The sequence below is a fragment of the Deferrivibrio sp. genome, from assembly GCF_055117995.1.
Window position 1 is genome coordinate 57,672 of the sequence record NZ_JBSQOT010000001.1, and the last position, 57,403, is coordinate 115,074.

A 57,403-nucleotide genomic window follows, 5' to 3' on the forward strand; every position below is an offset into this window, starting at 1 on the left:
GAGCAGGAGATAAGTTTCTTCAAGGAGTTTCATTTCTTTAAGTTCAAGTTTCCTGTTAAGCTCAGTTTCTCTCTCTTCAATTTCCCTTTCTTTTTCCAGCACATTTTTTTGAATTTCGGAAAGTTTAAGTTTTTCTCTTTCAATTTCAGCCTTCATAAGGTTTAACTCTTCGAATACCCTTTCTTTTTCACTGATTTTCATCTGAAGAAACTCACTTGCAAAATTAATTGCCCTCTCATCAAAATTAAGCTTTTTTGCAATCACTATCGGGCTTGATTTCCCCACCACACCTTTAAGAAGCTTATATGATGATTCAAATGTGGAATAGTTAAAATCCACTGAATAAACCTCACAATCATTTCTCATAAGCCCATATGTCTTTATATCAGAAAAATGCGTAGTAACAATGACTTTGGATTTTTTCTCCCGCAACCTTTCCAATACTCCAAGGGCAAGCGCAGCGCCTTCTGAAGGCTCCGTGCCTGTGCCTATTTCATCAAGCAAGACAAGAGAATTGCTGTCAGCAATTTCTATAATATTTTTAATGTTTAAAATATGCGATGAAAATGTACTCAAACTCATTATTAAAGATTGATTGTCACCTATATCTGCAAGCACATTATTGAAATTAACAAACTTCGCATGTCCTCCAAAAAGGGGAAGCCCGCATTTGGCAATTATAGTGTTTAGACCTGCTGTTTTCAAAGCAGCAGTTTTCCCACCGGTATTTGGACCGGTAATTATTATCAGATTTGACCCTTTTTTCATTTCAAATGAAATAGGCACTGCCTCATCGTTTTTAGCAAACAAAATTAATGGGTGATAAATATCTTCAAATATCATTTCATCTGAAATTTCCGGAAGACAGTATTTATATTTTGAGTATATTTCAGCCGTATTGAACAAAAAAGCCAGTTTACTGAAATGCTTTGATGATTCTACTATTTCAAATATATGAGACCTTATTTTATCCAGAATATCTTTCAAAATTTTCTTTACTTCCAACTCTTCCTTTCCCGTCATATCCTGATATAAGTTATTCAAATCTATAAGAGTATTAGGCTCAACATAAAGGGTTTGTCCGCTACCTGATGATGTATGAACAATTCCATCAATATATTGTTTAAAATTTGTCTTACATAAAAGCACATACCTGTTGTTGTACTCTTTTATAACCTTTTCCTGGATAAATTTGTCAGAGTCACTTCTGTACAAAATTTTATTTATTGAGTTGGTTAAATTTTTTCTCAATGTTCTAAGTTCATGCCTGATTTCAGCAAGTGTCATACTTGCGTTATCTTTAACCTTTGCGTCATCAGTAATTCTTTCGGAAATATAAGATGTAAGCTCTGAAAATGAGTAAATATTTGACGTTATACTTTTAATATTTTCAATATTCTCAAACTCAAGGACTTCTTTTTTGAAATTATTGAGAGCTATATGAAAATTTTTGAAAATAATGAAATCCTCTGGAGTAAAAATTCCGTGGGGATCTTTTATTCTGTGGAAAAGTTCTTCATATTCGCTGTCTTCAGGCAGCTTCAAATCACTTTTCTCAGACAGAATAAAAAATACTTCTTTAAAAGACTGTTGTGACTGTAAAATTTCATCTTCACAAAAAAAAGGCTTTAATTTTTTAAGATAAGCAAGGCCAAATTTGGACGAAAACCCATCTTCAAGGTAATTTTTGAAGGAGTCAAATTCAAGTGATTCAGAAAAAATCATTTTACAAAATTATCAAGCAAGCTCTTTTGTTTAAATGGATTATTCCTTTTATCTTTTGGTATCTTGTTTAAAATATCAAAAATGTATGGTGTAAATTTAATCAAAGTGCCTGACACATATCCTTTTTCAAGATTTTTTGCAAAGTTTGAGTTTCTCGGTGTAAATGAAATTAACAAAGATAAAAGCAAACTAAGTATAACTGCGGATTTTAAAGCGCCAAATACCGCTCCAAAAGTTTTATCAGCCCAGCCAAGTTTGATGGTTTTGAAAAATTTGGCCAACAACTTCCCAATAATTAAAATAACTATATAAATTAATAAAAAAGCAATTACAAAACCAATTGCACCTGAAAGTTTGACATTAACACCCATATTTTCAAAAAATTTTCCAATAGGTGTATATATCTGAAATGACACCACATAACCTAAAATAAGCCCCAAAATTCCAAAAACTTCATTAATAAGCCCTTTGATAAGCCCTTTTACCGCAAAAATACCAATTATAATTAATAATATAATATCAGTTATTTCCACTTAACATCTCCTTTACAAGTTGATTTACCAGCTTCCCTTCTGCTCTCCCTTTTACTTTTTCCATCACGGCTTTCATCACAATACCAAAATTTTTATTATCAGATTCAGCTAAAACCTGATTTATGATAGCTCTAATCTCATCTTCACCAAGTTGCTCAGGCAGATACTTTTCCAGCACTTTTGCTTCCATAAGTTCTTTTTCCGCCAATTCATCCCTTCCGGCATTTTTATACTGCTCCGCAGCCTCTTTCCTCTTTTTTATGGCAGTCTGTACTACCTTTATAACTTCTTCCTCTTCAAGTTTACCCATTTTCTGAATTTCCGCATTTTTTATTTCAGCCCTCAACATTCTTATAGTGTTAAGAGCAATACTGTCTTTATTCTTCATTGCTATTTTCATATCTTCGGTAATTTTAGTCACTAAATCCACGACACACCCCATTTTCTTTTTTTCCTATTACCCTTGCCATCATAAAAAACACATCCGACAATCTGTTTATAAATCTTAAAATATTTTTGTCAACATCTTCCAGTTTGGCAAACTCCACCGCCCTTCTTTCAAGTCTTCTGCATATTACTCTGCAAATATCGCACTTGGCAGCACATTTTGACTCGGAAGGGATTATAAATCCGCTAAGCTTGCCATATTCTGATTCAAGTTTATTAAGCAAATTATCCAAAAAATCAACATCGTCTTTAGTTAGAAGAAATTTTTCTTTATCTTTTGTTGAAGCAAAGTAAGAATTTAGCCTGTATAACTTTTTTTGAATGGTAATGAGCTCTTCATTAAAATAACTGCAGTTTACTCTCAAATCTCCAATAAAACTCATAAGCTCATCACAAGTCCCGTAGACCTCCACCCTCAAGTCCGATTTTGAGATTCTCTCACCGGTAAATAGAGATGTTTTCCCTTCATCCCCTTTTCTTGTAGATATACTCATCTACTCACCTGCTCAAGACTTCGGCAATTTCTAAAAGTTTTTTATCTATCAATTTTTTGTTTCCCAACACTTCGTCAAATGGTACAGCTTCTATTCTGGTTTTCTGCAGCCCCATCATTACTCCGGATTTTCCTTCCATAAGTGCTTCTACTGCTGCCGTACCAAGTCTTGTAGCTAAAATTCTGTCAAAAACTGTTGGACTTCCACCCCTTTGAATATGACCAAGCACAGTTATCCTTGTATCAAAACCTCCAATCATACCAAACACTTTTCCAAAATCATATGCAGACCCTACCCCTTCTGCCACAACAATTACGCTTCTTGTTTTACCTTCTTCATATCTCTTCTTTATTTTCTTTATTATCCCTTCAATGTCATAAGCTACCTCAGGAATCATTACGGCTTCAGCACCACCTGCAATAGCAGACATAAGAGCAAGGTATCCGCAATTTCTTCCCATAACCTCAATTAAAAATGTTCTGTCATGGGAGCTTGCGGTATCGTTTATTGTATCTATGCATTTTAAAATCGTATTAAGTGCCGTATCTACACCAATTGCCATATCGGTGCCGTAAATATCATTGTCAATAGAACCGGGAAGACCCACCACATTGATTTTAAAATCATCATATAGTTTTTTTGCACCTGTAAGCGAACCATCCCCGCCTATTACAATAAGGCCATCAATTTTATTTTCTTTCAATACATTGACAGCCATCTGCTGCCCTTCAACTGTTTTAAATGTCTCACTTCTTGCACTTCTCAAAATTGTACCGCCACGCTGGATAATATTCGCAACACTTTTGCTGTCCATCTTAATTAATTTATTTTCAATAAGCCCCTTATAACCCTGCTCTATTCCATAAACCTCAAGGTTTAGACTTAATGCTGTCCTCACAACGCTCCTTATGGCGGCATTCATACCAGGACAATCCCCTCCGCTTGTAAGAAGTGCAATTCTTTTCATACACACCCCCGTCATATTTAAGTTTAAGTTATTTAATCAGATTATATCATAAAAATCAGGGTATTGCCTGTATAAAATAGGGTCTTTAATATTTGCTTCCTTAAAGCCTCTCAGCCTTAAAAAACAACTATCGCAATTACCACAGGCCAAATCTTCACTTTTGTAGCATGACCATGTAAGATTAAGTGGCGCATTTAGTTTTATGCCAAGCTGTACAATCTCTTTTTTTCTCATTTCAATGAGAGGTGTGACAATTTCTATGTTATTTTGAGGATTTATCCCCACTTTTAAAAGATTGTTAAATGCCTCATAGAAAACTTTTCTGCAATCTGGATACCCGGAACTGTCTTCCTCTACTGCACCAATAAAAATTTTTTCCGCTTTTATAACTTCAGCCCAGGAAGTAGCAATGGAAAGTATATTTGCATTGCGAAATGGGACATAAGTCTTGGGAATGCCGACTCTGTCAAAAGCGCCATCTTCCACGTCAATATTTTTATCGGTAAGGGCGGAGCCACCTATCTGTTTTAAGTAAGATATATCAACCACAAGCCTTTTTTCCCCGCCATAAAAGTCCGCAATATCATTAAATGCCTTTAACTCCCTTTTCTCAGTAAGTTGCCCATAATTAACATGTAAAAAACACGGCTCAAAGCCAAAATCTTTAGCAACGGCAGCAGTGACACAACTGTCAAGACCACCGCTAACCAATACTATTGCTTTTTTCATTTACTTCACTTTTCCTTTTAAAAATTTGCTATATTTCTTATCTTCAACTTTAATGTGATTTAATAACCAGCTTTTTAAAAACTCAAGAAGGTTAAATCCAATAGAAACTTTTCCGCTTTTCAAATCATTCAAAAACTTTCCTACCTGGGCTTTCAAAGCTTCATGTATTTTTTTATGCTCAGAATATTCAGGGTAATTAAATTTTTGAAATGCATTTTCTTCATTGTCAAAGTGATATACTGTATATTCTACAAGTTCATTTAAAATACTTTCAACTTCATTTTGAGCCCTGTTTTCTCTAACGGCAGAATAAATCCTGTTTACAAGCTCAGCGAGCTTTTTATGTTGATTGTCAAATTCACTTATACCTGTTTCAAAACTGCTGTCCCATTCTATAAAATTTTTCATATTGCCTAAATTTATCCCCTGCATAAGCTCATTCAAATTGACTGCTATCTTAAAAAGGTTATCCCCTGCCATGGAGTTATCGGCGGCAAGTGATTTGATTTCCTCAATGGAAGATGCCACATCATTCATACTTGCAGCGATATCTGAAATAGCAATATTCTCTTCTTCTACTGCAGCTGTAATATTCCTCAGCGCTTCATTAATCTGGCTAAATTTCTCATTAACAATATTAACAGAATCTTCGGTCATATTCGAATACTCTATCCCCTTTTCAACCTCTTTTATTTCATCTTTTACAGTATTTACAATCAGTTTTACTTCTTCATTAAGATTTCTTATCACATCTTCAATTAGTTTTGTAGAATCAGTAGTCTTATTTGCCAGCTTCCTTACCTCATCGGCCACCACAGCAAACCCGCGTCCTGCTTCCCCAGCCCTTGCTGCCTCAATTGCCGCATTAAGCGCAAGCAAATTAGTCTGATCAGCAATATCATTAATAGTTGTGATTACTCCACCTATTTCCTTGGACAAAGATTCAAATTTTTTAACTGTACTTGATACTGCCTCAGAGGATTCATTTATTTTAAGCATTTGTCTTTTGTTTTCTCTGATACGTTCAACAGTCTTTAATAACTCATTTTGACATTCTTCAGACAAAGAAAAGGTATTATTTGTATTTTCAAGAATATTTACACTTGTAGCTGAAAGCTCTTCGGCTGCAGAAGATACACTCTGTGTTTTGTCATTTATCATCATCACGCTGTTATTTATATTCTCACTTATTTCTATCAAATCGTTGGCAGCGCCTTTTAGCGAAACAGTGGAATCGAGAAAGCCCCTTAAAATACCTGCAAATTTATCTACAAACGAATACGCCTGCCTTGATAAATCACCCAACTCATCGTTAGAAATACTGTCTGACTTTTTTATTGCAAAATTACTATTATAAAGATCTTTGCAAATGGCACTTATTGTATTGATATTTTTAAAAAGGTATTTAATGAAAAGGAAAATAATTACAAAATTTATCAATGTACCAATGACCATTACCGCTATAATAAGGTAGAAATATGTATTAACTACTTCGGCAATATGGTCATAATTAGTCAAATTCCCAATTTTATACAGACAATATAAACCAAAAAGTCCTATAATCCCACCGATTGAACCAATAAAAAGAAATGAAACAAAAAGCTTTGTTTTTACCCCAAACTTCATAACTGCCTCCTTTTTAACTTCCAATTTATAAAGCTTATTCATAAAATCTTCAACTAAAATTTAAAACAACTTAAAATATCTGAAAATATTCTAATCTCATTATATATGAATAAATTATTTAACTTTTCTTTAAACTTTTTCTTGCAAAAACAATCTATATAAAATATCTTTCGCTAAAATATTTTTGGAGGGCAAATTTATGAAAAAAACTCTACTTGCGGTTTTAAGCGTAATATTACTTGTGTCAAATATTTTTGCTGCCCCGGTTGAAGATAACCTAAAGTCAGCGCTTATCGATAATTTTAAGAAAAGAGGCCTTAATGAAATTGAGCTAAAAATTACTTCTCTTAAGGCAATCGATGATTTGAAGGGGTTTTATTTTTTTAAGGTAGATATTTTTGACAGGGCAAGAAACAGATCTGCAAAACAGTATATAATTTCCGATGGAAAGTACATTTTACCTGATATTATCAACATAAAAGAAGGCAGCAGTATAATAAAAGATTATGCTTTTGAATACGATATTGAGCAGCTTGATTTATCAAAACTCACCTTTGTTAAAGGAAACAAAAACTCAAATAATATTATTATAGATGCCAGCGATTTCCAATGTCCATTCTGCAGAAAGGCACACACTTACTTGGAAGAAAAATTGAAAAATGTTAAAGACTACGCATTTTATATGCTCCACGTACCACTTTCAATACATGACAAGGCTGTGCTCTATGCAAAAATATTCGAAGCCGGCTTAAAGTTAAACAAAAATTTTGCCGATGAACTTTACTCTGGCAAATACGACAATATGCAGACTGAAGAAATCATAGCAAAATTTGCGGAAATGTCTGGAAACCCGGATAAATTCAAAAAGTTAGTTGACGATAAATTTATTGAAGATAAAATAAAAAGCGAAGAAGCATACGCCCAGTCACTTGGCATTCAATCCACACCTGTCCTGTTTTTTAACGGAAGAAAAGTTGAGGGCTACAATACTCAGTTAATTGACAAAGGTCTTAACCTCTTTAAATAAATTTCAGGCGGCCTAAAACAGGGCCGCTTTTTTTTATTTTTAATCACCTCAAAAATATATGTCTTCAAATCAAAATAAACTTCGGTTTTTTATTTATTGCCTGCCATTATTGTTTTGCAGTTACCGCCGAACATTCTACCATTTTTGTCAAATATTACAATTTTGTAAAATATTTATTAGTAATTTCAGACTCAAAGTATAAAAACATCATCCTACCAGTCAGCTTAAGGTGCATAATATTTATATTATATCAATATGTTATTTTCTATTAATTTTTTTTCAATTTCTGTTGCAAACCACAAATCTATGGCATATAATTTTCTATAAACTAAACAACAAAAAACCGTAGGAGGTAAATATGAAGAAAACTAAAAAAGGTTTTACATTGATCGAGCTGCTCGTCGTAGTAGCTATTATCGGTATCTTAGCAGCTATTGCTATACCACAGTTTGCGAAGTATAGGACTAAGGCTTATGATAGTGCTGCCCAAAGTGATTTACGAAATGTAAGAGGTGACTTAGAAGCCTATTACGCCGACAATCAACAATACCCATCAGGACTTTAGGAGGCAAATATGAAAAAAATTACATTAATTGTGTTAATTTTTGCACTTCCAATTATAGGATTTTCAGCTGATACATGGTACGGCGACGATAACTCAACAAAAAATTTTAGCTCTACCCCTGTAATTGATTTTAAACCTTCTAAAGGCGTTCAAATAGGTTATGAAAATTTGAACTCTCAGCAAGGATTTAGCTTAGGGGCTCAGCATAAAGCTGGTGAATATATATATGGAACATCTAGCGATACAACTAATGTTTATATTAATGACGCTGATAAAACAAAAGGCACTGTTAATAGCACCATCAATATACCAGACAACGAATCATCTTTTAGTGGTAATTGGTCAGCCAATTAATACTTTTAAGTTTAAGGTAAAGGTATCCCTGGAATCGTAGGGATACCTTAAAATATTAGCGATAGGGGAAAGGACAGGCATTTATTTATTGACATTTTTATCTGATTACCTCACTCTCTGACCCCCTTCAAGAAATAAAAGGACAGGCATTTATTTAGGGCATTTATTTATTGGGCATTTATTTATTGACTTTTTTGCCCGAATTTGCTACTTTTTATCTATCAGGAGGTAGCCATGACAAAGCCAAGAAGCAGCTTTGTTTCCCTTGAAGATACAAGCTGGTATCATTGTGTATCAAGATGTGTCCGTAGAGCGTTTCTGTGTGGTGTTGATTCTGCTACCGGTAAAGACTTTGACCATCGCCGCCAGTGGATTGTGGATAGAATGAAGCAACTTACGGAAATTTATTCTATTCATATCGCAGGTTATGCTATCATGAGTAATCATTATCATATAGTTTTGAAAATCGATCAGAATTCTGTCAATGAATTGTCGGATGAAGAAGTTTTATTAAGATGGAAAAAACTTTATCAAATACCCTACTATGCTAATGAATATCTAAAAAATAAAAGTAAGTTACCTTCTTATGACAGAGAACTTGCAGAAAACTATATTAACAAAATAAGAGAAAGGTTATATAACATTTCCTGGTTTATGAAATCCTTAAACGAATACATTTCCCGCAGTGCCAATAAAGAAGATGGCACAAGAGGTCACTTTTGGGAAAGCAGATTTAAATGTCAGGCCTTGCTTGATGAAAAAGCAATATTGTCTGCTCTTGCCTATGTTGATTTAAATCCTATTCGTGCAGGAATCTCAGATTTACCCGAATCATCAGATTTCACTTCCATAAAAGAACGTATAGAATGTGAAAAAGAATCAAAAGTTCCTGATAAATTAATGAAATTTGATACAGAAGAAAAAGAAAAAAACGCTATTCCTTTTGGATTTAAAGAATATTTAGAACTTGTTGATTGGCTTGGCAGAATCATTAGAGAAGATAAAAAAGGTAGCATAGACAAAAGTAAACCTAAAATCTTAGAAAGGCTTGGTATATCTGTCGACGGATTTGCCGAATATTCAGATAAGCTGCTGAAAGAATTTGGAAATGCTGTTGGGTCTCCGGAACTTATTCTTAATATTTGTACTTCGAGAAATCTTAAAGGTATTAAGGGAATTAAAGCAGCTAAAAAATTATTTGCGGCATAATACTTAATTGGATTTAAAGAATAAAAGGAAGTCAAAAAAAACATAAATTTTTTCTCCATTTATTTAACTCCCTCAATCCCTGCATACCTCAAAATAAAATCTGTTGACAACAATTACTCAAGCCAATATTATTTTAATATGAAAAAGTTACCTATTGGGATACAGACATTTTCTGAGATAATAAAAGAAAATTATGTTTATGTAGATAAGACTGAAATTGCATATAATCTTATTAATGAATTTAAATATGTCTTCTTATCCCGCCCCAGAAGATTTGGTAAATCTCTGTTTCTTGATACCTTAAAGGAACTATTTAAAGGCAATAAAGAGCTTTTTAAAGGGCTTTACATTTATGATAAATGGAATTGGGAAGAGAAATATCCAGTTATCAAAATAAGCTGGGACGGTAAGAATAGAACCATAAATGACCTGGAGCAAAAATTAAAAGAGATTTTGAAGGATAATCAGGAAAGGTTACAAGTTAAATGTGAAGATGAACTGGATTTGATAATCTGCTTTGAAAGACTTATTAAAGAAGCTTATAAAAAATACAATCAAAAAGTAGTAATCTTAGTAGATGAATATGACAAGCCTATCCTTGATGTTATTGAAGATTTAGAGCAAGCTAAGCTACACAGAGAATTTATCAAAGGTTTATACTCTGTAATCAAAGGCAGTGATGCTTATATAAGGTTTACTTTTTTAACAGGAGTTAGCAAATTTTCTAAGGCCTCAATATTCAGCGGTCTTAATATGCTGACAGACATATCTTTAAATGAGAGATACGGGAATATCTGCGGCTATACTCAAGAAGATTTGGAGACAGTATTTGCTGATTATCTAAAAAATGCAGATATGGAAAAAATCAAAGAATGGTATAACGGCTATAATTTTTTAAAAGATAATGTTTACAATCCTTTTGATATATTACAATTTATTGCAAATGGTTTTAAATTTAAAAATTACTGGTTTTCAACAGGCACACCTACATTCTTGATTAAACTTATCGAAAAAAATAAATATTTTCTGCCAAAGTTGTCTGATTTGATAGTAGATGAAAAGTTGGTTGATAGCTTTGATATAGAAAATATCGACATAGAAGTGATTTTGTATCAGTCAGGATATCTGACGATTAGTGAAGTAAGAGAAACTCCATTTGAAACCATAGAGTATAAACTGTCAATCCCAAACAAGGAAGTTAAAATATCTTTAAATGATTTTATCATAAAATATTTATTGAATACATCTGACTCAAACAGAGAAAAGTCTTCCCTTTATTTATCCCTTTTGAACGCAAATCTAAAAGAGTTTGAAGATACATTAAAATCAATATTTTCATCAATCCCTTACAATAATTACAGCAACAATTTCATTCAAAATTATGAAGGTTTTTATGCAAGTGTTGTTTATATTTATTTGCAGTCATTGGGACTTCAGATAATAGGTGAAGATGTAACTAATAAAGGCAGAATAGATTTGACCGTTTTTATAGGGGATAAGATTTATATAATTGAGTTTAAGGTGGATGCCAATAAAGGTGAAGCCTTGAATCAGATTAAAGAGAAAAACTACTCACAAAAATATTTAAATAAATCTTTAGAAATTTACCTTGTAGGTATTGAATTTGATTCAAAAGATAAGAATATAGTTAATTTTGAATACGAGAAACTGAAATCGTGACCCGAAAATCGTGAATTAAAAAAGGATAAAAAAGGACAAGGATAAAAAAGGACAGACAATTTTTATTATTTAGACACCCTGCTTATGAATCTCTACTTTCACTTTTTCACTTGCATTCATTTAATTTCAAATTTAAAATAAATTTATGAAAAAACTACCTATCGGTCTTCAAACTTTTAGTGAAATCATTACTGAAAATTACTATTATGTGGACAAAACTGAATTTGCATTCAAACTTTTAAGTAAAGGGAAGTATTATTTTCTGTCCCGCCCAAGAAGGTTCGGTAAGTCACTTTTTATTGATACTTTAAATGAAATCTTTAATGGCAACAAAAAACTTTTCAAAGGCCTTTATGTTTACGATAAATACGATTTTAAGTCCCACCCCGTTATCAGAATATCTTTTGGAAGTGGAGATTACTCAGAATCCAAAGAGCAGATTTTTAGCGAAATTGAAAGGATACTTAAAAGAAATATAAAAAGGTTAGACTTAAATTGCGGTAACCCAGGTGACTACAAAAGTTGCTTTGAAGAATTAATCTTAAAAGCCTATGAAAAATATGGCGAAAAGGTAGTAATTTTAATAGATGAATATGACAAGCCTATTCTTGATAATATTACAAGCATTGATAAGGCAAAGATTGCAAGAGATATATTAAAAAATTTTTATTCAGTGATAAAAGACAACGATAGATATATAAGACTTGTTTTTATTACGGGGGTAACTAAATTTTCCAAACTAACCCTTTTTAGTGGGCTTAACAATCTTGAAGATATCACATTAAACAAAGAATTTGCAGAAATCTGCGGTTATGCTCATGACGATCTTTTGACGGTTTTTGCCGACCGTGTAAAGGATGTAAACCTCGAAATGGTAAAAATGTGGTATAACGGCTACAATTATTTTGGCAAACCTCTTTACAACCCTTTTGACATACTACTATTTTTTTCTGCCGGATGTGAATTTCGTAACTATTGGTGGCAAACGGGTAACCCTTCTTTTCTGATAGAGATATTGAAAAAACAAAATCATTACATCCCTGAGCTTGAGCATGCTGAAATTACAGAAGAAGGGCTTAATGCTTTTGATGTGGACTACATAGACTTGAGAGCTCTTTTGTGGCAAACAGGATATTTGACATTTGATAAAAAAATTATGGACAATCTCGGTGGGTATACCTATAAGTTAAAGGTTCCAAATACCGAAATACGTATTTCACTGAATCAACTTTTTACAGACTACCTTACAAATCAAAGGGAATATAAGGCTAAATACAGGCTTAATATGTTTGACTGCCTGAACAAGGCTGATATTGATGGTTTTGTTGATATATTTAAGGCAATATTTGCCACTATTCCATATGCTAATTATGCAAACAACATCATTTCAAAATATGAAGGATATTACAGCAGTGTGATATTCGTATATCTTACTGCATTAGGCTATGACGTTATACCTGAGGATATAACAAATAAAGGCAGAATAGATTTAACTTTAAAGGCCGACGATAAGATATTGATAATAGAATTTAAAGTGGACTCTAAAGAGGAACCTATAAATCAAATAAAACATCGAAAATATTATGAAAAGTATCTGAATGACAAAAAATCTATATATCTGCTGGGGATAAATTTTGACAGCCATAAGCGAAATATTGAAAATTACAAATGGGAAAAGTTTTGTTAGCTATTTTCTTCAAAAAAATCTATTCAGATATACTCTTCTCTCATAGGAGAAAAGATTTCAATTATTTTGGAATCCTCGATAACTTCCAAAGAATGCTCCACATCAGATGGGATTGTCCAGGCATCTCCTGGCTCAACATTGTAAGTTTCGCCGCCAATATTAAGCACTGCTTTGCCGTATATCATATATCCTGTTTGTTCATAAATATGACTGTGGGGTGGGACTTTTGAGCCTTTATCGAGAAAGATTTCAATAGAAAGTGTTTTTTCTGCAAAAGTAAGTGTTTTTCTTTTTACCCCTGGAAGCATCTGTACAAATTCACCACTACCTGATTTGATAAATACTCTTCTTTTCATAAAGCCTCCCAAACTATTTTTTGCCCGCTATCTCCACAAAAATATCTTCCAAATCCTTTTTTACAGGCTCGATATCGACTATTTCAATTTTAGTCTCTTTAATTTTTTCCAAAAGTTCTATTAGCTGCTCTTTTTTACAGTAAGATTTAAAAAGGTCATTTGATATCTTTTCAAAATTTACACCTTGGAGATCAAGAGCACTTTTTGTAATAATATTAAATCCTGAAGTTGTGCTGTATTTTATCTCCTCCCTTGATAAATCAGCTACCACCCTCCCCTTATTCACTATCAAAACTCGACTGCAAATATCTTCTATATCAGGGATAATATGAGAGCTGAAAAAGATTGTGGCACCATTTTCATTTAACTCCTTAAGTTTTTTCTTGAATAAAACTCTTCCCATTGGGTCGAGCCCGCTCATCGGCTCATCCAGAATAAGGATTTCGGGGTTGTGAATAATAGCAGAAGCAAATCCTATTCTTTGAATCATACCTTTACTGTAATTTCTTATAGGCCTTTTTGCAGCCTCTTTTAAATCAAATTCCTCCAAAAGCTCCCATGCCTTTTTTATTGCAAAGTTTTTATCCATACCAAAAACTGATGCTGTAAACATCAAAAGTGAATAACCCGTCAAAGTATCATAATACTGTGGATTTTCAGGCATAAAGCCGATTTTTATTCTTGCCTGAGGCATTCTTGAGTCCACATCATCAATCTCCACATTGCCACTGTCAGGTCTTATTAAATCCATTATTGTTTTAATTGTGGTGCTTTTCCCTGCCCCATTTGGACCTAAAAACCCGAGAATTTCCCCTTTCTCAACACTAAAATTTATCCCGTCAAGGGCTTTGACAAATTTGCCTTTTGTCTTAAATGTCTTATGTAAATTATTTATTTTCAGCATTTCCATCTTTCTTTACCTCTTTTTCTTCCGTTAATTTACTTGTAGTCCTTACTTTTGCATCTTTGTCAAGGTAAAACTTACCTCCATATGGGTCATCCGGGATATTATCAATAAAACCACTTTTAACCAAATCGTTAATATCTTCAGGCAGTTTGCCATATTTACCTTTATAAGCTTCAATAGCCTTTTCTATTTCATTGATTGCTTCCAGTGATTTAAGCCTTTTTTCATACACTTTTTTGATATTTTCTTTTCGGGTCATCTTTATCATTGCTTTCAAGTGTGCTATACCAAGCTCAGTTTGCCCGCCTTCATAAAAATATCTCGCTGCAAGATTGGTAAAAAGTGGCGAGCCTGAAAGCTCAGAAGCTTTTTGATAGTATTTAGCCGCTCTATTATAATCTTTCAAAAAATAAGCATAATTAAATCCAAGAAAATAAGGAATTTTAAAATCCCAGGTACGATATTTAAATACATATTCCAGTAATGAATTAACTTCTTTTACACGGCCGATATCCCATGTAAAAGCTCCCTGAGCAAAATAATAGGCATCTTCGTTATACGGGTTAAGTAAAATAGAGGTCTCAAGCGTCCTGTACAGGTTATAATATTCTACTTCCTTGAATCTTCTTTTGCTAATTTTGTCTATATTACCCCCGTAGTAAATTATTGATTTGAATGAAAGATAAGACCCCACAAACCATCTAAACTCTCCAAGAGCTGATTTATACAATTTCCCCTGAGGTGTATATCCCAACTTTTCAAAAAGCGGCCTCTGCATCATATCATTCTTAAAATGCGGATAAAATAAAGCTAAAATTAGCGCAAATAACACCAATAAAAATGTTATTTTTAAACTGTATCTATCTTTAATCACTTTAAATCCCGCCTGTTAAATATCAATACTGCAAACGTCATAACAATACTTAAATAAAAAACAAAATAGATAATCGAAAACATCACGGATTTTATATTCATATTAATGGAATAAGCTGCATATGAAGTCATATCAAAAGCAGAAAGATTTGGCAGAATATAATAAAATATGCTTACTACCCACTTTAAAAAGGCTGATGAATTTTCACTTTCTTTCAAAACATATTCATAGATACCTTGAATTGAATTTCCTGCCAAAAATATTGCAATCGTAGAAAATACGGGGGTAAAGAAAGAAGTCGAAAAAGAAGCAAATAAAAATCCAAAGCCCAGCACAATACAGTATTTTAAAAGAGAAAAAAAGTAAGCAAGAGCTATGTTGCTCCACAAAATAGGTAGCTCCGATTTATAAAAACCGGCAGAAATTTTTATGGCAATAAGCCCCAATATAAGATTAATAACGGTAATGAAAAATAACACAGAAACAAAACCTATATACCTTCCAATAAAATAATTTATTCTTGTTACAGGAAAACTTAACGTCGTAAATGTGTATTTTCTTTCAATATCCCTCCAGATAGTATATATGCTTCCAAATAAAGACAATATTAGCAGTATGAAAGAATTAAGAGATATCGACATGGTAATTGAAATTTCCTGCAATTGGCGCATAGAAAAATAGCTAAAAAAAGGGATAGCGGCATATACAAAAACAAAAGACAAAATCATCAAAAATATCCTATCCCTAAAAACATTTTTTATGGTAAAAGCTACAAATTTCATCCTACTACCTCACAATAAATTCATAGAATAAATTAATATTATATTTGAGATTTTGCAATAACTTCTTAAAAAACAAAAGCAAGCACCCGTTTAACTTTAAATAAAATAATTTTATTTCATTTATCGGTGAAAAATGTTGACTTTTGGATATAATAGTAATAACAGTTCAAATTTATAAAAACCTATACTCGTGAGGTGAAATATGGGAGAATTTGTTAAAAAAAGTGCTTATAATGTTGCGATAGCAGGTGCAACTGGAGCGGTTGGAGATACTTTCCTTCAAATCCTTGAAGAAAGAAATTTTCCGATAAAAAATCTCAGGCTCCTTGCTTCAAAGAGGTCTGCCGGAAAAACGTTAAAATTTAAAGGGAAAGAATATATTGTAGAAGAATTGACCCATGATTCTTTTAAAGATATAGATATAGCGCTTTTCTCTGCGGGTGGCTCAAGAAGCCTTGAATTTGCTCCTTCTGCTGCAAAAGCAGGAGCCCTTGTAATCGACAATAGCTCAGCATTCAGGATGGACAAAGATGTGCCGTTGGTTGTACCTGAAGTAAATCCTCAGGATGCATTCAAACATAACGGAATTATTGCAAATCCAAACTGTACCACAATTATAATGGTTGTAGCCCTAAAACCACTGCATGATTATTCTAAAATAAAAAGAGTAGTAGTATCATCATACCAATCAGCCTCTGGAGCTGGTGCAAAGGCAATGGAAGAGCTTATGCAACAGACAAGGGACTGGGCAGCAGGAAAAGAGCTTAAAGTAGAAAATTTTGCACATCAATTGCTTTTCAACGTTATTCCTCATATAGATAAATTTACTGAAAATGGCTACACAAAAGAAGAGATGAAGATGTTTAACGAAACAAGAAAGATTATGGGGGACAATAACATTAAAGTAAGTGCCACCTGTGTAAGAGTGCCTGTTTTGTCTGCGCATTCTGAGGCAGTAACTGTGGAAACTGAAAAAGAGATTACTGTTGAAAAAGCAAAAGAGCTTTTCAAAAATGCAAAAGGCTTACAAGTAATAGATAATCCGAACAACAATGAGTATCCTATGCCCCTTTTCGTAGCAGGAAAGGATGACTGTTATGTTGGAAGAATCAGAAAAGATATTTCCACTGAAAACAGCCTGACTTTCTGGGTGGTGGGTGATCAGCTTAGAAAAGGTGCAGCCCTTAACGCAATTCAGATAGCTGAGCTTTTTATAAAATAGTTTAAGCACCCGAAAGGGTGCTTTTCTTATCTTAGCTAATTGGTTTAATTTCTTGCAAGTGCAGTGTGCAACAAAATACTTGATTTTAAACTCTTAAAAGTTTATTGCTTCTTTATACTATAAATATAGGAGTATGTTATGATTGTAGTCACTGGTGCAGCAGGGTTTATCGGCAGTTACCTTGTCAGTTATCTTAACAAACTTGGTGAAGACAGAATTCTTCTAATAGATAAACTTGGCACTAAGGAAAAATGGAAAAATCTGCTCGGCAAAAAATTTATCGACTTTATCGACAGGGATTATTTTATTGGAAATATAGAAAATTTTAAAAATATTAAATTTATTTTTCATATAGGCGCTTGTGCTGACACAACTGAACTTAATCTTGACTATTTGATGAAGATAAATTTCGAATACAGCAAAAAGCTTTTTAAATTTGCTGAAGAGCAAAAAATACCTTTTATTTATGCAAGCAGCGCAGCCACTTATGGTGCAGGTGAATACGGATATTGTGATGATGTATCTTTTATTGAAAAACTTCGCCCGTTAAACCCTTATGGTTTTTCAAAGCAAATTTTTGATGAGTGGGTGTTGAGACAAACCGACAAACCACCATTCTGGGCAGGTTTTAAATTTTTTAATGTATTTGGCCCAAACGAATATCACAAAGGTCGAATGGCAAGTGTGATTTTTCATGCTTTCAACCAGCTAAAAGAAACAAAAAAGATAAGACTTTTTAAATCCCACAGGGAAGGATATTCACACGGAGAGCAAAAAAGGGATTTTGTCTATGTCCATGATGTGTGTAAAGTATTGAGCTTTTTCTATGAAAAGCAACCAAAGTCGGACATCTACAATCTCGGAACAGGAAAGGCAAGGACGTTTAATGACCTGGCAAATAATGTTATTAAATACAGCAAAATTGATGGCCAGATAGAATATTTTGACATGCCTGAAGATTTGAGAGGGAGATATCAGTACTTTACAGAGGCAGATATGTCCAAACTTCAGAGCATAGGATATGACAAAGATTTCCTGAGCCTTGAAGAAGCTATCAAAGATTATGTTACAAACTATTTAACGCAAGATTATAAAATATTTTGAGGTTAATATGGCAATATCAAACTGTTTTATCGGATGCAATAAAGAATTTAAAAATGCAAATATTGCTGTATTGGGATTGCCTTTTGATGGCACCTGCAGCTATAGACCTGGTTCAAGATTTGCTCCAAATGCAATAAGGGAAGCATCTTACGGGCTTGAGACCTATTCCCCGGTTTTTGACATGGATATTGACGAAGATTTGTATATCTGTGATATAGGAGATGTTGAAGTCCCCTTTGGCGACACAAAAAAGGCTCTTGATATAATGTATAACAAGGCAAAATCACTTTTGCCCAAAAAGATTTTTAGTATTGGCGGTGAGCACCTCGTAACTCTGCCTGTTTTTCAGGCAGTCCATGAAAAATATCCGGATATTTTTTTAATACATTTTGATGCCCATGCAGATTTAAGGGATGACTATCTTGGCGACAAGCTTTCTCATGCAACTGTAATAAGAAGAGTTTCTGAAATCATCAGACTTGATAAAATATTTCAATACGGGATAAGAAGCGGCACCAAAGAAGAATACAATTTGATAAAATCTAACAATACATTAAACAGACCTTTGAGTGAAATTAAAAAAATAATTGGCAACAACCCGGTATACCTGACAATTGACCTGGATGTGCTTGACCCTTCTATTTTTCCTGGCACAGGAACCCCAGAACCTGGCGGTTTTGCATACATGCAACTCATCGATTTTATAAAGGAACTTGGCAATATGAATATTGTAGGCTGCGATGTGGTAGAATTATCACCACATTACGATACATCAGGTGTATCAACTATTGTAGCTGCAAAAGTCATCAGAGAACTTTTTTTTGTAATTTCCCAAAAAAGTATTTGAAATGTCTTTAAACATAGGCTATACATTGAAAGCAGTGATTTTAAATCAGGAGGTATAAATGAACAAAAAAGAATTGATTGAAAAGGTAGCAGAAAAAGCTGGTAATGTAAAAAAATCTGAAATCGAAAGAGTATTGAAAGCTTTCGAAGAGTCAGTAGTTGAAGCTCTTAAAGGGGGAGACAAGGTTACTTTGGTTGGCTTTGGAACTTTCTCTGTTTCTGAAAGAAAAGCAAGAAAAGGTAGAAATCCTCAAACTGGTGAACCAATTGATATACCAGCAAAAAAATCACCAAAATTCCTACCTGGAAAACTTTTTAAAGACTCTTTAAATTAATAAAATGAGCCCTCAAAGGGCTCTTTTTTTTGAAAATGATTCAAAAAAACTTCCATATAAAACTAAAAGCACTTAGAAAGTCTCAGGGTGTAAGTCTTTTACAGCTTGCAAATGCAATTGGAAAAACAAAAAGCTATATCTCTATGATTGAAAACAACAAAGCAGTGCCATCCATTTCTACCTTAAAAGAGATTGCTTCTTTCTTCGGACTTACACTGGCAGAGTTTTTTGAGGATGATGACAGCAAATTACATATAAACAAGGAAACATTTAATATCAAAGACGATGCCCGTTTAATTTATTCCAAAAAAGATGAGTACAATCTTTATCTTTTGATAGACAACCCAAAATTAAAAATGAAAACTTATCTTGTGGAATTGATGCCATACGGTGGATACGAACAGGAGTTAAAACACGAAGGTGAGGAGCAGGGTTATATTCTGGAAGGGGAAGTAGAGCTATGTCTTGACGGAACAACTCATAGACTAAAAAAAGATGAATATTTTTACTTTGACTCATCCAAAAGGCACATAATAAAAAATCTCAGTGCCCAGATATCAAAAATTTATTGGGTTTATCTCCCTTAAAAATTGCTATTTCCTGGAAAATATTGAAAGCACTTTCCTTGCAAAGCCGCTATTTTTATCAAGCTCTTTCAGATAGTTTTCAAGCTCATCCGAATTGAAGTTTAAGCTCACAGCCTTTTTAAAATTTGTAAGAGCAGCATTTTTGAGCTCTGCCTTATAATAAATCTTGCCAAGTATAAAGAAATTTTCTCCGTTGTAATCTTCAAGTTTTATAAGTTTTAGACAATAATCTTTTGCCTCATGCAATCTTCTTGGCTTTTCCATAAGACATTTTACTACCCCTCTCAGGTAATTAGGATTACTCTCATCTCTTCTGTAAGCATTTATATAACAGTCAAGGGCATTGTTGATATCCCTTTCTTTATAAAATGATACCGCTTTTAAATAATATGCTTTGGCTATTTCAGATGGTGAAATTTTTGATTTCTTTTCTTCCTTGTATAATGAGGTTGAACCAGTGTTAGTATAATTTTTGATAGCGTTAAAAGCAGCATTAATCTCTTTAAATCGCAGTTCATAATATTTTTTATCAGATTCGCTGATAAGGAAGTGACTATCAGGATGGTACTTTTTAGAAAGCTCAAGATAACGTTTATGAACTTCACTAAAAGGCGTATCAGGTTTTAAACCCAAAGTACTATAACATTCATTTATATCCATAGCTCTCCACACATATCCATTATTATAATCAATATAAATACTTTGGGTATAATCTTTACTTATTAAAAAAATTAAACTATGTCAAACTATTTTTTCATATAGTTACCTTATACTCATTACCCCCTCACTCATTACTAATTACTGTTCACAACTTCCTTATTTCACTGCATCTCCAAGCACCTGCTCTTTTAATTTACGTTTTAAAACTTTGCCAGTAGCAGTCAGTGGCAATTCGTTAACGATATAGATATGTTTAGGAATTTTGTAGTTTGCCAGGTGTTCTTTTAGATATTCCTTAATCTTGCCAGCATCAAGCTTTGCACCTTCTTTTGGTAAAATATAGGCCACAGGCACTTCACCGCTTGCTTTATCAGGAATACCGATAACTGCAGCAGCCTCAACACCTTCATATGTATAAATAAGCTCCTCAATCTCTCTCGGATAGAGATTTATCCCTTTTACGATTATCAAATCTTTCTTTCTGTCAACTATATAAATAAAACCATCTTCATCAAGCTTTGCCATATCCCCGGTAAACAACCAGCCGTTTTTAACAGTCATATTTGTAGCCTCGGGCATATTCCAGTACCCTTTCATTACATTTGGACCTTTGACAATCAACTCACCCACTTCACCTACAGGAAGCTCAACTTCGTTATCATCTACCACTTTTACCTCTACACCCGGTAAGGCAGGACCAACAGAATAAGGCCTTTGCTCCTCTTCTCTGTTGACTGAAACTACCGGTGATGCCTCTGACAAACCATAGCCTTCTAAAATAGGTCTTTTGAATTTTCCAACAAATTCTTTTAAAATTTCTTCAGGCAATGGCGCCCCGCCACTAACATGAATTCTTACAGGGTATAAAAACTTAATAAACCAATTTGGTAATTTTGCTTTACTAAGAGCAGTATATACCTGAGGCACACCAAGAAAAAATGTTGGCCTTTTGAATAGCAATACCTTCTTAAAACTCTTCTTCTTTAATTCCATTACCGACTTTAAAATAATAATTGAACATCCCGTAAATGTAGGCAACATAATACATGTGGTAAATGCATATGAATGAAACATCGGTAAAAATAGTAAAAACCTGTCATTTTTCTTTATCTTAAAAGCAACATTGCAAGCATCACAGTTTGACAAAAGGTTTTTATGAGTAAGCATAGCACCTTTTGGATTTCCGGTCGTGCCGGATGTGTAAATTAAAATCGCAATATCATCAAGATTCATTTCCGGTATTGTAAAATCAGCACTTTCCCCTTCAGCAAACTTTTTCAAATCCGGCAATTTTTGCGAGCCAAAAGAGAATTTGTTTTGTAAACTTTTCACGTTCAAGTCTTTAATCTCATCGTAAAACACATCTGAAGAGATTAAAAATTTAGCCTCACAGTTTGACAAAATATATGAAATTTCATCTTTTTTAAGAAAAGTATTTATAGGTACAGCAACAGCCCCGTTAACAAAAATAGCAAAAATGGCAAAAATAAATTCAGGGGAGTTTTCAAGAAGCACCCCTACCCTGTCCCCTTTTTTAAGTCCTTGTTTTTTAAGTGCGTTTGCATATTTTAAAATCAAATTTTTCGCTTCAGAATATGTATAAACATCATTTTCAAAAAATATATACTTCTTGGAGCCTTTTTTTGTAGCAACACTTAAAAACATTTCACCTAAGTTATTATAATTCATGAAATCCTCCATAAGGTCTTATTCCAAGTTTTGCAAAAGTTTCAAGAAGTTTACCTGCCGGTAGTCCCACAACATTATCATAGTCCCCATGTATCTTCTCAACCAGCAAACTCCCTTTCCCCTGAATACCGTAAGCTCCAGCTTTGTCAAGAGGCTCTTCTGAATCAATATACCAATTGATAATCTCATCATTTAATTTTTTAAAGTAAACATCAGTTTTTTGAAAAAATCTTTCACATATACCATTTTTTTTATTTACAACTGCCACGCCGGTTATTACTTCATGCATTTTACCGCTTAATAATCTTAAAATGCGCTGTGCGTCATAAGCATCTTTTGGCTTTCCTATTATCTGATTTTCAAGATAAACAACAGTATCAGCTCCGATAATAAATGCCTCATCATAAATGCTTGCAACCTTATAAGCCTTCATTGCGGCAATTTTCATCACCTGGTCTTCTACATTCTCATTTTCATCAAATTTTTCTTCAACTTCAGAGGTAACATATTGAAAATTAATACCAAGTTTAGTAAAAATCTCCCTTCTACGGGGGCTACCACTAGCCAGAATAATTTTTTGCAGCATTATCCACCTTCAAAAAATTTTTTATTGTATATTCAGCAATAAAGCCTGTTAAAATCCCACTAACAAGGCCAAGTAGCGAAAAATACGGTATTATTTTGTAAATATCAAGATATTTTATAAAAAATATTTTTATAACAATAAGTTGAAAAATTATATGAAAGTACCCTCCCACTGCCGCTACAGAAATTGCAGTTAAATATTTTGACAAAAGTTTAAAAATAATTAACATAATAATTGTGGCAGCGATAGTAGCTGGCATCCCTATTATGAGTTTAACAAAAAAATTACCGGTAATAACAGGCACCAAAATCGACTTTAAAACAGCCACGTAAAAAACATATTTTTTTTCTTCAAAGATAAATATTCCGACTACAATGGGGATATTTGCCAGGCCAAGTCTCAAAAAAGGGATCGGATTAGGTATAAACATTTCCATAAAACCAAGCACAATACAAAAAGCTGTCAAAATCCCTGTATAGGCAACTTTACCTTGAAATTGCATCAAATTCACTCACTTCACATTTAATCTCGAGTGCAACCTTATTTGGAAGACAAACTGCGATATCGCCGCATTTATCTATAAAACCGGTCTTAATACAGATTTTGTCCTGGCAGTTTGATTCAACAAATCGCCCTTTTCCATCTATTAGCTCAATAACTACACTTTTATCGTATTTTTTTAAATCAATTACCCCTTCATTGCCATTCAGTTTTATTTTTTTATTATCAATATGCAAATAATATTGTTTTTTCCCAGACTCAGTCTGCGAGAATATTATAAAACCAATGGAAACAAAAACCAGAATAAAAATTATCACAATGTCAAGCGGCCTAATTAATTTCAAAATCTTCCCAGCCGCAAAATTTTAACAGTTTGTTATCCAATGTATATACAAGCACCGGTGTACCCTCTTTTTTACAAATACGACTTATTTCATCAACGCTCATCAAAAAATAAACGGTAGCAAATCCATCGGCTTTTTCCACATTATCGGCAATGACACTAATGCTTTGATAATTGTTTGCATTCTCACCTGTAAGTGCATCAAAAATATGTATATATCTTTTACCGTTTATTTCAAAATACCGCTCATAATTACCACTTGTAGCAACCGCCATATCGCTCAATTCAATAGCACTTAAATATTTTTTTTCACTTTCCGAATTTTTTATCGCTATTTTCCATTTTTTGCCATTTTTATTTCCCGATGCGTATAAATCTCCACCTGCATTTAAAATAAAATTTTTTAAGCCGTTTCTTCTAAAATACTCACTAACCTTATCCACAATATAACCCTTGGCATAAGCTCCCATATCAATTTTAACTTCTTCGCTCCGTTTTATATATCCATCAATTATTTCAAATCGGTTTTTATGTATTTTTTCAAGAGATTTGCTTATCTCATCAATATCAGGAATTTTATACGGGCCTTCAGGAAAACCATAAATATAGCCAATAGTCCCCACGGCCATATCAAATCTGCCATTTGATATTTTCTTATAATATTCATTCTTACTGATGAGATATTTTATATCTTCATCAACTTTTGCTTCACCTTTTATGTTTATATCATTTGTAAATAAAGCGATTTTATCTTCCAATGTCTTCAGGTATTTTAGACCTTCATCCACAATATTGCTTTTATCTACATCAAACGTAATTTCAACAATTGTCCCCATCCAAAAACCGGATTTTGACACAAATGTCTTATTGCAGCCTGTGACAGCAAAAATAATCAGAATTGAAAGTATAATTTTTTTAAACATTTATTGCATTTATCTCCATAATTTAAAATTTCAGTCAAATATCCCGCTCTTTTCACAAGAATGCTTCCACAATCAGGGCAAAATGTATCAAGTGCTCCTTCAATATTCACATTACCAAGATACACATAATTAAGATATTCTTTTGCCAATTCATAAAATTTCAACATCATCCCAATATCCGTTGCAGGCTCGCTGCATTTGTAGGTGGAAAAATATCTCGAAATATGAAGCGGCAAATCAACACTGATATTTTTCAAAAAATCGAGCATAAGTTTAAAATCATCGATATCGTCATTTTTATTTGGAACTAAGAGAAAAGTAACTTCCGTATGAATATTGTTATCAAAAAGAGTTTTTATCGTATGTTTTACTGTTTCCAAATCCCCTTTTACCCAATCGTAAAACTCTTTGGTAAAACCTTTTAAATCAATATTTGCTGCATCAATATATTTTATCAGTTCAAGCAAAGGCTCTTTGTTAATATTACCATTGCTAACTATAACATTCTTTAACCCATTTTCCTTAAATATTTTTGCAGTATCTCTGACAAACTCATACCATATTGTCGGTTCATTATATGTATACGCAATCCCTATGCTGTTATGTTTTTTTGCAAGCATTACAAGGTCATCTATTTTCACTTTTTGCCTGTTTGTCTCTTTTGTGCTTATTGAATAATTTTGACAAAAACTGCACCTCAAGTTGCAACCGTTTGTCCCTATTGATAATATTTCACTGCCCGGATAAAAGTGGTAAAGAGGCTTTTTTTCAATCGGGTCAAGATTTACGGAAACAACTTCTCCGTAAGCTGTTTGATAAAGGGTGCCATCTATATTTTTTCTGATAAGGCAGATTCCGCTGCCCTTGTCTTTTATTATGCAAAGATGTGGGCACAGAAGGCATTGTACACTGTTATCAACAAGTTTTTTATAATAACTTGCCTCTTTTTTCATTATCTGTCCCTTTGAATTACATATTCTGCCAAAAACTCAAGGGCGTCCCTGTATTCATTCTCCGGAAAAATTTTTAGTAACTCTTTTGATTTGTTGACATAGTCGTCTACAAAATTTTCTGCTTTTGCCTTTATATCGTATTTTTCCATCAATGAAATGATATAAGCCAAATCTTCATCCGTTGCACTCTCAGAGACAATTATGTCACGAAGTTTTTTCTTCTCGTCCCTATCAGCCAAATCTCTCAGCAATATTAGAGGTAAAGTCATTTTACCTTCATTAAGGTCAGTTCCGGGTTTTTTCCCTGTTTTTTCTGGCTCACCAAGATAATCTAAAATATCATCACTCATCTGAAACGCAAGACCAACTACTTTGCCAAACTCTGCCAGATTTTTTACTTTTTCTTCTTTAATCTTGCCCAATATTCCGCCGATTTCACAGCACGCAGAAAAAAGAACAGCAGTTTTACTGTATATAATTTTCAGATAATCTTCCAGTTTCAAGCTAAACTCGGCAGTTTTGACAAGCTGAAACACTTCCCCTTCGCTCATCGTTTTTGCGGCGTTTGCAAGAATCATCTGCACTTTTGGGTCACCGTCTTTTACAAGGTTCATAAATGCCCTTGAATACAAAAAATCGCCACAAAGCACAGTAATATCGTTACCAAATACATTGTTTGCGCTTTTTCTGCCCCGCCTGAATTTAGCGCCGTCAATAACATCGTCATGCAAAAGTGTAGCGGTGTGAATATACTCCACAACCCCGCTTAAAACAATTGCCCTATTGCCTGAATAGCCAGCAAGCTTTGATGCCAATATCATAAAAACAGGCCTCAAACGTTTCCCGCCACTTTCAAATACGTAAGATGCCACTTCATTTACCATATCCACATCAGAGTCAAGATTGGACAACAACTCTTTTTCTACACTTTCTACTTCGGTTTTAATCATCTGATAAACGTAGTTAATATCCATTTTATCCGCACACCTCATAAATTTAAAATTTGGGTATTGATAAATATTTAATTATGCATATAATTTTTAGGCAAATATACATTATGTTTTTTTTTAAGTAAAGGATGTTTATGAATTTTACAAAAGCAGAAGAGAAATTTCTCACTTATCTTAAAATTTTTGACGGATTAAATATTCAGGGGAGCAAAAACCTTACTGTGTGTGACCTCTCTTTTAACGACTATTTGACGGCAAAATACCTCAAAGATAAAAGGGTTTTTAACACAATTTATAACGTGGCATTTTCCCAGATAAAAACAATTGATGGTATATTTTCAGTCCCTGTTCAGAGCAATCTTGCATTTACGCTTAACAAACTTAAATGCGACCTGATTATTTCCATGGGCGGTACATATAAATTTCAGCCCCTTTATGATTGCGTATATTCGCTTCATAGGGCTTTAAATCTTGCTGGAAGGCTTATCCTTGTAGTTTATCCGGATGTCTATGATGAATATGGCAAAGATATTTTAAATGGTCTGAGTCAGATTTCACAAAATGCGGTAAAAGAAAAACTAAACAGATGGTTTGTAACTCTAAAAAATTCATTGAGCAATATTTTTGTGGATGTCAAAGAGGAAACAATCATGCAGGAAACAAGCCTTGAAGAGATAAAATCAATTTTCGGCAATGAAAATTTCTTTAATACATTGTTTAAAGAGCAGGAAATATTTGATACATTTTTCAAGCCAATCGAAACCACAAACAAAAAATACACTCTCTCATGGAGAGTGATAAGAGCTTTAAAAATTTAGGGGGAAATGATGGAATTTGTAAACACAAAAAACGCTCCGGCAGCAATAGGGCCTTATTCTCAGGCAGTAAAAGTTAACAATATGTTATTTGTATCCGGGCAAATCCCTATAAATCCAAATACTGGTGAGCTTGTATTAACAAATATTGAAGATGAAACAAAACTTGTCCTTAACAATCTCAAAAATATTGTAGAGCATGCAGGATTTAAGCTGACAGATATTGCTAAAGTAACTGTTTTTATAAAAGATATGAATAATTTTGGAAAAATTAATGAAATTTATGAATCATTTTTTGGCAGCCACAAACCAGCCAGAGCAGTTGTAGAAGTAGCAAGATTGCCAAAAGATGTAGATATTGAAATAGAAGCTATCTGCGTAAAAATTTAAAATTATTAAACAATAAACAAATTTGCCTATCATTATTCAAAATCTCCACTCCCCCTTGCCTAATCTTGAATCTTGGCTTATATTTACTAAACAAAAATTTGCGGAGATAATTATGCAAAAACTAAAAAAGCTCCCCATCGGCATACAGACATTTAAGGAAATAATTGAAGACGGTTATGTCTATATTGATAAGACTGAAGAGGCCTTAAAGCTAACTGAAGAATATAAGTATGTTTTTTTATCCCGTCCCCGCAGATTTGGTAAGTCGCTATTTCTTGACACATTAAAAGAGCTATTTGAAGGCAATAAAAAGCTTTTTGAAGGGCTTTATATTTACGATAAATGGAATTGGGAAGAAAAGTACCCTGTAATAAAAATAAGTTGGGATGGCAAAAATAGGTCAATTAAAGATTTGGAATCAACACTTAGAGAGACTTTATTGGAAAATCAAAGAAGACTCAATATAAATTGCGAAGACGATTTGGATTTGGTTATTTGTTTTAGAAGACTTATCACAATGGCGTCAGAAAAATATGGTCAAAAAGTGGTAGTTTTGATAGATGAATACGATAAACCAATCCTTGATGTCATAGAAGATACAGAGCAGGCAAAAGAACACAGGGAATATATAAAAGGGCTGTACTCCGTTTTAAAAGGTGTAGATGCCTATATCAAGTTTGCATTTTTAACTGGTGTAAGCAAATTTTCTAAAGCCTCAATCTTCAGCGGGCTTAATATGCTTACAGATATATCCCTTAATCCGGAATATGGTAACATTTGCGGTTATACCCAAAATGACATTGAGACTTCATTTTTACCATATTTTAAAGATGTAGATCTCGATAAGGTAAAAATGTGGTATAACGGTTACAACTTTCTGAAAGACAATGTTTATAACCCTTTTGATATTTTACAGTTTATAAGCAGCAAATTTATGTTCAGAAATTATTGGTTTGAGAGCGGCACACCATCATTTTTGATTAAACTTATAAAGGAAAAAAATTATTTTTTACCCAAGCTGACCAATCTGATAGTTGATGAAAAATTGCTATCAAGTTTTGATATTGAAAATATAGACCTGGAAGTGCTTTTATACCAGACAGGATATTTGACTATTGAAAAAATGATAAAAGACGAGCTTCTTTCTTCAATAGAATATAAATTGAAAATCCCTAACCTCGAAGTTCAAATATCTTTAAATGATTATATAATAAACTATCTGTTTAATGGAGACAGCAGTGTAAAAAAATCCCTTATCAAATCACTACATTATGAAAAATTAGAAGATTTTAAGATTGCTTTAACCTCTTTGTTTGATTCAATCCCTTATACCAATTTTACAAAGAATAAACTCACTCAATATGAAGGATTTTATGCAAGCATAATTTATTCGTATCTTGCTTCCCTTGGCATTAAAATAATCGGTGAAGATGTAACAAATAAAGGGAGGATTGATTTGACACTTTTTGTAAATGACAAGATTTATATCCTTGAATTTAAGGTAGACGGCAGCAAAGGTGAAGCCTTACAGCAGATTAAAGAAAAACATTATGCTGATAAATATCTAAATGAATCAAGTCAAATCTATATTGTAGGAATAGAATTCAGCTCAGAGGAAAAAAATATCGTTAATTTTCAGTGGGAGAAAGTTTAGCGAGAAAAACTGCCATAAAAAAAGTGTAGTTTTAGAGTAGTTTTTACCATGTTTGATTTTTCCATTTTACTTGATTTTTTCTATTACGACCTCTTTTTTTTCAGGGTCAAAGACAAATTTACCGTTTTTTTCAAGTTTATTTAATTCAAAAAAGTATTCTCCGATTACGGCAACCACACCCGGCATTGCTTCTTTGTGGAACAAAATTTCCGTATCAGTCCCTTCCTTAAGCTTCAACTTAATTTCGTCAATACTTGCATATATGTGATAAAGATTTCTCCTTACTTTCCTTTTTTCATCTACCAATTTTGCAATCCTTCTTTTCTTCTCTTCATCAAGAGTGTCCATTCTCTTTTCAATGCTGCCTAAAAAATTCAATATCTGCTGCAAAGTCCTTTCAAGATGCTCTTTATCCTGCATTAGTTTTGACAGCCTTGACACATATTTTGCCGAAGCTCCCACAACAATCTTGGTTTTGACAAAAGATGCAGAGCCCAAAATATTTGCCTCCACCCCTTTTGTAGCATAAAAAACACCACCATAGATATTCCCAGGCTTTCCAAAACATGTTATTTTACCATCAGTAATTATCATTGAGTCTCTTATAAGGTTTTTTACCACGACACCTTCGTTTGTTGACACATCGGCAAACTGTATAAATGTAGCTTCTATCATCCCTCCAGCCCTGATTTTACATCTTTTGGCGTGGCTACTTCCTATTATCCCCTCTTTGACAATAATATTACCCTTTGCATGTGCCTCTCCTGAAATTGCTTTTGCAATAATATTTTCACCCGATTTAACTGAAAAACCGGCCTGAAGCTCACCTGAAATTATAACAGAGCCTGGAAACTCAATATTTCCTGTCTTATAATCAACATTCCCCTTTACAATGTATACATTTGTAATTTTCATCTCAACAATATTTCCGAAAAAGTTATACTCAAGAAGGCCATCAATTAGTGAATAGTATACATTATCCCTTTTCACAACATTTTCATTTAGCTTTACAATTAAATCCACACCATCATTTGCCTCAAGAATCTCACCGGTAACAGTAAAGCCTGGCTGCCCCTTTGTAGGCGGATTGTAATAAGCAACAGCAGAATCTTTATATACAACCCCCAAACGGTTTTTTTTTATATTTTTATAATCAACTCTGTCCAAAGATTCTTCTACCAAAAACTCATCTTCTTTTTTTTCATCTGATTTGATAAGCACTTCAGCATTATATCCATCAACTGCCTTTTTACCTTCAGCAACCAAAAATGTCGGCTCAATTTTGCTACTTTTTGAATCAAGCAGATGAATAAGCAAATCAACCCTGTCCTCCATAATCCCTTTTACCACACCATTTTCCTTCAAAAGTTCAAAGATATAATCACGGTCAACCTGTTTTGGATGAGGAGGAATTAAAATATAAGCTTTCATTTTATCTTTAGAAATCAATACATCAAAATCATCAAGAAAGACATCGTCAAAAAGTCTTCCTTTTCTGCCATCCTGAGAAGATTTCAGTGAAAATTCAAGCAAGTATTTCTTGTCCCCCTCGCCATTAGAAGAGATAAGTTTATATTCAAGCTCGTGCATCTCTTTTTTGAAATATTTTTTGGCCTTTTCAAACCCTTCGTTGATGCTGCCGGCATAAATCCTAGTCCTGGTTAACTCTGCCAAAATCAATCCCCCAAAGTTTATTTATTATTGTAACATAATAAATATTATATTTCTATTGAAGTTTACCATATTATATTTTACTATTAGAAAAACAAGAATTTTTCAAGAGGTAGTTTATATGTGCAGTAATGAAGCGTTAAAAAAGTATAAAATTATTTTTGAAACATCAGGGATTCCCATTTATACCGTATCAAAAGATGAGAGACTTTTGGAAGCAAATCAAGCTTTGGCAGAAATTATGCAAACTGACCTTGAAAATCTCATCGGAAAACCTGTCGAAAATTTTTACCTCAATAAAGATGACAGAAAAAAATTTTTGGAAGATTTGCAAAAATATAAAAAGCTTAGAAACTACAGGCTAAAATTTAAAACATTAAAAAATAAAATCATTACTGTCCTTGCAAATGTGCAGCTATGGGATGATGAAAATAGCGAAATCATGCATCACGGTGTGTTGATAGATATTACTGATGTTTTAAACCTGCATGAAAAAGTTAGCGCCATTGAAAACCTTGAAACCAATAACAAACTGTTAAAAAACTTTATAAAAGATTTAAAAGATGGTTTTACGGAAAGACTTGGGCTTGTTGATTTGCTTTTAATAGATTATCCGGATAATGAAAAATTATACCGACTTGAAAGCGGTATTGAAAAAAGTCTCAATCAGATAAACAGATTTGAATCGCTTTTCCCCGATGAAAATGTTCTGGTATCCGATATTGAACTAAACAGCTTTATAATTGAGCACAAAAAGCTTTTTGATGAATTAATCCCTGATAATATTACCATTTCTGTCACTACCACATCATCTGACTTAAATATAAAGGGGGATTATACAAGGGTTTTGCAGATTTTTACAGGTATTATTCAAAATGCGGCTGAGGCCATTGAGAAAAAAGGAATTGAAAAGGGGAAAATCAATATTACTTTATCAAAAATAGATTTAACAAATCATCCATACCTGCCTGATGGCAAATACGCTGAAATTGTGATATCTGATAACGGTATAGGAATAAAAGAGGAGAATATTAACAAAATTTTTTCGCCAGACTTCTCAACAAAGAGTAATAAAGGATTAGGACTTGGACTGACAGCAATATTTTCTACTCTTAAAGAATACAAAGGTGATATCACTGTCAATAGCAAAGAGGGTGAAGGGGCAGAATTTACAATATATTTACCATTATCCGACAAATCTGCAGAAAATACCGACATAAACGAGTCTGAATTTTTAAATGAAATAAGCAATTCAATAACAATATTTTTCGTGGATGATGATGACTTTATCAGAAGCGGTGTATCAGCAAATCTTGAAAGGGAGGGATTTAACGTTATCCAATCTGACAGCCCCAGAGATGCCTTGAGTAAGCTCGAAGAATATTTCCCTTTGATAGATATAATGATTCTTGATGTAAAAATGGCTGGAATGAGTGGCGGCAAACTCTATGAAACAATCAAAGAAAAATTTGGCCAAATACCGGCAATATTTATTTCCGGTTACAGTGATGATGAGGAAATTTTAAGACTGAAGCAAAATTTCACTTTTCTAAAAAAACCTTTTACCACGAAAGATTTGGTCAGAGAAATACACAAGGTAATAAATGCAGGTGATGAATGGATGAAATTGTAAAAAGTAAAATACTTGAAACAGTTTTAAACTCAAGTACCAGGGGAATCTGTATTATTGATAGTAATGGGGTGTCTGTTCTTATCAACAATGCAGGTCTTGCAATCTTAGGCTATGAAAGAAATGACATTTTAGGCAAAAATTTTCACGATATTGTTCATAAAACAAAAAATTTTAAGATAAGTAATAAAGAATGTATTGTATGTCAATCCCAAATAGACGGCTTAGCTTATAATAATGTATGTACCAGATACAAAAAAAGTAACGGAGAAATTATACTGTTACAGATAAGTGTTTACCCTTTCAAAATCGAAAGCAATGATTCATGGTGGATTTTGCTTTTATTTGAGGAAATTACAGATAAAAATCTTGCAATATTAAACCTTGAAAATATTATCGAAATGGTTGAGCAATCTGAAGCAGGCTTTGTAATTACTGATATTGAAGGAAATATTGTATATGTAAATAATGGTTACACAAAAATTACAGGCTATGAAAAAAAAGAATTACTTGGAAAAAATCCAAGGATATTAAAATCAGGCAAACATAATAAAGAGTTTTATAAAAGACTGTGGTCTACAATATTATCGGGAAATACTTTTAACGATATTTTTATAAACAGAAAAAAAACCGGAGAAATTTATTATGAGGAAGATATAATATTCCCGATAAAAGACTCATCCGGTAAAATAAACAAGTTTGCAGCATTAAAAAGAGATATTACAAAAGAAAAATTGCTGGAAGAAAAATTATTTCTTGTACAAAAACTTGAATCAATTGGTCAGCTCGCCAGCGGCATAGCCCATGATTTTAACAATATTCTGACAGGTATCAATGCATATCTTGAAATGTTTGGCTACCTTGAGTTGCCTCAAAAAGCAACCGAAGTAGTGGAAAAGATAAAGGAGCTTGCAAAGAGGGCTGAAAATCTGGTCAGTCATCTTTTGGGATTTAGCAGAAAACAGATGTTTTCCCCTGCGACTACAACATTTAGCGCGCTTATCAACGATTCGCTAAAAATGCTCAGAAGATTAATTCCTGAAAATATTGAGCTTGTTTTTGAGAAAAACATTGATGACGAATGCCCTATCGATATTGACAAAACGCAGTTTAGTCAGATAATTATGAACCTCGTTATAAACAGCAGAGATGCTCTGCTCGGGTCAGATAAGGATAAAAAGTTAATCAAAATCATTCTTGACAAGCCTGTTTTAAGTGATTTTGACCTTGTAGAGGAAAAAAACTATCAAAAATTTATAAAATTTTCAGTCTATGACAATGGGACTGGAATAAAAGAGGAATTTATAAATAAAATATTTGAACCTTTTTTTACCACCAAACAGGTTGGAAAAGGCACAGGGCTCGGTCTTGCTAGTGTGTACGGCATAGTAAAACAAAATAAAGGTTATATCTTTGTAGATACCAAAGAAAGTGAATATACGAGATTTGATATTCTATGGCCCTGCTTTGACAGTAATAATAACAAAAAAACCGATGCCAATAAGATGTCCATATTTGAAGATATTCACGGTAGCGAAAATATATTGATTGCCGAAGACGAGCCTGGACTTTTAAATATAGTATCTGAGCTTTTTGAAAAATCAGGCTATAATGTATATAAAGCCAAAAACGGGTCTGAAGCTCTTGAAATATTAAAAAATACCCCCATCGATTTTATAATTACTGACCTCGTAATGCCGGAACTTAATGGAGATAAACTTCTTGCTGAAGCCTGTAAAATTGGCATAAAAGTTCCTGCAATTATAACCACAGGCTATGAAAAAGATATAAGAAAAGATATCATTGACAACTGCTTTAATTATCAAGTAGTTACAAAGCCTTATAGACCTTTGAATATACTGAAGCTTGTAAGGGGAATACTTGACAATAAAAAATAAAGTAATAATCACTTTTTTAATCTTCCTGACGTTGGTTACTTCTTCGTTTGCTCAAAAAATCAAGGTAGGTTTCTGGGAAAATAAACCACTATCCTATGACGAAAATGATGGTTATAAAGGGTTTATTGTAGATATTTTCAAATATATTGCAAAGAAGGAAAATATCGACTATGAAATGAAAAAAGGCAGCTGGAGTCAGCTTTACTCTGATATTTCAAACGGAAATATCGATGTCTTTTTCCCAATTGGATTTGCAGAATACAGACTTCAATATATGAACTTTTCCAGATACCCTCTTTTTGAAAATTGGGGTCAGATTATCACGACAAGAGACAAGAAAATAAAATCATTTTACGATTTGCAAGGAAAAACGATTGCCGTGCAATTTAACGATATCTTTTTGATGGCCACAAATGGCCTTGGGCTTGTATTGGACAGACTCAATATTGATGTCAAATACTATTTTGTGGATAATTATGAGGAGGCAGTAGACGCCGTTATTAACAAAGGTGTTGATTGCGCTCTTGTGGCAAGAAACTATACATTTGCAATTGTCTCGGAAAATATTACAACCACTCCGATTATCGTAAAACCGATAAAAACTCACTTTGCTTACAGTAAAAATCTCAATGAAGATATAATCAATAAAATTGACAATGCGATAAAAAGCCTTCTCGAAGATGAAAATTCTTATTATTACAAGAGGTTAAAATATTTTTCAGAAGGTATGTATCTGCACAACCCCATTCTGCACTTCATCGAGGAAAATTATATTTTTGTATCATTGACAATTTTGCTTATTTTCACACTTACGGTTATAATAATCCATACTTTCAAAAAAAAGCTTTATCTTGCTACAATTGAAGTTAAAAATGAGCGAAAAAAAATTGTAAAAATATTAAACAATCTCTCTGATCCGGTAATTCTGTTTAATCACAAAGGGATTGTTGAGTTTTTAAACATTGCAGCAAAAAATACTTTTGATATTTTAGATTTTGGCAAGTCAGTAGCCGATTGCCAGTATCAAATTGAAGATAGAAATAAAAATATAATAAAATTTGAAGAATTTTTTTCTTCAGAAAGTCTTGAAAACTACTATACCATAAAAAATACACGAAAAGGGGATATTATTGCTGAAATCTCCATTACAAAAGTAAAAAATGAAAATACAAATGATAATGACTATATAGTAATGATAAATAACATTACCAAAGCAATACAAAATATCGAAATCCAGACAAAAATTGACAAACTTGAAACAGTGGGAAAAATAGCTGCAGGCATTGCCCACGATTTCAATAACTATCTTGGAGCAATGTCAAACTATATTATAGCAGTAAAATCAAAAGGAATTATAACTGAAGAAATACAAAAGGTTGAAAATCTCATATTCAAAAGCAAACATTTAACAAGGCAGCTGCTTACATTTGCAAAAGGGAGCAGCCTTGAAATAAAAAATACAGATATTAACAAACTTGTAAAAGAAGCGGCAGAATTTGCACTGAAAGGGAGCAGCACATCTTTGAATTTTGATATAAATCAGCCAGAAACACAAGGTAGTTTATGCGCTGATGTAGACGAAAATTATATCACGCAGGTTATTACAAATATTGTGCTAAATGCCAGCCAGGCAATGAATAACAAAGGGGAAATAGATATTTCAACTTCAATTGAATTTTTTGCAGAAAAAAACGAATACAATCTCTCAAAAGGGGAATATATAAAAATTGCAATAAGGGATTACGGCAGTGGAATACCGGAAGATATCAAGAATGAAATATTTGAGCCATTTTTTACCACAAAAGAAACCGGCAGCGGGCTTGGCCTTGCAATTTCGCATTCAATTATCAAGAAGCACAGTGGTTATATAACATTTAAAAATCTTGACAAAGGGTGTGTTTTTGAAATCTTTTTACCAAAAACCGAATGCAAGCTAAATAAAATTTCTGAAACAAAAGATGAAATCGATATTAAAAAACTGAAAATTTTGTATATGGATGATGAAGCCGACTTAAGAGATTCTTTTAAAATGATACTTGAAATTCTTGATTGCAATGTAACTGTTACTAAAAATGGAGAAGAAACGCTAAAAGAGGTTGAAAACAAAAAATTTGATATAATTGTCCTTGACCTGACGATAAAGGGCGGAATGAATGGTGAGGAAACAATTAAAATGCTTAAAGAAAAAGGTATTGACTCATATTTTGTAGTTTCATCGGGCTATTCTGATAGTGATATAATTACCGAATACAAAAAACATGGATTTGATTTTTACCTGCCAAAGCCTTTTGCGGTAGAAGACTTGAAAATGATGCTCGCTCAGGCATCAATAAGAGTTTAATATCTCTTACTCTTGAATATAAGATACATCGTAAAAGCTGTGAAAATTATCACGGCTGATAAAATAATGCCAAATTTTGAATAACTTATTGAATTTGCAACCCTGTAATTTATAACCCTTATGGATGTAAGTATCCACTCTACTATACTGAAAAAAAGTGCCCCTTGAATAATATAAAATGCAACCTTTTTTCTTATAAAAAACAAAACAGGCAAAAATAAAAAAATTACCACAAAGATAAGTTGCTGAGCTCTCAAAAAGTGTGCTGCGGTAAGAAGTGAGCAAAGTAGTAAAAAAATAAAAGGCAAAACTTCATCAAACTTTTTCATTGTTAGCTGTCCATTTTTTTCAAAGCTTTTAGCATAAATATAACTTCCATTGCAATAAGTTTTATCGACGATTTAAAATAATCAGAACGACTTCCAGTTTACTTTTAAAATAATAAACTAAAAAATGAGAGTAGCCTATATCGGCTACCCCCATTTATATATTTATATAATTTGTATACAATAAATTACTAAAATTTATCCATATTCTCCTTAGTAAGTTTTCTCAAAAGCAATGACAACCCTAAAAGCCCTATAAGGTTTGGGATAGCCATCATTCCATTGAAAAGATCAGAAATATCCCATACAAATGCTGTTTTCCTGTATGAGCCAAAAAACACTGTAAAAAGAAAAATAAGCTTGTAAAAATAAGAAAACTTTCCTCCAGTTAAAAATTTCATACACTGTTCGCCATAGTAAGACCAACCCAAAATAGTAGAGTATGCAAAAAATATCAATGCAATAGCCAAAAACCAATCCCCAAGGTTTCCATAAAAGCTGTTAAATGCAAGTGCAGTAAGCTCTGTACTACTTTTGCCTGACTCCCATGCACCGGTAGAAATAATTACAAGAGCAGTCATCGAACAGATGATTATTGTATCAAAGAAAACACCTGTCATTGCAATTAGCCCTTGCTTTACCGCATTGTCAGTTTTGGCTGCAGCATGTGCAATTGGAGCACTACCAAGACCTGCTTCATTTGAAAACACACCTCTTGCAACGCCATACCTAATTGCATCTCTTACCATCGAACCTGCAAATCCCCCTACCGCAGCAGCAGGTGAAAAAGCATGACTAAGAATAATTTTAAATGCCGCCAAAACTGCTGAAAAATTTGAAATTATCAAAATCAAAGAAATAACAATATAAAAAACTGCCATAAAAGGAACTAATTTTTCAGTTACCTTACCTATTCTCTTGATTCCTCCAATTATTACCAATGCTGTTATTACAACAAGGAAAATTCCAACTGCAATTTTTGGCACACCAAATGCATTATTTACTGCCAGAGCAACAGAATGACTTTGAGCCATGCTGCCTATTCCAAAAGATGCAAAAACTCCAAATATTGCAAACAATACTCCAAGCCACTTTTGCTTTAATCCTTCTGAAATATAATACATCGGGCCACCGATAGTAGAGCCGTCACTTAACTGTTTTCTGAAGTGAACAGCCAGCACAGCTTCGGCGTATTTAGTAGCCATACCAAAGAATGCTGTTACCCACATCCAAAAAATAGCACCAGGCCCCCCTGAAGCAATAGCAGTAGCCACCCCTGCGATATTACCTGTGCCAACAGTTGCAGAAAGAGCTGTGGTTAGTGCCTGAAAAGGTGTAATTTCACCTTTTTCACCAGAGCTTTTGTTGGACTTTAAAATAAGACTTAGTGCTTTTGGAAGTTTAAATATCTGAATAAAGCCAAGCGTAACCGAAAGCCACACACCTGTACCAAGAAGAAGTACAAGCATAACCGGCCCCCAAACATACCCATCAAGAGTCAAAATAATATTGTGAAGTTGCTCCATTTTTCACCTCATATTTTTTAAAAGAACGAGAAATATAGCATAATTAAAAAATTATTCAAGTTAAAATACAGATTATTTAAATTTGTTTAAAGCTTATTTATAAAATAGTTAGCAGTATATAAATCAAAAGCTGCACTGCCCACCGATTTAAAAATAGTTTTAGTATTGTTAAATTTTTTTACACTATTAACGACAATACCTAATTCTTTAATATCTTCTTTGTTAATTATACCCTTTTGTATAGGAATTATCAAATCGCCGCTCTCTTTCAAAGCAGACTTGCTATCTACAAACACGTTAAACGATTCATAAATGTTTTCTGAAATTTCTTGCATGTAAGGCCTGAATGAGCCGATAGCATTTATATGGACATCGGCTTTAAATTTACCTGAATCAGCAGCAAAAAGCGGTTTTTGACTGTTAGTTGCAGCAATAATTATATCGCTTTCATATAGATTTTCTTCTGATTTATAGCAATTTATATCTGCATCGGTAAATTTGTTGATTTTTTCAATAAAATTTTCAGTTTTTGATTCATCTCTGCCACAAATATATATTTTTTTGATATCCCTTACAGAAAGTGCAGCTAAAATTTGTGTTTCGGCCTGTGGCCCGGTGCCAAAAACAGTCAAAATTTTCGCTTTTTCAGAGGAAAGTATGTCTATGGCTGCTCCCCCTATTGCACCAGTCCTTATAGCGGTAAGTGTGGCTCCATCAAAAAATGCCTCAGAAATGCCGGTAACAGAATCGGCAAGCATTACAAAACCATTTATGCTCGGCAAATTGATTTTCAAATTCTCAGGACATACGCCTACATATTTAAATGCAACCTTTTTCAACTTTTCACTTAAAACCGGCATAAATAAAAATACATTTTTCTGAGATTCAATATGTTCACGAAGCGGGACGATAATTTCGTTATTTGCCAAATCTGACATTGCATTTTTCATTTCTTGAATTATTTCTTTAAAATCAGCCTTTAATATCATATCATCAGGAGAAATATACTTATACATAATAATCTCCATTTAAGTTTTTGTTAAAATACATAAATTTTCTTTAGCTGTAAAATATTTTCTAAAATATATAACCTATTTGTTCGAAATTTTTACAACATAACACTTAAAACATAAAATCATTGACTTTTAATTATATACATTCTAAATTAAATTCCAGCACAAAAATAAAAATTATGCTATAATAAAGTATACTAAATCAGGAGGTTAATATGGCAATTAGTGAATTTGTAAAAAGCGCAGACTTTAAGAATGAGAAACATGTACCGGTAATTGAATGTCCAAGCGGACTTAAAAAGGGTGAATTTTGTGACGTGGTTGTTACTGTAGGCAAAGATATTCCCCACCCTAACACTACCGAACACTTTATAAACTGGATTGCCCTGTATTTCAAACCTGCAGAAGGAAATATTTACAATCTTGGCAGAGCTGAATTTTTAGCTCATGGCGAATCTACAAAGGGGGCAAATCAGGGTCCAGCTTACACCAACCCGGTAGCATGTTTTAAAGTAAAACTTGATGAGCCAGGAAAACTTATTGCCGTAAGCTACTGCAATATCCACGGATTATGGGAAAGTGAAACAGAGGTAAAATTTTAATAAAATGCCGGCTTATGCCGGCTTTTTTAATAACCAAGACAACCAATGCAGCCGTTAAATTGAGAATTTTTCAAAGGTAAAATTTCAGTATTTATCTCTTTCTCAAGAAAATATCTTACAGCAAATATTGAAGCAACACCGCCTGACATAAAATATTTTTCAGATTTCATCCTTTTTACAAGTGGTGCAATTCTTTTTGCAATTGATTCATTAACACCTGCAGCAATTTCTCTGAAATCAACCCCTTCTGCAATTTTGCCGATTATCTCACTTTCACTGAAAATAGCACAGGTTGAATTTAATTTTACCGGATTTTCTGTGCATTCACCCAATTCTTTCAAATCCATTTTCAGAATATTTGCAGCCGTTTCCAGAAATCTTCCTGTGCTTGCTGCACATTTGTCATTCATTATGAAATCTTCGATAAAACCTTCGTCAACCTTTATTACTTTACTATCCTGTCCCCCAAGGTCAATTAGTGTAAAATTTTTAAGCCCCGTCTGCTCTTTTGCCCCCCTGAAATGAGCTTTAATCTCAGAAATTATTTCAGCATTGGCAAACGATAAAATATTCCTCCCGTAACCTGTTGCCACAACACGTTCAGGTTTATCTTCCAAAAAATCAAAATTTATCTCAATCTTATCATTTTTCCTTTTTACAAAATCTTTATAGAAAGTTACAGTGTCAATAATCTTAAAATTTATATCATTATTTTCCCTTATCGCTACCTTCACAAATCTGCTGCCTAAATCTATCCCCACATCAGCCATTTTTACCTCTAAAAAAATTAATTTTTCCTTTCATTAAGCATTTCTATAAATGACTCAAGCCTGATTTTTGTCCTTGCGTCAATATTTCCGGGGTCATTCCCTTCAATTGTGATTATCGGAACATCCAGACTCTTTTTTATTATGACATCCTGTATCTGTCTGTAACAAAAAGACTGGACATAGTGGATAATACCGTCAATTTTTCTATCTCTTACCTGTATTTTTATATCCTCTATCCTCTTGAAGATGTCATACGGATAAGTATAATCAAGATATCTTTGCACGTAGTCTTCTGAATTTGAAGGGATTGAAAACTGTCTTTGCACCTCATTAAAAACAACTGAAGCCCCCTTTTCTTCAATAAACTGATAAATATTGTCAAAAATTGGAGGCACTCCAATAAAGCCAAGTCTTATATTATTGTCCGCCACATTTCTTGATGTAGCCTTCTCAATAAAACTATCCAGCTCTTTTTCATACGTTTCAAAATCACCATTAAAATCAGTTGAAGTTACAAGCCACAGATGATTTTCAAATCCGCTAACCTTGCCATCAATAGTCATTTTATCCAAAATTTTCAACTTTCTTCTTATTTTATCTATTCTATCTTTTACTTTAATTACTTTATCAAATGAAACATTTAATCTCTTGCAGATTGTCAGAATTTCATTCTTGAGAAATTGATACGGATTTTCGTTGCCAAATGGATAGCCAAAAGGGTGCACCTTTATCCCTTCACTTTCAAAAAGCTCAATTAAAGCATGAGTATTGCTGCAATCCCCTTGAGTAACGGCTATCACTTCATCCACAGACCTTTTCATAACCGCTGTGTAAATACCTTTTATCCAATTGCAACTGTTTCTTGGTATTCCATTGTCTTCGGCATACTCCAAAAATTTATACGGAGATTTTGAAGTAATGAAAATATTGTTTAAATCCACAGGAATATTATTTGATGCAAAAACAATCTCCACAGGTATAGTTGTGGTAAATCCGATTTTTTTCATAAAGTTAATTCAGGCTAAACTCAATGTATCTTTTTATTTCGTTATGAAGACCTTTTCTATTTTTAAATATTATCGTATTGTTTTCAAAGTGTTTGTCTATTTCATTCATATCAACAATATGCACTACTCTTGCATCCTGAAGCTCTACTTCATACACTTTTGAAAACTCATTATATTTCTTGATTTTACCTTTTAGATTAAAATTTTGCTTTATAATATCAATATCGATATTGCTACCTGTGACATTAAATTTAACATCATCCCAACGCATATTGCTGAAAATTATCATCCATCTTTCCATAATTACCCCTTTATCACACAAACAGGCCTTAGCCTTGCAACTTTATTGGCTATATTAAGTCTATCAACCACTTCCACCACTTCCAGGACATCTTTATAAGCCTCTGGCATCTCTTCCATGAGAGATTTTTTCCCGCGACCTATTGCGTAAACTCCAGACTGAAGAAGCTCTTTTGCAATATTTCTGTTTTGCGAAGCCTTTATGGCAGCATTTCTGCTTAAAACCCTTCCAGCACCATGGCAGGCAGAATTGAAACTCAAAACTTCAGCATTTTTTCCACCGCACAAAACATATGAATATCTTCCCATATCACCCGGAATAATTACAGGCTGTCCGGTATTTTTATATTTGTCAGGCAATTCATAATGATTTTTATAAAGTGCCCTTGTAGCTCCTTTTCGGTGAACAAGCAAAGTTTTTTCTTTTCCATCAATCCTGTATTTTTCAAACTTTACAATATTGTGAGCCACATCATACACAAGTCTTGGCTTTAACCTTTCTACACCAACACCAAGAAATTCACTTATCGATTTTATGGCCAAATTCTGCAAAACCTGTCTGTTTGCCCAAGCATAATTTGCAGCACATTTCAGAGCAGAAATATAACTTTCCCCTTCCCCACTTTTTACCGGAGCACAAGCAAGCTGAATATCCTTTACCTCTATTTTGTATTTTTTTATAGCTTTTTCAAAAAGTTTTAGATAATCGCTGCAAACCTGATGACCAAGCCCTCTTGAGCCTGAATGAACCATAAGGGTTAGTTTACCCTTTGTAATCCCCCACGTGTAACTTTTATCCTCGTCATAAATTTCCTCGACAACACCTATTTCAAGAAAATGGTTGCCGCTGCCAAGTGTCCCCACCTGGTCATAACCTCTTTCAAAAGCTCTACTGCTTACCATTTCAGGATTTGCTCCTTTAAGACAGCCGCCAGATTCTGTCGATGCCAAATCATCAAAAGACGCAAAACCTTTTTTGAAAGCCCAGTTTGAACCTGTTGTCATAATCTCTTTTATTTCATTTTTGCTCAGTTTAAATTTTCCACCCTCTCCCACTCCACAAGGGATATCTGAAAAAAGCTTATTTACAAGCCTTTCATAATTTTTAATCTCATCAGCAATAATATCAAAGACAATCAACCTGACTCCACAGTTTATATCAAAGCCAACACCGCCAGGAGTAACCACCCCATTGTCCACATCTGTTGCAACTACACCGCCAATAGGCAGACCATACCCGTAATGTATATCAGGCATCGCAATAGAAGCCTTTACTATTCCAGGCAAGTATGCGGCATTCTTTACTTGCTTTAAGGATTCATCCCTTAAAATATCTTCTATCATACTGTCTGAGGCAAAGATGCGTCCAGGTACGAGCATCTTGTCCTCTTGTGGAATTTCGTAAATATAATCAGATACTTTTCTTAACTTCGTCATACCTTTTCATAACCTGATTTAAATTAAGCCCTGCCATCCTTATAATCTCCTCAAATTCTTCCCTGTTTACAGGCTGAATCGATAGTCTCATCCCTTTCTTTACAAGAAGCATACCATTTAAATTTTCATTGGTTTTAATAGAAGATAAACTAACTATTTCAGGAAAATCCATCAAATATTTTACATCCACCAAATACCATCTCGGATTATCTTTATCACTTTTTGGGTCAAAATATTTTGAAATTTTATCAAACTGTGTAAAGTCAGGATATGGCTTGCTTGCCACCAACGCAAGACCAATGCCACCAGGCACTTTGCAATTTGAATGATAAAAAAGCACCATATCCCCAATTTGCATATCATTTTTCATAAAATTTCTTGCCTGATAATTTCTTACACCATCCCAGGGTGTGGTTTGATTCTGTGCTTTTTTCAAGTCATCAAACGAAAAAGATTCAGGCTCAGACTTCATTAACCAAAATTTCATAAGATTTGAATATAACGATTGGAATAATTAAATCAATTGAAAAATCATAAATTGCACTTAAATGTCCTGACCTCTTCTACAAAGTCGGTTATCATTTTAATATCACTATTTTTTGCAATAATAAACTGGACACCGCATTTATAGTGCATTCGCCACATTACTTCACCTATTATTGGAGAAACCTGGGAAAGTTTATAAATATAAACACTTTGAGTATCATCTGGCATCCGCATATAGATATCGTTTTTAAACCTTATTTCAACATTGTCCTGAATATCGGGAATTATATCTTCCAAAGTTTCATCAAATTCCAAACAGCAGCCCTTAGAGCTTATATTTGTTATCCTGGCAGGGTAGTATTTTTCCCAGTCATTATTAAAATCAAGGTCAGATAGCGGCAACACATTTGCATTAAGTATAATGTTTATCCTTGGCTGCATTCTCTTTTCAAAGGCACTTTCCTTAATTATGACAGGTTGAAATTTATATTTGGCATTTTTGCTATATTTTGGGTTGTGCCTGCATTTGTAATTATCACACTTTACACACTGAAGTATAAAATTAATCTCTTTCAACACATCAATGTGTGTAACCCTGTAAAACCTTTCAGGTGTTACACACAAAAGCTCAGAGTTGCCGGTACTCACCTCTTCAAGCCAAAACCCGTAGAGTTTTTTTCCACCCGGCAAAATATAGGCACTGCAGCCAAATGTTTTATAATTTTGCGACGCCATTAAAAGGTTATAACCTGATAGCCTTCTTTGATTAGGTTTGACACGTAATCGCCGACGTATATAACATTTGCACCTTTTTTCTCAAGGCGGTCGGTTATTCCAAATTCATTGGAAACAAATTTACAATAGGCCGTATTCTCCTTATCGTTGATAAGATTAAATAACTCATCATCTTCAAGAAGCAATTTTTCACTCTCACCAAATACCACAAACTTTACATCTTCAAGCCATCCATGTTTTTTTGCATTTAAACCGTACAAAATCCCTGGCTTTAGCTTTTCTTTTTCCCCTGAAGCAAGCCAAATCAATACTTTAGACATAATTTCCTCCTACTTAAAGCAATTGTCAGTTATAATCTTTAAACAATCAAGTAATTGAGCTCTCACAAACTCAGAATCGTCAACAATCAATATTCTTTTTAACATGTTAGAATCTCTTTTGATTTTTTTTGTATTACTGTTATTATTTTATATGGATTATATATTTTTGACAACAGAAATTCATACTTTTTGTATCGATTTTTTAAAAGTTGATACTGTTGCTGAAACTGAAAACATCAAGAAAATCCCGCTGCTGTAAAACCCTCTTATCACTTTTTACTATTTTGACAATAAGATATGTCCAGTATTTGACCTTGGCACACTTTTAATGAAAGTTTGGATAAAATAAATTTTTTAGTTGTTTTGGCAAAAGAAAAGAAAAAAATAACTCTTGCAGCAAAAGAAGTAGATATCATCAAGGAAAAAGATATAAGCTTTGCAAATGCGAAAAATTATCAGGAAAAAAATTAAAGTACTCACATATTCTTGAGGAGTCCTTAAATGGATAAAAATATTTCAAGTTGTAAGACTGACGCAATTAAATTGACCTTACCGTTAAAATTTATATATCATTAGGTGATATATTTGATGAGCAGATAATCACGAAATCTGCTGTTAGGTTTAGAAACAGCCTTATCCACGGAGACAATTTATGAGATATAAGTACAAAATAGTGGCAATTGATGATGACAAAACCGTCCTTGAGGCTTTAAAGGCCAATATTTCCAAGCAGACTGTATTTGACTTTAAAGGGTTTGATAATTTTGACGATGCTCTAAAATATCTAAAAGATAACAAGGCTGACCTGATACTCCTTGATATAATTATGCCTGGTAAAAACGGATTTGAATGCTTTACCATCCTGAGAAAAGACAAAGATTTGATGGAGATACCTGTAATATTTCTCACTGTCAGCGCCGATGAAGAGACAGTCAATACCGCTTTTGAATTGGGTGCGGAAGACTATGTAGTCAAGTCAAAGTATGAGGCAGAGCTTCTTGCAAGGATAAAGAGAATTTTGGCGGAAAAAGATGCAAGAGAAAAACTTATGCAGTATGAAAAGGATAAGGTAGTGTTGCAGTTTGCAGGCTCGGTAGCACACCATTTCAATCAGCCTCTTACGGCACTTACGATGATTAATCCGATTTTGCAGGAGCTTATGTCAACAAAATACCCAGAAGCCTACGAATCTATAAAAAAATATCTTAACTTTATCGATGAAGCTACAGAGAGGCTAACAGAGCTGGTAGCCAACAAACTCAGAAAATATTCTACCATAGAATATATTCAAAATATTGATATTTTGGATATTGACCAGCTTGACAAAAAACAGCAGTAATTACGTATAAAAATAAACCGATACAAAATGGGCTGTTGTCCCCAATATAACAAAAATATGCCAAATTTCATGAAAGCCAAATACCCCAGGAATGGGATTTGGCTTTTTAATTGCGTAAATTACGGCGCCAACTGTATAAAAAATTCCGCCTGCAACAAGCCATAACAATCCAGAAGCGCTTAAGTTTTTATAAATTGGATATATGGCTACAATTACAATCCACCCCATTATCAGATAAATTGACGTGTAAAGTATCCGGGGAGCATTTATAAAAAAAAGTTTGAAGATAAGTCCAGAAAGTGCAAGCCCCCAAATCGTGCCAAATATTGACCACCCCCATCCGCCATTTAACGTTATAAGGCAAAACGGAGTGTAAGTGCCTGCAATCATAAAGAAAATCATAATATGGTCAACTTTTTTCAAGATTAATTTTGCTTTTGTATTTTTAGGAATCAGGTGATAAAATCCACTTGCAAGATAAAGCAAAATCATAGAAGCGCCAAATATGGAGTAAGAAACAATGTGATAAGGGCTACTAAGCCTCACACCTTTAAAAATGGCAACAACCGTCAAAAAAACGGCAACGGCAGCATACAACAAATGCGTTAGGGAGCTTACCAATTCTTCTCTTTCCATACTTAGATATTAAATAATATTGACATAATGTCAAGAGCAGATGAATAGCCATTCAAACTATATTGGACGATTAAATAAATTTTATTTAAGAGATTAACAAGATTTACATTTGAAAATTACATAAAAGATGTAGTATAATTTTAAAGAAAAAGTAAGAGGATGGAGTATGAATGATAATTTGCAAAAAAAGATACTTGATAAAGTAAAGACATTGCCGCCTATGCCACAGATTGCCGCAAAAGTCATACAAATATGCGAAAAACCTAATTTTAATTTTTCCGAAGTTATAATGCTGGTATCAAAAGATATAAGCCTTACAAGCTCAATATTAAAATTTGCAAATTCTGCCGCATTCTCTCCTGTTTCAGAAGTTACAGATTTAAGGCAAGCTACCACCTATATCGGTGTAAACAACTTGAAAAACCTTGTTATATCTATATCATTAAAATCTGTTTACAATAAAACTTTTGACTTTATATCTCAAAAAATATGGGAGCATTCAATAGCTGTATCCATATTCTCAAGACTTCTTGCCCTTTTGAAAAAGCCTGAAATTGCCACTGAAGTGTTTACCCTTGGAATGATGCACGATATCGGGCAGATAATATTTAAAACTTCCGTGCCAGAGTACAGTGAATTTGTTGAAACGGCTTTCAACAACAATATCCCTCTATCAGAAATCGAAAAAAATTTTATAGGATTTGACCATGCCGAGCTTGGCGGATACACAATGAAAACATGGAAAATGCCTCATCTTTTTATTGACGTGGTCTATTTTCACCATCAATATTTACAATCAAAATTCAAAGACCACAGTGTCATACTTACTTACGCCAATAATATTGTAAAGTCTCTTTCTGACTGCATAGACAAAGTAATAAACGAGGCTGATATTGAATATTGTGAAGAGGTTTTGAAAATATCAAAAGCTGAAAAAGACGAGCTTATCAATAATTTTATGGAAATTTACAAAAAAGAAAAAGAAATTTTTGAATTAAAGTGAGGAAATTATGAAAATTTTCTGGACAGATGACTTAAGTGTAGGCTTTAAAGCTATTGATGACCAGCATAAGACACTGATTAATATTATCAATAAATTTGCCAACGCACTCCTTGAAGGTGAAGGTGCCGAATCTATAGAAAGTGTTGTAAATTTCCTTGATTTATATACAAAAGTACATTTTGCCACTGAAGAAAAATATATGGATGCTTTTAATTACCCTGATATTGCAATACATAAGTCAGAACACAAAAAGCTCATAGACTATATTGATGAACTTCAATCAAAGGTCTATACGAATATAAACAATCATAAACTTGCACTTGATTTGTGTAATGAGCTAAAAGATTGGTATGTCAATCACATTGGTAAAATAGACAAGACACTTGGAAGTTTCTTGAAAATCAAAAAAGCCGAGAGAAATGAAATTATAGAAAAGAAAATGAAGGGCAGCTTATAAGTGCTGCCCCACTTGTTTGCTACTTATCTTTATTGTATGCGATAAATCTGCTGCCTTGAGACGAAACTACTTTCAAACCCACCACTTCATCCACTTTTATTGAATCATAAATTTTATAAAAATCATCAGCATCTTTTACCTCTTTCCTGTTAATCCACACAATAATATCCCCTTTTCTAAGACCTGCCTCATAAGCATTTGAAGTCTCTTTTACATCAACAACTTTAACGCCATAGTTTAAATTCAGGCTTCTTTTTTCATTTTCTGATAAATCCTGAACACTAACAGGCACATCATCTCTTATTTCAGGATTACCAGCAGTCACTGTGCTTTTTCTCTCCCCAAGCTTTACTTTAACATCAATCTTCTTACCATCTCTTAAGATTTTTAATGTAACCGTGTCACCAGGTGATTTTGAGCCAATTATGTTTATAAGCTCTTTATGATCTTCGAGTTTTTTATCATCAACAGCCAATATTATATCCCCAGCCTTTACGCCAGCCCTGTCTGCAGGGTCACCTTTAATTACATCCGCTACCAAAGCACCTTGTGGTTTATCAAGACCAAATGTTTTGGCCAGCTTGTCATCCATTTCCTGAAGACTTACTCCAAGCCACCCTCTTTTTACTTCCCCTTTCTTCAACTTTGGCAAAAGCTCTTTTAACATATTGACAGGTATAGCAAATCCAAGCCCTTGTCCTGAGGGGATAATCGCAGTGTTGATACCTATAACTTCGCCTTCAAGGTTTACCAGAGGGCCGCCGCTGTTTCCTGGATTAATTGATGCGTCGGTCTGCATAAAATTATCATATGGTCCCTCGCCAAGCTCTCTTCCTTTTGCGCTTATTATCCCAGCAGTAACAGTCCATGAAAGACCAAATGGATTACCGATAGCCACTACCCAATCACCCACTTCTATTTTGTCAGAATCTCCAAGCTTGATTTCATGAAGCTCCTCTTTTGACGGGTCGATTTTCAACAGTGCAAGGTCTGTCAGGGGATCACGACCAACTACTTTAGCAGGTATCTCATTGTCGTCAGTAAATTTTATAAGTATCTCATCAGCGCCATCAATAACATGGTTATTTGTTACTATATAACCTTCTTTAGCATCAATGACAAAACCTGAACCAAGCGATTTGGATTTATATTCCCTCGGGATATTATTATGAAACTCCTTAAACTGGTCACCAAAAAATTTTCTGAAAATATCATCATTGAAAAAATCGGGAATCGCCTTACGCTTTACAATTTTCGTGGTACTAATGTTTACCACACTGTTTTTGGTCTTTTTCACAACATCTGAAAAAGAATCAGGCGTAAAAGCATGGCTTTGGGTCACAACAAACATCACCATCAACAGCAATACACCAACTAATTTTCTCATACTAATTTCCTCCTTTTATATCCAACTTCTTATTATTTATAAATTTAATTACATTGTCCATTTCATTGTAAGGAATTGTCCCAACTACTGTATATGTAGCATTATCATAATTTACAGAGTAAACATAATTTCCCAAAATGATTCTTTTCACCTGCTCTTTCATAACTGCCGGAACAGTTATAAAAACGCTGAAAGTATTTACTCCATCATCATAAAGGATATGAACCGCTCCATTTTTTAACCTCTTTATGTATTTTACATCAAACCCCTTGTATGTAAGCTCGCTATAGTCTGACCGGCTCACATTTGTTTCATCCGAAAATTCAAAATTATGCTTATCCGGCACATCTGCAGCATGTCCATAGGCATACATAAGTTTTCCTTTCAAGTCGTAAACCTCTTTTCTTACAACGAAATTTTCAGAAAGCCATAATGTCTGACTAAAACGATCCTTCAAAACAGAAAAAAGTTCATAAACATTTACCGATTTACCGTTAAATTTAATGTCAGGTTTTTTACGGATGTTATAAAATTCTTTTTTTGCATTGTTTATATCGAAAATTAGATCCTGATACCTGCTGAATATAAAATGCAGGTTTTTGTTTATGTTTTCTATTTCTGAAAATTCAAAAGTTGAATAGTGAGAATCATCTACGGCAATTTTAAAAAAGATTCTGTCAGCAAATAAAAATTGCGGCAGAAACAGAAAAAGCAATAATAAGTATCTCATTTTTCATAAACAACACTTGAAACATTAATTGTATTCACATTATTAAAATTACTTCTGTCAAGATGCTCGAGGACAAGCTCCTTCAACTTTTCTTCAGAAGCGGTCTCAATATTTTTATTTGTATTGTCAGCCATATAACTACCTTTAAAATTACTCTCATAAAGTAAAGCCGAAATACCTAAAATTGCAAAAACAATTGATGCGGCTACAAAATAAGGTAATCTTCTTTTTTTGGTTTTTGCAGTGACACTTATCTTTGACATAACTGAAGAGGTCACATCAATTTTATAGGCGTTAACGGGATAAGAAGATTTTACAAAATCTTTCAGTTTAAGCTCGTTAAGGTAAAATTTTTTACAATCAGGACAATCAGCTATATGTTCAAGGACTTCACTGACAAGTGATTCGGCAAGAACATTGTCTGCATAATCTGCAATTAATTTACGATACTTTAGACACTTCATCAGCCAACCCCTGCCTTATTAGTCTTTGTTTTATAAATTGTCTTGCGTTAAACAGCCTCGAACGTACAGTCCCAATAGGAATATTGAGCATTTCAGCTATCTCTTCATATGAATAATCTTCAACTTCACGAAGTAAAATAACTGTCCTGAGTTTATCGGGCAGTGCATCTACAAACTTTCTTACATACCTTTTCATCTCCTCTGTAAGAAGCTCCTCTTCGGGATTTGAATAATCTGAAAGCCTTTCAAAAAATGAGTCGGAACTTTCATCATCCTCTTTTTCCATATCCACAACCCGCTTATTTCTATCAAAATACATAAGGGCATTATTTATGGCTATCCTCTTTATCCATGCATAAAAATGTTCTTTGTTTTTAAGCATATCCAATTTTTCAAAAGCCTTTACAAAGGCCTCCTGGACAAACTCTTCCGCCAGGTTGTAATCTTTAGTTATATTTATCAGAGTAGAAAATAACTGCTGTTGATATTTAACCACAAGAAGCTCAAAAAGCTCTGTCTTGCCTGAAAGAATCTTCTCAATTATCTGTACGTCAGTCAATTTGTCCTCCTAAGTAACTGATATTTTGATTCAGAGTTTTAATAAAAGTTCAAACATTTTTCTTCATCAATGAAAAAGTTTGTCTATTATTTCTCTGTATTTCTTTTCAATATAGTGCCTTTTTTTCTTTAATGTGTTGGTAAGCTCTTCGCCCAATTTAAATTCTTTATCCAGAAAGAAAATATTATGAATTTTTTCATATGGCTTAAACCCCTTTTTAGAATGAAGAAGTTTGTTGAATTCACTTTTAATCTTCTCTATTATCTCTTTATCATTCAAGCTTTTTATTGATTCACTCATTTTATTATATTTCTTCTCAAGAAACTCCTTCATACTTTCAACATCCGGGACAATTAACGCCCCAAGCCCTTTTTTGTCCTGACCAACAAGCACGGCATCCTTTACAAATGGCAATTGGGAAATCTCCGACTCAATCCTCGAAGGGTCGATATTTTCACCGCTTGAAAGTACAATTATCTCCTTAGAACGTCCTGTAATTATAAGCTCACCCGTTATAGTAAGCATCCCCAGATCACCTGTTTTGAAAAAACCATCTTCTGTAAAAGATTTTTTATTCTCCTCTTCGTTTTTATAATAGCCTGGCATTACCTGCGGACCTTTTACAAGGATTTCACCCTGGACACCAGGTGGCAACTCATTACCATTTTCATCTACAATCTTTACAATAGTGTTTGGCAAAGGTTTGCCAAGTGTACCAAAAATATCACAATCCAAACCTCTGCCCGCAATCCCCGGAGCACTTTCCGTCATTCCGTAAGCGTTTACTATCCTTATACCGAGTGCATCAATCCATTCGTCAAGGTAAGCTGGCAAACTCCCGCCGCCGCTTACAGCAAGTCTCAGCCTGCCACCAAATTTTTCCTGAACAGCCTTAAACTTTTTTCTTGCAAGAAGGTTTGGCACAAAGAGAAATGCCAATTTTATCATTGCAATAGACTTTTTAAATACATTTCCGGGAAAAAATTCTTTTTTTAATTTAGGCAGTTTATCTTTTAGTATCCTCATATTTTTATTGTATTGGGCAGCAACTTTTATCAGTATGTTAAAAATTTTATGTTTTAATTTGGATTGTTTTGCAAGAACAGAGTTTATCCTTGTATAAAGGGATTCCCATACCCTCGGTACTGTGGCCACAACCGTCGGTCTGAATTCTTCCAGATCAGAAGCAAATGTTTTAACTGAGCTATAAAGGGTCGAACACCCATTTGCAACTGCAACATGCTCCACAACCCTTTCAAAAATATGCCATGCAGGAAGTATTGACACAAAACTGTCATCTTCTCTAAGCCCTACAATACCCGGGATAACTTTAAGATTGGCAAGAAAATTCTTATTGGTAAGAATTACCCCTTTAGGCACTCCGGTGGTACCTGAAGTATATATCAAAGTAAATGGATCTTCCATATTCGTAATATTTCTTCTTGATAAAAACTCATTTAGATCGTCATCAGTGTACTCTCTCTTTTTAAGAATCTCATTGTAAGAATAAATATTGCTGAAGGTTTTGTGAAGGCTTTGGCCTTCTATAACAAAAATATTTTTTAATTTTATACGTTCAAAAATCTCACTATGCTGGCTAAATAAATTTTCAGTTTCTATTATTGCATATCTTACTTCAGAGTGTTTTACAATAAAATCAAGTTCTTTAGTCGGGGTATCACTGCCTCTGGGCACACTAATAGCACCAAGACTTATTAAAGCAAAATCACTTACAATCCATGCATATCTGTTGTCAGATAGCAATAACACCTTAGTTCCCTTTTTCACCCCTTTTTCCATAAAAGCTTTTGACAAAATCAATACATCTTCAAAAAGCTTCTGATAGGTTATTTCTACTTTTTTCTCCCCTATCCTGTAAATAAAAGCTGTCTTACTTTTATTTTTTTCATAAGAATATAGAAATACCTGAAAAATATTTGAATAATTCATAAACTACACCATTTGTTTTTTTCTATTAGTTAACTTATCAAAACAAAATAATCAACAAAAATCATATAACTTGCTTAAGATTATTAAAAAAAAACATTTGTAATAAAATTCAAACAGTAATATAAGAAGTTATGAGCAAAAAAAATGCTTGAACTTGTTCTTGACTTTCGTAAGAGATGCCATAATCTGCATTGACAATATTGGCAAAATCTCAATATGGAATAAGGCAGTCGAAAGATAGAATTTATACCTGGTAGTAATATTGAAAACATCTTTGCCAACCCTGTACAGATTGATCAGATTTTGCTCAATTTTTGCACAAATGCAAGAGATGCGATAGAATGTGATGGAAAGATAATCATTTCTACCGAATGCTTGGCTTCAAAGACAATGGAAAAGGGATTGAAAAAAAAACATAAAAAAGATTTTTGAACCATTTTTTACTACCAAAAAGGGAGGCAAAGGTTACAGGCTTTGGCGTTGCATCCGGGCATGCAAAAGATGTTGCTTATCAATATGGAAATCTCAATGAAAGCACAAATTTTATTCAAAAGCCATTTAATTTAAAAATTCTAAAAGATAAAATAGCTGAAATACTTATAAATAAATAAAAAAAGCGACCAGAGGCCGCTCATGGTGTCACATTTAGTTTATCTATAATTTTACTGTATATCTTTTCTGCTTCCTCATCCCCCCAGCAAAGAGGTTTGCCATTAAGTGTGACATAAGGCAGGGGGAGTCTATTTTCAACAATAGTATTAACATCATCGATATAATCCAACACTTCCGGTGAAGAGATATCCACATAGTGAATATCAAAATTATTCACACCAAGCTTTTTGGATAAAAGTGCATCCAATTCATTTGCAAGTTCAAAGTATGGGTCGGTCTTAATCCCGCAACCTGCAGGAAAATATGAAGGGCTTCAACCTGATACAAAGTCCATACTCGTACCGAAAAGTCTTATCTTGTTTTTTTCTTCCATTTTGTCCCTCCTTGCTTATTTTTCCTTGGGATTATACTCATCGGTTTCAAGATGCATAGTAGGATAATCGCCGCTGAAACAAGCATCGCAATAACTCATCCCCTCAACGCAACTGCAAAGCCCCTGCAGACTGAGATAACCAAGACTGTCTGCAGTTATATATTTTCTAATTTCGTCCAGGTCGTGTGTTGAGGCAATTAGCTCTTTTCTTGTAGGTGTGTCTATACCATAAAAACAAGGGAATTTTGTCGGCGGAGAAGACACTCTAAAATGCACCTCTTTTGCTCCGGCCTCTCTTAACATTTTTACAATCTTTCTGCTGGTTGTCCCTCTAACTATTGAATCATCAACAACCACTACCCTTTTTCCGTTTATAACTGACTTTACCGGATTTAATTTAATTTTTACCCCAAAATGTCTGATAGACTGAGCAGGCTCTATAAATGTCCTGCCTACATAATGATTTCTAATAAGGCCAAGCTCAAAAGGAATTCCGCTTTTTTCAGAATAACCTAAAGTGGCAACAATCCCTGAGTCCGGGACAGGGACAACAATATCTGCGTCAATAGGATTTTCCTCCGCAAGCTTTGCACCCATTTTTTTTCTGATATCATAAACATACTGACTGAATATCATAGAATCAGGTCTGGCAAAATAAATAAATTCAAAAATACATGGTTTTGGAACAATTTCCTCAAAAGGTTTAAGACTCTTGATTCCATCTTCACCTATTATTATCATTTCCCCTGGCTCTATCTCACGGATAAACTCTGCCTCTATCAAATCAAGTGCACAGGTTTCACTTACCAAAACATAGCCAGTTCTTTTTTTGCCAAGAATTAGAGGCCTTATTCCAAGAGGGTCTCTTATGCCAATCATATGGTTTTTGGTCATAAAAATTATCGAATAGGCACCTTTTAGCTGTTTAAGAGAATCAATTATGGCATCTTCAAGGGTCTTCATTTCACTTTTTGCAATCAGGTGAATTATTATTTCACTGTCTGAGGTAGAAGTAAAAATAGCACCATTCTTTACAAGCCTTTCTCTTATCTTATAAGCATTTACAATATTTCCATTATGTGCAAGTGCCACCTGCCCTTTATTAATCTCAGCTACAATGGGCTGGGTGTTTTTAAGAAGATTGGCACCGGAAGTGGAATATCTGTTATGCCCTATTGCCACATCACCCTGAAGTTTCATCAACTTATCTTCAGAAAAAATATCATTTACAAGGCCAAGCCCTTTTTCGGCATGAATTTGCCCATGTTTTAGGGCAGCAATACCTGCTCCTTCCTGACCTCTATGCTGAAGAGCGTATAGGCAAAGATAAACAAGGTTTGCCGCCTCGCTATCTCCGTAGACGCCGGCCACACCACATTCTTCTTTAAATTTATCAAAAATCATTGCATCTTACCTTTTATAGCATTTTCATAAATATACTTGGCAGCAAGAATATTTACATCTATTATCTTTCGGCCTTTATTCCTAATGGAAATAAAATTACCAACCGTTTTTCCTGCAATCATGTAAAAAAGCCCATATTTCTTAAGAAGTTCTTCTACTTTCTCAAGATTAAGAGAGCTTACCTCAATGATTGCCCTTGCCTGACTTTCAGAAAATAGCAAAAAGTCATCTCTCACATCCTCATTGAAACTAACCTCACAACCTATTTCATTCTCAAAAGTCATCTCAGCCAGTGCGACGGCAAAGCCACCTTCGGAGATATCGTGAGCAGAATTTAGCAATTTCCTTCCGGAAGCATCAACCATAAAATCTATAAGTTTTTTCTCAGCATCGAGTTCTACTTCCGGAGCATCACCTGCTACCAAATTATGACAAACTTTCAGGTATTCGCTTGCGCCAATTTCATATTTATCCTTGCCAACCACAATAATGTGGCTATTGAAACTTTTAAAAGAAGATTTCAGCGTATTTTTCACATCATCAATAGCACCTACCATTACAATTGTTGGGGTAGGATATACACCTTTACCTTCTGTTTCATTGTAAAAACTTACGTTTCCGCTTACCACAGGTGTATCAAGGGCAAGACAGGCTTCCTTCATACCTTCAAGAGCTTCTACAAATTGCCACATTATCTCAGGCTTTTCAGGATTACCAAAATTAAGACAATTTGTAATGGCAAGCGGTTTTGCACCGCTCATTGCAACATTTCTTGCAGCCTCTACAACTGCAAGGCTTCCACCTTTCTTAGGATTTACATAACAATATCTTGGATTGCAATCGCTTGAAAGCGCTATCCCTTTTCTTGATTCCTTGATTCTGATTACTGCTGCATCCGAGCCTGGTA

62 protein-coding genes (2 of these 62 only partly in view) are annotated in these 57,403 nt (G+C 33.7%); 23 read left to right on the forward strand and 39 right to left on the reverse strand.

From position 1 onward, the window contains the following. The 7 genes in view from ACTCAF_RS00260 to ACTCAF_RS00290 are tightly spaced (at most 36 nt apart) and all read right to left on the reverse strand, a layout consistent with a single transcriptional unit that may run on beyond the window. Positions 1–1,725 carry the 5' portion of an endonuclease MutS2 gene (locus ACTCAF_RS00260; protein ID WP_463061292.1) on the reverse strand. 561 nt of this gene lie to the left of the window's left edge, so only the first 1,725 of its 2,286 coding nucleotides appear in the window; it begins with the start codon at positions 1,723–1,725; its stop codon lies off the left edge, out of view. Continuing rightward, complete coding sequence (locus ACTCAF_RS00265; RefSeq protein ID WP_463061293.1) at positions 1,722–2,258, reverse strand: CvpA family protein; 537 nt, start codon at positions 2,256–2,258, stop codon at positions 1,722–1,724. The genes ACTCAF_RS00260 and ACTCAF_RS00265 overlap by 4 nt, the downstream gene beginning before the upstream one ends. Next, the gene (locus ACTCAF_RS00270; protein ID WP_463061294.1) at positions 2,245–2,688 is read right to left on the reverse strand and encodes a GatB/YqeY domain-containing protein; all 444 of its coding nucleotides are present in this window, start codon (positions 2,686–2,688) and stop codon (positions 2,245–2,247) included. Before ACTCAF_RS00270 ends, ACTCAF_RS00265 begins: the two co-directional genes overlap by 14 nt. Further along, positions 2,672–3,199 carry a cob(I)yrinic acid a,c-diamide adenosyltransferase gene (locus ACTCAF_RS00275; protein ID WP_463061295.1) on the reverse strand — a complete coding sequence of 176 codons (528 nt, stop codon included), beginning with the start codon at positions 3,197–3,199 and terminating at the stop codon, positions 2,672–2,674. Before ACTCAF_RS00275 ends, ACTCAF_RS00270 begins: the two co-directional genes overlap by 17 nt. A gap of 4 nt (positions 3,200–3,203) precedes the next feature. Beyond that, positions 3,204–4,166: a 6-phosphofructokinase gene (pfkA, locus tag ACTCAF_RS00280; RefSeq protein WP_463061296.1), complete on the reverse strand. Its 963-nt coding sequence runs from the start codon at positions 4,164–4,166 to the stop codon at positions 3,204–3,206. Between the two features lie 36 nt (positions 4,167–4,202). Further along, complete coding sequence (gene queC / locus ACTCAF_RS00285; protein ID WP_463061297.1) at positions 4,203–4,895, reverse strand: 7-cyano-7-deazaguanine synthase QueC; 693 nt, start codon at positions 4,893–4,895, stop codon at positions 4,203–4,205. Continuing rightward, positions 4,896–6,521: a bacteriohemerythrin gene (locus ACTCAF_RS00290; RefSeq protein WP_463061298.1), complete on the reverse strand. Its 1,626-nt coding sequence runs from the start codon at positions 6,519–6,521 to the stop codon at positions 4,896–4,898. Between the two features lie 199 nt (positions 6,522–6,720). Between ACTCAF_RS00290 and ACTCAF_RS00295 the strand changes: the two genes are divergently transcribed. The 6 genes from ACTCAF_RS00295 (at position 6,721) to ACTCAF_RS00320 (ending at position 13,043) form a co-directional block, all read left to right on the forward strand. After that, positions 6,721–7,548 (forward strand): DsbA family protein, encoded by an 828-nt coding sequence (locus tag ACTCAF_RS00295; RefSeq protein ID WP_463061299.1) that lies wholly within the window; start codon positions 6,721–6,723, stop codon positions 7,546–7,548. Between the two features lie 358 nt (positions 7,549–7,906). After that, on the forward strand, positions 7,907–8,113 hold the full coding sequence (locus ACTCAF_RS00300) for a type IV pilin protein (protein WP_463061300.1): 207 nt from the start codon (positions 7,907–7,909) through the stop codon (positions 8,111–8,113). A gap of 9 nt (positions 8,114–8,122) precedes the next feature. Further along, on the forward strand, positions 8,123–8,467 hold the full coding sequence (locus tag ACTCAF_RS00305; RefSeq protein ID WP_463061301.1) for a hypothetical protein: 345 nt from the start codon (positions 8,123–8,125) through the stop codon (positions 8,465–8,467). 234 nt (positions 8,468–8,701) lie between these two features. Further along, on the forward strand, positions 8,702–9,676 hold the full coding sequence (locus ACTCAF_RS00310) for a transposase (protein WP_463061302.1): 975 nt from the start codon (positions 8,702–8,704) through the stop codon (positions 9,674–9,676). A 138-nt stretch (positions 9,677–9,814) separates the two neighbouring features. Next, positions 9,815–11,356, forward strand: a complete 1,542-nt coding sequence (locus ACTCAF_RS00315; RefSeq protein ID WP_463061303.1) for an ATP-binding protein — start codon at positions 9,815–9,817, stop codon at positions 11,354–11,356. 145 nt (positions 11,357–11,501) lie between these two features. Beyond that, positions 11,502–13,043 (forward strand): ATP-binding protein, encoded by a 1,542-nt coding sequence (locus ACTCAF_RS00320; RefSeq protein ID WP_463061304.1) that lies wholly within the window; start codon positions 11,502–11,504, stop codon positions 13,041–13,043. A 23-nt stretch (positions 13,044–13,066) separates the two neighbouring features. Here the strand turns inward: ACTCAF_RS00320 and ACTCAF_RS00325 are convergent, their stop codons facing one another. Genes ACTCAF_RS00325 through ACTCAF_RS00340 form a run of 4 tightly spaced genes read right to left on the reverse strand, consistent with a single transcriptional unit; the run spans position 13,067 to position 15,962 of the window. Next, entirely contained in the window at positions 13,067–13,399 is a 333-nt protein-coding gene (locus ACTCAF_RS00325) for a cupin domain-containing protein (protein ID WP_463061305.1), read from the reverse strand. 13 nt (positions 13,400–13,412) lie between these two features. Next, positions 13,413–14,309: an ABC transporter ATP-binding protein gene (locus ACTCAF_RS00330; RefSeq protein WP_463061306.1), complete on the reverse strand. Its 897-nt coding sequence runs from the start codon at positions 14,307–14,309 to the stop codon at positions 13,413–13,415. Next, the gene (locus ACTCAF_RS00335; protein WP_463061307.1) at positions 14,287–15,180 is read right to left on the reverse strand and encodes a hypothetical protein; all 894 of its coding nucleotides are present in this window, start codon (positions 15,178–15,180) and stop codon (positions 14,287–14,289) included. The genes ACTCAF_RS00330 and ACTCAF_RS00335 overlap by 23 nt, the downstream gene beginning before the upstream one ends. After that, a complete protein-coding gene (locus ACTCAF_RS00340) occupies positions 15,177–15,962 on the reverse strand; it encodes an ABC transporter permease (RefSeq protein WP_463061308.1) in 786 nt (261 codons plus the stop codon). Before ACTCAF_RS00340 ends, ACTCAF_RS00335 begins: the two co-directional genes overlap by 4 nt. Before the next feature lie 202 nt (positions 15,963–16,164). On the opposite strand from ACTCAF_RS00340, the gene ACTCAF_RS00345 reads away from it, so the two are divergent. The 5 genes from ACTCAF_RS00345 to ACTCAF_RS00365 all read left to right on the forward strand — a co-directional run bounded on the left by ACTCAF_RS00345 (position 16,165) and on the right by ACTCAF_RS00365 (position 20,056). Beyond that, the gene (locus ACTCAF_RS00345) at positions 16,165–17,184 is read left to right on the forward strand and encodes an aspartate-semialdehyde dehydrogenase (RefSeq protein WP_463061309.1); all 1,020 of its coding nucleotides are present in this window, start codon (positions 16,165–16,167) and stop codon (positions 17,182–17,184) included. Positions 17,185–17,322: 138 nt separating this feature from the next. Further along, positions 17,323–18,288: an ADP-glyceromanno-heptose 6-epimerase gene (gene rfaD, locus ACTCAF_RS00350; protein ID WP_463061310.1), complete on the forward strand. Its 966-nt coding sequence runs from the start codon at positions 17,323–17,325 to the stop codon at positions 18,286–18,288. Positions 18,289–18,295: 7 nt separating this feature from the next. Continuing rightward, positions 18,296–19,135 (forward strand): agmatinase, encoded by an 840-nt coding sequence (gene speB, locus ACTCAF_RS00355; protein ID WP_463061311.1) that lies wholly within the window; start codon positions 18,296–18,298, stop codon positions 19,133–19,135. Positions 19,136–19,193: 58 nt separating this feature from the next. Then, positions 19,194–19,469 (forward strand): HU family DNA-binding protein, encoded by a 276-nt coding sequence (locus ACTCAF_RS00360; RefSeq protein WP_463061312.1) that lies wholly within the window; start codon positions 19,194–19,196, stop codon positions 19,467–19,469. Positions 19,470–19,504: 35 nt separating this feature from the next. Next, positions 19,505–20,056 carry a helix-turn-helix domain-containing protein gene (locus ACTCAF_RS00365; protein ID WP_463061313.1) on the forward strand — a complete coding sequence of 184 codons (552 nt, stop codon included), beginning with the start codon at positions 19,505–19,507 and terminating at the stop codon, positions 20,054–20,056. A 6-nt stretch (positions 20,057–20,062) separates the two neighbouring features. Here ACTCAF_RS00365 and ACTCAF_RS00370 read toward each other — a convergent pair whose 3' ends face one another. From ACTCAF_RS00370 to ACTCAF_RS00405, 8 genes are all read right to left on the reverse strand, one after another. Then, a complete protein-coding gene (locus ACTCAF_RS00370) occupies positions 20,063–20,716 on the reverse strand; it encodes a J domain-containing protein (protein WP_463061314.1) in 654 nt (217 codons plus the stop codon). 156 nt (positions 20,717–20,872) lie between these two features. Then, positions 20,873–22,405 (reverse strand): long-chain-fatty-acid--CoA ligase, encoded by a 1,533-nt coding sequence (locus ACTCAF_RS00375; RefSeq protein WP_463061315.1) that lies wholly within the window; start codon positions 22,403–22,405, stop codon positions 20,873–20,875. Further along, entirely contained in the window at positions 22,395–22,991 is a 597-nt protein-coding gene (locus tag ACTCAF_RS00380; protein ID WP_463061316.1) for a Maf family protein, read from the reverse strand. Before ACTCAF_RS00380 ends, ACTCAF_RS00375 begins: the two co-directional genes overlap by 11 nt. Further along, a complete protein-coding gene (locus tag ACTCAF_RS00385; RefSeq protein WP_463061317.1) occupies positions 22,966–23,493 on the reverse strand; it encodes a Gx transporter family protein in 528 nt (175 codons plus the stop codon). The genes ACTCAF_RS00380 and ACTCAF_RS00385 overlap by 26 nt, the downstream gene beginning before the upstream one ends. Beyond that, positions 23,477–23,836 (reverse strand): NusG domain II-containing protein, encoded by a 360-nt coding sequence (locus ACTCAF_RS00390; protein WP_463061318.1) that lies wholly within the window; start codon positions 23,834–23,836, stop codon positions 23,477–23,479. The genes ACTCAF_RS00385 and ACTCAF_RS00390 overlap by 17 nt, the downstream gene beginning before the upstream one ends. Next, positions 23,823–24,758 carry an FAD:protein FMN transferase gene (locus tag ACTCAF_RS00395; RefSeq protein ID WP_463061319.1) on the reverse strand — a complete coding sequence of 312 codons (936 nt, stop codon included), beginning with the start codon at positions 24,756–24,758 and terminating at the stop codon, positions 23,823–23,825. Before ACTCAF_RS00395 ends, ACTCAF_RS00390 begins: the two co-directional genes overlap by 14 nt. Further along, positions 24,728–25,711 (reverse strand): AmmeMemoRadiSam system radical SAM enzyme, encoded by a 984-nt coding sequence (amrS, locus tag ACTCAF_RS00400; RefSeq protein WP_463061320.1) that lies wholly within the window; start codon positions 25,709–25,711, stop codon positions 24,728–24,730. Before amrS ends, ACTCAF_RS00395 begins: the two co-directional genes overlap by 31 nt. Beyond that, a complete protein-coding gene (locus ACTCAF_RS00405; protein ID WP_463061321.1) occupies positions 25,711–26,685 on the reverse strand; it encodes a polyprenyl synthetase family protein in 975 nt (324 codons plus the stop codon). Before ACTCAF_RS00405 ends, amrS begins: the two co-directional genes overlap by 1 nt. A gap of 110 nt (positions 26,686–26,795) precedes the next feature. On the opposite strand from ACTCAF_RS00405, the gene ACTCAF_RS00410 reads away from it, so the two are divergent. From ACTCAF_RS00410 to ACTCAF_RS00420, 3 genes are all read left to right on the forward strand, one after another. Beyond that, positions 26,796–27,479, forward strand: coding sequence for a hypothetical protein (locus ACTCAF_RS00410; RefSeq protein WP_463061322.1), 684 nt, complete (start codon positions 26,796–26,798; stop codon positions 27,477–27,479). Between the two features lie 6 nt (positions 27,480–27,485). Next, complete coding sequence (locus ACTCAF_RS00415) at positions 27,486–27,866, forward strand: RidA family protein (protein ID WP_463061323.1); 381 nt, start codon at positions 27,486–27,488, stop codon at positions 27,864–27,866. Positions 27,867–27,978: 112 nt separating this feature from the next. Then, positions 27,979–29,520 carry an ATP-binding protein gene (locus tag ACTCAF_RS00420; RefSeq protein WP_463061324.1) on the forward strand — a complete coding sequence of 514 codons (1,542 nt, stop codon included), beginning with the start codon at positions 27,979–27,981 and terminating at the stop codon, positions 29,518–29,520. Positions 29,521–29,586: 66 nt separating this feature from the next. On the opposite strand, the gene ACTCAF_RS00425 is transcribed toward ACTCAF_RS00420, so the two are convergent. Next, the gene (locus tag ACTCAF_RS00425; protein WP_463061325.1) at positions 29,587–31,194 is read right to left on the reverse strand and encodes a DUF342 domain-containing protein; all 1,608 of its coding nucleotides are present in this window, start codon (positions 31,192–31,194) and stop codon (positions 29,587–29,589) included. Between the two features lie 118 nt (positions 31,195–31,312). Here ACTCAF_RS00425 and ACTCAF_RS00430 point away from each other — a divergent pair, with 118 nt between their 5' ends. Genes ACTCAF_RS00430 through ACTCAF_RS00440 form a run of 3 tightly spaced genes read left to right on the forward strand, consistent with a single transcriptional unit; the run spans position 31,313 to position 37,060 of the window. Then, positions 31,313–32,824, forward strand: coding sequence for an ATP-binding protein (locus tag ACTCAF_RS00430; protein ID WP_463061326.1), 1,512 nt, complete (start codon positions 31,313–31,315; stop codon positions 32,822–32,824). Continuing rightward, on the forward strand, positions 32,809–34,719 hold the full coding sequence (locus tag ACTCAF_RS00435; RefSeq protein WP_463061327.1) for a hybrid sensor histidine kinase/response regulator: 1,911 nt from the start codon (positions 32,809–32,811) through the stop codon (positions 34,717–34,719). Before ACTCAF_RS00430 ends, ACTCAF_RS00435 begins: the two co-directional genes overlap by 16 nt. After that, a complete protein-coding gene (locus ACTCAF_RS00440) occupies positions 34,703–37,060 on the forward strand; it encodes an ATP-binding protein (RefSeq protein WP_463061328.1) in 2,358 nt (785 codons plus the stop codon). The genes ACTCAF_RS00435 and ACTCAF_RS00440 overlap by 17 nt, the downstream gene beginning before the upstream one ends. On the opposite strand, the gene ACTCAF_RS00445 is transcribed toward ACTCAF_RS00440, so the two are convergent. The 3 genes from ACTCAF_RS00445 to ACTCAF_RS00455 form a co-directional block, all read right to left on the reverse strand. Next, entirely contained in the window at positions 37,057–37,389 is a 333-nt protein-coding gene (locus tag ACTCAF_RS00445) for a hypothetical protein (RefSeq protein ID WP_463061329.1), read from the reverse strand. The two genes, ACTCAF_RS00440 and ACTCAF_RS00445, sit on opposite strands and share 4 nt — an antisense overlap. Before the next feature lie 188 nt (positions 37,390–37,577). Next, positions 37,578–38,912: an alanine/glycine:cation symporter family protein gene (locus tag ACTCAF_RS00450; protein WP_463061330.1), complete on the reverse strand. Its 1,335-nt coding sequence runs from the start codon at positions 38,910–38,912 to the stop codon at positions 37,578–37,580. Between the two features lie 86 nt (positions 38,913–38,998). Beyond that, positions 38,999–39,928 carry an ornithine cyclodeaminase family protein gene (locus ACTCAF_RS00455; RefSeq protein WP_463061331.1) on the reverse strand — a complete coding sequence of 310 codons (930 nt, stop codon included), beginning with the start codon at positions 39,926–39,928 and terminating at the stop codon, positions 38,999–39,001. 212 nt (positions 39,929–40,140) lie between these two features. On the opposite strand from ACTCAF_RS00455, the gene ACTCAF_RS00460 reads away from it, so the two are divergent. Continuing rightward, on the forward strand, positions 40,141–40,527 hold the full coding sequence (locus ACTCAF_RS00460) for a class II SORL domain-containing protein (RefSeq protein ID WP_463061332.1): 387 nt from the start codon (positions 40,141–40,143) through the stop codon (positions 40,525–40,527). 26 nt (positions 40,528–40,553) lie between these two features. On the opposite strand, the gene ACTCAF_RS00465 is transcribed toward ACTCAF_RS00460, so the two are convergent. From ACTCAF_RS00465 to ACTCAF_RS00495, 7 genes are read right to left on the reverse strand one after another with little or no spacing between them, the layout of a single operon-like run. Next, complete coding sequence (locus tag ACTCAF_RS00465) at positions 40,554–41,297, reverse strand: acyl-CoA dehydratase activase (RefSeq protein WP_463061333.1); 744 nt, start codon at positions 41,295–41,297, stop codon at positions 40,554–40,556. A gap of 17 nt (positions 41,298–41,314) precedes the next feature. Then, complete coding sequence (locus tag ACTCAF_RS00470) at positions 41,315–42,304, reverse strand: 2-hydroxyacyl-CoA dehydratase family protein (protein ID WP_463061334.1); 990 nt, start codon at positions 42,302–42,304, stop codon at positions 41,315–41,317. Between the two features lie 4 nt (positions 42,305–42,308). Beyond that, positions 42,309–42,605: a hypothetical protein gene (locus ACTCAF_RS00475; RefSeq protein WP_463061335.1), complete on the reverse strand. Its 297-nt coding sequence runs from the start codon at positions 42,603–42,605 to the stop codon at positions 42,309–42,311. Between the two features lie 2 nt (positions 42,606–42,607). Next, a complete protein-coding gene (locus ACTCAF_RS00480) occupies positions 42,608–44,041 on the reverse strand; it encodes an RtcB family protein (protein ID WP_463061336.1) in 1,434 nt (477 codons plus the stop codon). After that, positions 44,016–44,528 (reverse strand): EVE domain-containing protein, encoded by a 513-nt coding sequence (locus tag ACTCAF_RS00485; RefSeq protein WP_463061337.1) that lies wholly within the window; start codon positions 44,526–44,528, stop codon positions 44,016–44,018. Before ACTCAF_RS00485 ends, ACTCAF_RS00480 begins: the two co-directional genes overlap by 26 nt. Before the next feature lie 44 nt (positions 44,529–44,572). Then, complete coding sequence (locus ACTCAF_RS00490) at positions 44,573–45,262, reverse strand: PilZ domain-containing protein (RefSeq protein WP_463061338.1); 690 nt, start codon at positions 45,260–45,262, stop codon at positions 44,573–44,575. After that, a complete protein-coding gene (locus ACTCAF_RS00495) occupies positions 45,262–45,582 on the reverse strand; it encodes a hypothetical protein (RefSeq protein WP_463061339.1) in 321 nt (106 codons plus the stop codon). Before ACTCAF_RS00495 ends, ACTCAF_RS00490 begins: the two co-directional genes overlap by 1 nt. A 336-nt stretch (positions 45,583–45,918) precedes the next feature. Here ACTCAF_RS00495 and ACTCAF_RS00500 point away from each other — a divergent pair, with 336 nt between their 5' ends. Both ACTCAF_RS00500 and ACTCAF_RS00505 read left to right on the forward strand, forming a co-directional pair. Next, a complete protein-coding gene (locus tag ACTCAF_RS00500) occupies positions 45,919–46,053 on the forward strand; it encodes a hypothetical protein (protein ID WP_463061340.1) in 135 nt (44 codons plus the stop codon). 181 nt (positions 46,054–46,234) lie between these two features. Continuing rightward, positions 46,235–46,921 carry a response regulator gene (locus ACTCAF_RS00505; RefSeq protein ID WP_463061341.1) on the forward strand — a complete coding sequence of 229 codons (687 nt, stop codon included), beginning with the start codon at positions 46,235–46,237 and terminating at the stop codon, positions 46,919–46,921. Here ACTCAF_RS00505 and trhA read toward each other — a convergent pair whose 3' ends face one another. Further along, on the reverse strand, positions 46,922–47,557 hold the full coding sequence (gene trhA, locus ACTCAF_RS00510; RefSeq protein WP_463061342.1) for a PAQR family membrane homeostasis protein TrhA: 636 nt from the start codon (positions 47,555–47,557) through the stop codon (positions 46,922–46,924). Between the two features lie 166 nt (positions 47,558–47,723). On the opposite strand from trhA, the gene ACTCAF_RS00515 reads away from it, so the two are divergent. Both ACTCAF_RS00515 and ACTCAF_RS00520 read left to right on the forward strand, forming a co-directional pair. Then, positions 47,724–48,560, forward strand: coding sequence for an HDOD domain-containing protein (locus tag ACTCAF_RS00515; protein ID WP_463061343.1), 837 nt, complete (start codon positions 47,724–47,726; stop codon positions 48,558–48,560). Positions 48,561–48,567: 7 nt separating this feature from the next. Further along, complete coding sequence (locus tag ACTCAF_RS00520; RefSeq protein WP_463061344.1) at positions 48,568–49,017, forward strand: bacteriohemerythrin; 450 nt, start codon at positions 48,568–48,570, stop codon at positions 49,015–49,017. A 19-nt stretch (positions 49,018–49,036) separates the two neighbouring features. On the opposite strand, the gene ACTCAF_RS00525 is transcribed toward ACTCAF_RS00520, so the two are convergent. The 5 genes from ACTCAF_RS00525 to ACTCAF_RS00545 form a co-directional block, all read right to left on the reverse strand. Next, positions 49,037–50,404: a DegQ family serine endoprotease gene (locus tag ACTCAF_RS00525; protein WP_463061345.1), complete on the reverse strand. Its 1,368-nt coding sequence runs from the start codon at positions 50,402–50,404 to the stop codon at positions 49,037–49,039. A gap of 1 nt (position 50,405) precedes the next feature. Next, the gene (locus ACTCAF_RS00530) at positions 50,406–51,134 is read right to left on the reverse strand and encodes a hypothetical protein (RefSeq protein WP_463061346.1); all 729 of its coding nucleotides are present in this window, start codon (positions 51,132–51,134) and stop codon (positions 50,406–50,408) included. Then, entirely contained in the window at positions 51,131–51,598 is a 468-nt protein-coding gene (locus ACTCAF_RS00535) for an anti-sigma factor family protein (RefSeq protein ID WP_463061347.1), read from the reverse strand. Before ACTCAF_RS00535 ends, ACTCAF_RS00530 begins: the two co-directional genes overlap by 4 nt. Continuing rightward, the gene (locus ACTCAF_RS00540) at positions 51,576–52,157 is read right to left on the reverse strand and encodes a sigma-70 family RNA polymerase sigma factor (RefSeq protein WP_463061348.1); all 582 of its coding nucleotides are present in this window, start codon (positions 52,155–52,157) and stop codon (positions 51,576–51,578) included. The genes ACTCAF_RS00535 and ACTCAF_RS00540 overlap by 23 nt, the downstream gene beginning before the upstream one ends. A gap of 66 nt (positions 52,158–52,223) precedes the next feature. Continuing rightward, the gene (locus tag ACTCAF_RS00545) at positions 52,224–54,107 is read right to left on the reverse strand and encodes an AMP-dependent synthetase/ligase (RefSeq protein WP_463061349.1); all 1,884 of its coding nucleotides are present in this window, start codon (positions 54,105–54,107) and stop codon (positions 52,224–52,226) included. A 428-nt stretch (positions 54,108–54,535) separates the two neighbouring features. Here ACTCAF_RS00545 and ACTCAF_RS00550 point away from each other — a divergent pair, with 428 nt between their 5' ends. Beyond that, positions 54,536–54,718 (forward strand): hypothetical protein, encoded by a 183-nt coding sequence (locus ACTCAF_RS00550; RefSeq protein ID WP_463061350.1) that lies wholly within the window; start codon positions 54,536–54,538, stop codon positions 54,716–54,718. A gap of 20 nt (positions 54,719–54,738) precedes the next feature. Here ACTCAF_RS00550 and ACTCAF_RS00555 read toward each other — a convergent pair whose 3' ends face one another. The 3 genes from ACTCAF_RS00555 to purL form a co-directional block, all read right to left on the reverse strand. Next, positions 54,739–55,002, reverse strand: coding sequence for a DUF1462 family protein (locus tag ACTCAF_RS00555; RefSeq protein WP_463061412.1), 264 nt, complete (start codon positions 55,000–55,002; stop codon positions 54,739–54,741). A gap of 105 nt (positions 55,003–55,107) precedes the next feature. After that, on the reverse strand, positions 55,108–56,496 hold the full coding sequence (gene purF / locus ACTCAF_RS00560; protein WP_463061351.1) for an amidophosphoribosyltransferase: 1,389 nt from the start codon (positions 56,494–56,496) through the stop codon (positions 55,108–55,110). Beyond that, on the reverse strand, positions 56,493–57,403 hold the end of the coding sequence (purL, locus tag ACTCAF_RS00565) for a phosphoribosylformylglycinamidine synthase subunit PurL (RefSeq protein ID WP_463061352.1). 1,321 nt of this gene lie beyond the right edge of the window; 911 of the gene's 2,232 nt are visible here — the last part of the coding sequence; its start codon lies beyond the right edge, outside the window; its stop codon occupies positions 56,493–56,495. The genes purF and purL overlap by 4 nt, the downstream gene beginning before the upstream one ends.

Excerpts from the sequence above, each read along its gene's own strand:
- ACTCAF_RS00455 (WP_463061331.1), bottom strand. The coding sequence starts at position 39,928 with ATGTATAAGTATATTTCTCCTGATGATATGATATTAAAGGCTGATTTT.
- ACTCAF_RS00545 (WP_463061349.1), bottom strand. The coding sequence starts at position 54,107 with ATGAATTATTCAAATATTTTTCAGGTATTTCTATATTCTTATGAAAAA.
- rfaD (WP_463061310.1), top strand. The coding sequence starts at position 17,323 with ATGATTGTAGTCACTGGTGCAGCAGGGTTTATCGGCAGTTACCTTGTC.
- ACTCAF_RS00345 (WP_463061309.1), top strand. The coding sequence starts at position 16,165 with ATGGGAGAATTTGTTAAAAAAAGTGCTTATAATGTTGCGATAGCAGGT.
- ACTCAF_RS00340 (WP_463061308.1), bottom strand. The coding sequence starts at position 15,962 with ATGAAATTTGTAGCTTTTACCATAAAAAATGTTTTTAGGGATAGGATA.
- pfkA (WP_463061296.1), bottom strand. The coding sequence starts at position 4,166 with ATGAAAAGAATTGCACTTCTTACAAGCGGAGGGGATTGTCCTGGTATG.
- ACTCAF_RS00395 (WP_463061319.1), bottom strand. The coding sequence starts at position 24,758 with ATGTTTAAAAAAATTATACTTTCAATTCTGATTATTTTTGCTGTCACA.
- ACTCAF_RS00535 (WP_463061347.1), bottom strand. The coding sequence starts at position 51,598 with ATGAAGTGTCTAAAGTATCGTAAATTAATTGCAGATTATGCAGACAAT.
- ACTCAF_RS00480 (WP_463061336.1), bottom strand. The coding sequence starts at position 44,041 with ATGACGAAGTTAAGAAAAGTATCTGATTATATTTACGAAATTCCACAA.
- ACTCAF_RS00430 (WP_463061326.1), top strand. The coding sequence starts at position 31,313 with ATGTGCAGTAATGAAGCGTTAAAAAAGTATAAAATTATTTTTGAAACA.
- ACTCAF_RS00525 (WP_463061345.1), bottom strand. The coding sequence starts at position 50,404 with ATGAGAAAATTAGTTGGTGTATTGCTGTTGATGGTGATGTTTGTTGTG.
- ACTCAF_RS00320 (WP_463061304.1), top strand. The coding sequence starts at position 11,502 with ATGAAAAAACTACCTATCGGTCTTCAAACTTTTAGTGAAATCATTACT.
- ACTCAF_RS00450 (WP_463061330.1), bottom strand. The coding sequence starts at position 38,912 with ATGGAGCAACTTCACAATATTATTTTGACTCTTGATGGGTATGTTTGG.
- ACTCAF_RS00305 (WP_463061301.1), top strand. The coding sequence starts at position 8,123 with ATGAAAAAAATTACATTAATTGTGTTAATTTTTGCACTTCCAATTATA.
- ACTCAF_RS00530 (WP_463061346.1), bottom strand. The coding sequence starts at position 51,134 with ATGAGATACTTATTATTGCTTTTTCTGTTTCTGCCGCAATTTTTATTT.
- ACTCAF_RS00405 (WP_463061321.1), bottom strand. The coding sequence starts at position 26,685 with ATGGATATTAACTACGTTTATCAGATGATTAAAACCGAAGTAGAAAGT.
- ACTCAF_RS00360 (WP_463061312.1), top strand. The coding sequence starts at position 19,194 with ATGAACAAAAAAGAATTGATTGAAAAGGTAGCAGAAAAAGCTGGTAAT.
- ACTCAF_RS00380 (WP_463061316.1), bottom strand. The coding sequence starts at position 22,991 with ATGCTGCAAAAAATTATTCTGGCTAGTGGTAGCCCCCGTAGAAGGGAG.
- ACTCAF_RS00520 (WP_463061344.1), top strand. The coding sequence starts at position 48,568 with ATGAAAATTTTCTGGACAGATGACTTAAGTGTAGGCTTTAAAGCTATT.
- ACTCAF_RS00485 (WP_463061337.1), bottom strand. The coding sequence starts at position 44,528 with ATGAAATTTTGGTTAATGAAGTCTGAGCCTGAATCTTTTTCGTTTGAT.
- ACTCAF_RS00435 (WP_463061327.1), top strand. The coding sequence starts at position 32,809 with ATGGATGAAATTGTAAAAAGTAAAATACTTGAAACAGTTTTAAACTCA.
- ACTCAF_RS00495 (WP_463061339.1), bottom strand. The coding sequence starts at position 45,582 with ATGTCTAAAGTATTGATTTGGCTTGCTTCAGGGGAAAAAGAAAAGCTA.
- queC (WP_463061297.1), bottom strand. The coding sequence starts at position 4,895 with ATGAAAAAAGCAATAGTATTGGTTAGCGGTGGTCTTGACAGTTGTGTC.
- ACTCAF_RS00475 (WP_463061335.1), bottom strand. The coding sequence starts at position 42,605 with ATGGAAAGATGGATGATAATTTTCAGCAATATGCGTTGGGATGATGTT.
- amrS (WP_463061320.1), bottom strand. The coding sequence starts at position 25,711 with ATGAAAAAAGAGGCAAGTTATTATAAAAAACTTGTTGATAACAGTGTA.
- ACTCAF_RS00410 (WP_463061322.1), top strand. The coding sequence starts at position 26,796 with ATGAATTTTACAAAAGCAGAAGAGAAATTTCTCACTTATCTTAAAATT.
- ACTCAF_RS00325 (WP_463061305.1), bottom strand. The coding sequence starts at position 13,399 with ATGAAAAGAAGAGTATTTATCAAATCAGGTAGTGGTGAATTTGTACAG.
- trhA (WP_463061342.1), bottom strand. The coding sequence starts at position 47,557 with ATGGAAAGAGAAGAATTGGTAAGCTCCCTAACGCATTTGTTGTATGCT.
- ACTCAF_RS00290 (WP_463061298.1), bottom strand. The coding sequence starts at position 6,521 with ATGAAGTTTGGGGTAAAAACAAAGCTTTTTGTTTCATTTCTTTTTATT.
- ACTCAF_RS00505 (WP_463061341.1), top strand. The coding sequence starts at position 46,235 with ATGAGATATAAGTACAAAATAGTGGCAATTGATGATGACAAAACCGTC.
- ACTCAF_RS00330 (WP_463061306.1), bottom strand. The coding sequence starts at position 14,309 with ATGGAAATGCTGAAAATAAATAATTTACATAAGACATTTAAGACAAAA.
- purF (WP_463061351.1), bottom strand. The coding sequence starts at position 56,496 with ATGATTTTTGATAAATTTAAAGAAGAATGTGGTGTGGCCGGCGTCTAC.
- ACTCAF_RS00490 (WP_463061338.1), bottom strand. The coding sequence starts at position 45,262 with ATGGCGTCGCAAAATTATAAAACATTTGGCTGCAGTGCCTATATTTTG.
- speB (WP_463061311.1), top strand. The coding sequence starts at position 18,296 with ATGGCAATATCAAACTGTTTTATCGGATGCAATAAAGAATTTAAAAAT.
- ACTCAF_RS00415 (WP_463061323.1), top strand. The coding sequence starts at position 27,486 with ATGATGGAATTTGTAAACACAAAAAACGCTCCGGCAGCAATAGGGCCT.
- ACTCAF_RS00315 (WP_463061303.1), top strand. The coding sequence starts at position 9,815 with ATGAAAAAGTTACCTATTGGGATACAGACATTTTCTGAGATAATAAAA.
- ACTCAF_RS00465 (WP_463061333.1), bottom strand. The coding sequence starts at position 41,297 with ATGGCTGATGTGGGGATAGATTTAGGCAGCAGATTTGTGAAGGTAGCG.
- ACTCAF_RS00445 (WP_463061329.1), bottom strand. The coding sequence starts at position 37,389 with ATGAAAAAGTTTGATGAAGTTTTGCCTTTTATTTTTTTACTACTTTGC.
- ACTCAF_RS00275 (WP_463061295.1), bottom strand. The coding sequence starts at position 3,199 with ATGAGTATATCTACAAGAAAAGGGGATGAAGGGAAAACATCTCTATTT.
- ACTCAF_RS00295 (WP_463061299.1), top strand. The coding sequence starts at position 6,721 with ATGAAAAAAACTCTACTTGCGGTTTTAAGCGTAATATTACTTGTGTCA.
- ACTCAF_RS00470 (WP_463061334.1), bottom strand. The coding sequence starts at position 42,304 with ATGAAAAAAATCGGATTTACCACAACTATACCTGTGGAGATTGTTTTT.
- ACTCAF_RS00300 (WP_463061300.1), top strand. The coding sequence starts at position 7,907 with ATGAAGAAAACTAAAAAAGGTTTTACATTGATCGAGCTGCTCGTCGTA.
- ACTCAF_RS00370 (WP_463061314.1), bottom strand. The coding sequence starts at position 20,716 with ATGGATATAAATGAATGTTATAGTACTTTGGGTTTAAAACCTGATACG.
- ACTCAF_RS00460 (WP_463061332.1), top strand. The coding sequence starts at position 40,141 with ATGGCAATTAGTGAATTTGTAAAAAGCGCAGACTTTAAGAATGAGAAA.
- ACTCAF_RS00420 (WP_463061324.1), top strand. The coding sequence starts at position 27,979 with ATGCAAAAACTAAAAAAGCTCCCCATCGGCATACAGACATTTAAGGAA.
- ACTCAF_RS00310 (WP_463061302.1), top strand. The coding sequence starts at position 8,702 with ATGACAAAGCCAAGAAGCAGCTTTGTTTCCCTTGAAGATACAAGCTGG.
- ACTCAF_RS00365 (WP_463061313.1), top strand. The coding sequence starts at position 19,505 with ATGATTCAAAAAAACTTCCATATAAAACTAAAAGCACTTAGAAAGTCT.
- ACTCAF_RS00385 (WP_463061317.1), bottom strand. The coding sequence starts at position 23,493 with ATGCAATTTCAAGGTAAAGTTGCCTATACAGGGATTTTGACAGCTTTT.
- ACTCAF_RS00375 (WP_463061315.1), bottom strand. The coding sequence starts at position 22,405 with ATGAATTATAATAACTTAGGTGAAATGTTTTTAAGTGTTGCTACAAAA.
- ACTCAF_RS00515 (WP_463061343.1), top strand. The coding sequence starts at position 47,724 with ATGAATGATAATTTGCAAAAAAAGATACTTGATAAAGTAAAGACATTG.